Source organism: Ramlibacter sp. MAHUQ-53 (assembly GCF_052600055.1).
This window is the reverse complement of the sequence record NZ_JBQWTS010000006.1, coordinates 218,145-259,074: the sequence shown is the minus strand read 5'-3', so window position 1 is coordinate 259,074 and position 40,930 is coordinate 218,145. Positions and strand designations below refer to the sequence as shown.

The following is a 40,930-nucleotide window of genomic DNA, read 5'->3' as shown; positions in this document are numbered from 1 at the left end:
GCCCGAGCTGCACATTCGCTCGCACCCCAAGGCGAAGTACGAGGCCACCGCCGGCGTGCTCGCCTCGGCCCAGCGCAATGGCCTCAACAAGCTGGGCATCGTGGGCACCGAGCAGTTCGTCAACTGACCGCCGCCCCGCACGACAAGTTGGTCTTCATGTTTCTTCCAAGGAAACTGACTTTCCCCCGCGCCTTCGGGCCGGGGGCTTTTCTTCCCCGGGCGCGCGGCACCGCACGCGCCCTGCTCGCGGCGGGCCTGTGCGCCGGCGCCACCTTCGCCGCCGCCCAGTCGCCCGAGCCGCTGAAGCTGCGCGCCGAGGTGGCGGTGCCGCTGCAGCAGGCGCAGGAGGCCCTGCGCGCCAACACCCCCGCCCCCGCGCTGGCCGCAGCGCAGAAGGCGCTGGCCGTGCCCGCGCTCACCGCGCAGGAGCGCCAGGTCTCGCTGCGCGTGCTCGCCGCGGCGGCCCATGCCGCGCGTGACTGGCCCGTGGCCACCGGCGCCTTGAAGGAGCTGCTGGCCCTGCCCGGCCTCCCGGAGCGTGACCGCACGGTCATGACCGAGACCCTGCTGCAGGCCCTGTGGCAGCAGCAGGACCATGCCGCCTTCGCCGCCACCGCCCGCGCCCACCTGCAGGCGGGCGCCCAGAACCCGGCTGTCTTCACGCTGCTGCTGCGCGCCCTCGCGGCGCAGGGCGACGATGCCGGCGTGGTGCGCGAGGCCCGCGCCCGCCTGGAGCGGCTGCAGGCCGCCGGCACCCCGCCCGCCGACACCGACCTGGTGCTGCTCGCCCAGGCCCTGCATCGCCTCCAGGACGCCTCCGGCTACGCCGACGCGCTGGTCCTGCTGGTGACGCACCACCCCCGGCCCGAGCGCTGGAACGAGGCGATCCGCCGCGTCGCCGACCTGCCCGGCTTCAGCTCGCGCCTGGACCTCGACATCCACCGCCTGCTGGACAAGGTCGGCCAGCTCGCCGAGGCCGACCTGCCGCACTTCGTGGCCGCCGCCGACAAGGCCGGCCTGCCCTGCGAGGCGCGGCGCGTCCTGCCCGCCGGCCCGGCGCGCGAGGCGATGCAGAAAAAGTGCGACGCCGAGCGCGCGCAGCTGCCCGCGCTGGCGCAGTCCGCCCGCGACGCCAACGCGCTCAAGTCGCTCGCCGACGTGCAGGCCTCGCAGCAGGACTGGCAAGCCGCCGCCGCCAGCTACGCCCGCGCCGCCGCGGCCGGCGGCGCGCGGCGCCCCGACGAACTTCGCCTGCACCACGGCATCGCGCTGCTGCAGGCCGGCGACAAGGAAGCCGCCCGCGCGCAGCTGGCGCAGGTGCAGGGCGACGACGGCGCCCGCCGCGTGGCACGCCTGTGGCTGGCGCTGGCGCGCTGAGATCACCCCCAGAAGAACGACCCAAGAAGCAAGGCATGTTCAAGTACTTCCCCACCAACTACGTCTGGAATCTCTCGGTCGACCTGGCCATCGAGATGGGCGCGCGCATCGGCGAGATCGAGGAGATGTGCGCCCCGCTGCAGGAAGCGGCCAAGGCGCCCGACGCCGCCGGCACCCAGGCCTTCCGCGACACCTGGTCGAAGATGGGCGACAAGCTCGTCTCGCTGGCGCGCGAGGACGAGGCCGCCGGCCGCGGGCTGTCCGCCGGCGAGAAATACAACCGCGCCGCGACCTACTACCTCACCTGCGAGCGCCTGCAGGCCCATGGCGCGCCCGGCCGCGCCGAGCTGTACCAGCGCTTCCTCGATGCCTTCGCCAAGGGCATCACCCTGTCGCGCGAGAACTGCGAGCGGGTGACCATTCCCTACGAGGGCAAGGAACTCTCCGCCCTCTACGTGCGCGCCGAGGGCGTGCAGGGCCCGGCCCCGCTGCTGGTGCAGGTCAACGGGCTGGACTCGACCAAGGAGATGAAGTACCGCGTGGGCCTGCCCGCCTGGCTGGCCCGGCGCGGCGTGTCCTCCCTGGTGGTGGACCAGCCCGGCACCGGCGAGGCCCTGCGCCTGCACGGCCTGACCGCGCGCTTCGACAGCGAGCACTGGGCCAGCCGCGTCGTCGACTGGCTGGAGACCCGCCCCGAGGTCGATGCGAAGCGCATCGGCATGGAAGGCGTCTCCCTGGGCGGCTACTACTGCCCGCGCGCGGTGGCCTTCGAGCCGCGCTTCGCCTGCGGCGTGGTCTGGGGCGCCAACCACGACTGGCGCGACGTGCAGAAGCGCCGCCTCGAGAAGGAAGGCAACTTCCCGGTGCCGCACTACTGGGCGCACGTGCGCTGGGTGTGGGGCGCAAAGGACATGGACGACTTCATGCGCATCGCCGAGAACGTGCACCTCGATGGCGTCCTGGACCGCATCCGGGTGCCCTTCCTGGTCACGCACGGCCAGAAGGACTCGCAGATCCCGCTGAAGTGGGCCGAGCGCACCTATGAACAGCTGGTGAACAGCCCCCGCCGCGAACTCAAGGTGTTCGACGAGCGCACCGGCGGCGTGCAGCACTCCAGCTTCGACAACAGCATCAACGCCGGCCACTACATCGCCGACTGGGTCGCCGACGTGCTCGGCGGCCGCACCGTCTGAACTCCAGGAACCCCCACCACCATGAACATCATCGGACCTGACGAACTCGTCTTCGGCGTCGACGACCTCGCCGCCTGCGCCCAGTACCTCACCGACTACGGCCTCACGCCCGCGGGCGAAGGCCGCTTCGAGGCCGAGGACGGCACCGCCATCGTGCTGCGCGCCAAGGACGACGCCAGCCTGCCGCCCCCGCTGGGCACGGCCAGCATGCTGCGCAAGACCACCTACGGCTGCGCCGACCAGGCCACCGTGGACGCCATCGCCGCCGAACTGCGCCGCGACCGCGAGGTGCGCCAGCTGCCCGGCGGCGCCATCGAGGCGCAGGACGACATGGGCTTCGTGCTCGGCTTCCAGGTCACCGTGCGCCGCGCCATCCGCCTGCCGGCCGAGACCATCAACGCCCCCGGCGCCCCGGCGCAGCGCAAGCCCAACGAAGTGGCGGTCGACGAGCACGCGGCGGCCAGGCCGCGCACGCTCTCGCATGTCGTCTACTTCGTGCCCGACGAGGCCAAGGCCAAGGCCTTCTACGAGCAGCGCCTGGGCTTCCGCGAGACCGACCGCCTGCTCGGCGCCGGCGGCTTCCTGCGGCCCGCCGGCACGCAGGACCACCACACCCTGTTCATGATCCAGACCCCGCCCTTCATGAAAGGCTGCGAGCACTTCACCTTCCACATGGGCGGCCCCACCGCACTGATGCAGGCCGGCACGCGCTTCGTCGCCAAGGGCTACGAGTCCTTCTGGGGCCCGGGCCGCCACAAGATGGGAAGCAACTGGTTCTGGTACTTCAACAGCCCCCTGGGCTGCCATGTCGAGTACGACGCCGACATGGACCTGCACGACGACGCCTGGACCGCGCGCGCCGTCCCCATGAGCGCCGACGCCTCGCAGCTGTTCCTGTTCCAGGCGCGCGAGAAGTGGGCGCCGGGCGGCCCGCCCCCCGGCGCCGGCAAGGCCCCGCACTGAGACGCCACCGCACGATGACGGCGCCCCAGCCCCTGTGCCGACGGGACGACATCCCCGACGGCGCCGCCCGCGGTTTCGACCCCGCGGGCACCGGGCATGACACGCTGTTCATCGTGCGCCGCGGCGCGGACCTGCGGGCCTGGGAGGACTGGTGCCCGCACTGGCGCACCGGGCCCATGGCCTGGCGCAAGGACGCCTACCTCAGCGCCGACGGCGCGCACATCGTCTGCAGCGCGCATGGCGCGCGCTTCGACATCGCCACCGGCGAGTGCGTGCTCGGCGCCTGCCTGGGCGACCGGCTGCGGCCGGTGGCCCTGACCTGCGACGGCGACGGGCAGGTCTTCCTCGAGCCGCATCCACGACACAACGACAAGGAAACCGAGACATGAACCTCGCCGACAAGAAGATCCTCATCATCGGAGGCGGCTTCTCCGGCATGTCCGCCGCCATCGAGCTGCGCAAGCGCGGCGCGCAGGTCGACCTCGTGGAGATCGACGCCGGCTGGCGCTCCTACGGCGCCGGCATCAGCCTGGGCGGCGCGACCTTCCGCGCCTTCCGCCAGCTCGGCATCCTCGACCGCTTCCTGAAGGAGGGCGCGGCCGCCGACGGTGTGAACCTGTACCTCCCGCACGGCCAGCAGATCGGCCAGATCCCGACCCCGCGCATCGCCGGTCCCGACGTGCCGGGCAGCGGCGGCATCATGCGCCCGGTGCTGGCCAAGATCCTGGCCGACGCCACCCGCGCCAGCGGCGCGAACGTGCGCCTGGGCTGCACCTTCACCGCCATCCGCCAGGACGCCGAGGGCGTGGAGGCCACCTTCACCGACGGCACCTCCGGCCGCTACGACCTGCTCATTGGCGCCGACGGCCTGTTCTCCAAGGTGCGCGAGGCGGTGTTCCCCGACGCGCCCAAGCCCCGCTACAGCGGCCAGGCCGTCTGGCGCGCGGTGCTGCCGCGCCCCGCCGAGGTCACCTGCGCGCGCATGTGGATGGGGCCCAAGGTCAAGCCCGGCGTGAACATCGTCTCGGCCAGCCAGATGTACCTGTTCGTCACCGAGCACCGGCCGGACAACGCGTGGGTCGACCCCAAGGACTTCCCGCGCCTGCTCAAGGCCCTGCTCGCCGACTTCAGCGACCCGCTGGTGAAGTGGATCCACGACCAGATCGACGACACCTCGCAGATCGTCTTCCGCCCGCTGGAGGGCCTGCTAGTGCCGCAGCCCTGGCACCAGGGCCGGGTGGTCATGGTCGGCGACACGGTGCACGCCACCACGCCGCACATGGCCTCGGGCGCCTGCATCGGCATCGAGGACGCGCTGGTGCTGGCCGAGGAACTGGAGAAGGCCGCCGGCCTGGACGCCGGCGTGCAGGCCTTCGAGGCGCGCCGTTGGGAGCGCGTGCGCATGGTGGTCGAGAACTCGGCCCGCCTGGGCGAGATCGAGATGGCCGACGGCGACAAGGCCGAACACGCCGACATCATGAAGCGCACCATGATCGCGCTGGCGCAGCCGATCTGAGCCATGGAGGACCGTCTGCCCCCGATCCACCGCGTGGTCACCGGCCACGACGGCAACGGCAAGGCCATCCTCGCCAGCCACGGCGCGCTGCCCACCGTGGAGCGCATCGCGGCCATCCCCGGCACCGTGTTCCACGAAGTCTGGAGCACCCAGGGCGCGCCCTGCCCGGTGGACAACGGCCCCGACCCCACCCTCGGCCCGCTGCGCCTGCCGCCGCCGAAGGGGGGCACCCGCATCCGCTTCGTCGACATCCCGCCCGACACCGAGGAATTCCTGGCCCAGGGCGCGCAGCGCATGGGCGAGGCCTTCCGCCAGATCGGCGACGCCGCCGCCTCCACCGTGCGCGCCGACTCGCCGCACCCGCTGATGCACCGCACCGAGTCGGTGGACTACGGCATCGTGATCGAGGGCGAGATGACGCTGGTGCTGGACGATTCCGAAGTGCTGCTCACGCCGGGCAGCGTCGTCGTGCAGCGCGGCACCAACCATGCCTGGGCCAACCGCTCGGGCCGCGTGTGCCGCATGCTGTTCGTGCTGGTGGACGGCCGCTACGACCCTTCCATCGCCGAGGCCCTGGCCGCGCGCGGCGCGGGGCACTGAGCATGGCCGCAGGCTCGTCGCCGGCCGCGTCGCCCTCGCCGTCGCTGTTCGACCTCAGCGGCCAGGTGGCCCTGGTCACCGGCGCCGGCAGCGGCCTGGGCCTGGCCATCGCGCTGGCGATGGCGGACCACGGCGCCGATGTCGTGGCCGCCGGCCTCGCGGGCGACGAACTCGAACAGGCGGCCAGCCAATGCCGCGCGCGCGGGCGCCGCGCCATGGCCCTGCCCTGCGACCTCGCGCAACCCGGCGCGGGCCGCGAACTCGCCCGGCGTGCGCTCGCGGCGTTCGGCCGCATCGACACCCTGGTGTGCAACGCCGGCATCCAGGGCCCCGCGGGCCCGCTCGGCGCCGTCGGCGACGACGACTGGGACCGCGTGATGGCGGTCAACCTGCGCAGCGCCTGGGAGCTCTCGTCCGCCCTCGCCCAGGCCATGGCCGAACGCGGTTCGGGCAGCCTGATCTTCATGGCCAGCATCGCCGCGCTGCGGGGCAACCGGGCCATCGGCCTGTACGGCATGAGCAAGGCCGCCCTCGCGCAGCTGGCCCGCAACCTCGCGGTGGAGTGGGGGCCCCGGGGCGTGCGCGCCAACGCGATCGCGCCCGGCCTGGTGCGCACGCCGCTGGCGCAGGGCCTCCTGGCCGACGCGGCGTTCATGGCCCGGCGCCTTGCCGCCACCCCGCTGCGCCGCGTCGGCGAGCCCGAGGAAATCGCCGGCGTCGCGGTCATGCTCGCCGGCCGCGCGGGCGGCTTCATCACCGGCCAGGTGCTGGTGGCCGATGGCGGCACCCTCGTGAGCGACGGCGGCTGACCCGCTCCAGGAGACTCGCGTGAACCATGTGATCGTCACCGGCGCGGCCGGCTTCATCGGCCAGGTGCTGGTGCAGCACCTGCTGCAGCACGGCCTGGGCGGCCGCCCCGTCGACGCGATCACCGCGGTCGACCTCCACTTCGCGGCCCCGGCCACCGACCCGCGCGTCGAGCAGGTCGCCGGCGCCATCGACGCCGCCGCCACGCGCGACCGGGCGCTGGCCCGGCCGGCGCGGGCCGTGTTCCACCTCGCCAGCCTCCCCAGCGGCGCGGGCGAGAGCGACTACGCCGCCGGCCGCCGCGTCAACCTCGACGCCACCCTGGCCCTGCTGGAGGCGCTGGGCCAGGCCGGCTGGCCGCAGCCCGCGCGCTTCGTCTACGCCAGCTCGATCGCGGTCTACGGCGAGTCGCTGCCGGCGCAGGTCGACGAGTCCACCCCCACTGCCCCCGCCCTGACTTACGGCACGCACAAGCTCGCCTGCGAGCTCCTGGTGGCCGACGCCACCCGCCGCGGCTGGGTGGAGGGCTGCTCGCTGCGCCTGCCCGGCGTGGTGGCGCGGCCCGAGTCGCGCGCCGGGCTGCTGTCGGCCTTCATGAGCGACATCTTCTGGCGCATTGCGCGCGGCGAGCCCTGCACCGTGCCGGTACGCGAGGACGGCCGGGCCTGGTGGATTTCCGCGCGGACCTGCGCCGCCAACCTGGCCCATGCCGCCACGCTGGAGCCGGCCGCCCTGCGGCCCACGCGCAGCTACCCCATGCCCGCGCTGTGGCTGTCGGTCGGCGAGGTGGTCGGCGCGCTCGCCGGCCGCTTCGGCGCGCAGGCCGCGGCCGGCATCCGCTACGAGCCGCAGCCGCTGGTGCAGCGGCTGTTCGCCGAGTACCCGCCGCTGGCCACGCCGCTGGCGCAGGCCCTGGGCCTGCGGCATGACGGCGACGTCGACGGCCTGATCAAGAACGTCCTGGGTCCATGAGCACTCCCCTGTTCCCCCGCCTGCTGGGCGACATCGGCGGCACCCATGCGCGCTTCGCCTGGCAGGCCGCGCCCGGCGAGGCGCCGCGCGACGTCCGCGTGCTGCCCTGCGCCGCCTACCCCGGCCTGGAGGAGGCCGTGCGCGACTACCTCGCGCAATCCGGGCACGCCATGCCACCGGCCTTCGGCATGGGCATCGCCACGCCGGTGCTGGGCGATGCGTTGCGCATGACCAACCATGCATGGTCCTTCTCCATCCGCGCGCTGCGCCAGCGCCTGGGCCTGGAGCGCTTCACCGTGGTCAACGACTTCACCGCCCTCGCCCTGGCCCTGCCCGCACTGGCGGCGGACCAGATGGTGCAGGTCGGCGGCCTGGCCCCCGCGCCCGGTGCGCGGGATTCGTCCGGTGCGGCCCCTGCGCCCGGTGCGCAGCGCGCCCCGCTGGCCCTGCTCGGCCCCGGCACCGGCCTGGGCGTCTCCGGCCTGGTGCCGGTGGGCGAGTCGGGGTGGCAGGCGATCGCCGGCGAGGGCGGCCACGTCACCCTGGCCGCGGCCGACGCGCTCGAGTTCGCGGTGATCGAGCGGCTGCGGGCGCGGCACGGCCATGTCTCCGCCGAGCGCGTGCTCTCGGGCCCCGGCCTCGCGGACCTGCACCGGGCGCTGCGCGAGGTCCGCGGCGAACCGCAGGACGCCCATGCGCACGCCCCCCTGGACGCCGCCGCCATTTCCCGCCGCGCGCTGGAGGACGGCGACGCCCGCTGCCTGCAGACGCTGGACCTGTTCGCCGGCTTCCTCGGCGGCGTCGCCGGCAACCTCGCGCTCACGCTGGGCGCGCGGGGCGGCGTGTACCTCGGCGGCGGCATCGTGCCGCGCTGGCTCGGCTGGTTCGAGGGCTCGCCCTTCCGCCAGCGCTTCGAGGCCAAGGGCCGCTTCGCCGCCTACCTGCAAGACGTGCCGGTGTGGGTCCTCCGCGCCGGCGACTCCCCCGCCCTCCTCGGCGCCTCGCGCGCCCTCGACGACTGACCCTGCCACCTCCCATGAAACTCGCCACCCTCAAGAGCCCGCACAAGGACGGCCGCCTGGTCGTCGTCTCCCGCGACCTGCGCCACGCCGCCGATGCCGGCGCCATCGCCCCCAGCCTGCTCGCCGCGCTGGAGGACTGGGACCGCTGCGCGCCCGCGCTGGACGCCCTCTACCGGCAGCTGAACGAAGGCGCGCTCGCCGGCGCCTTCGCCTTCGACCCCACGCAGGCCGCCGCGCCGCTGCCGCGCGCGCCGCAGTGGTGCGACGGCTCGGCCTTCCTGAACCACGGCACGCTGATGGACACCGCCTTCAACATGCCCCCGATCCCGGACCGCGAGACCATCCCGCTGATGTACCAGGGCGGCAGCGACGACCTGCTCGGCCCCCACGACGACCTGCCCCTGCCCGACGAGGCCCACGGCATCGACTTCGAGGGCGAGTTCGGCGTGATCGTGGGCGAGGTGCCGCTGGGCTGCCCGGCCGCGCGGGCCCTGGACCATGTGCGCCTGCTGGTGCAGATCAACGACGTCAGCCTGCGCAGCTTCGGCCCGCGCGAGATGCGCACCGGCTTCGGCTTCTTCCACGCCAAGCCCTCCACCAGCTTCGCCCCGGTGGCGGTGACGCCCGACGAGATCGGCGAGGCCTGGGCGGACGGGCGCGTCCGGCTGGACCTGGAGGTGGACCACAACGGCCGGCGCTTCGGCCATCCCAATGGCGGGGAAATGAGCTTCGGCTTCCACGACCTCATCGCCCATGCCGCCAAGACCCGCCGCCTGCGCGCCGGCACCCTGATCGGCTCCGGCACCGTGTCCAACGCCGGCGACACCCGCGGCTCGGCCTGCATCGCCGAGCGCCGCGCCATCGAGGTCATCGCCAGCGGCCAGGCGAGCACGCCCTACATGAAGTTCGGCGACCGCGTGCGCATGGAGGCCCGCTGGCAGGGCCGGCCGGTCTTCGGCGCGATCGACCAGCGCGTGGTGCAGGCCCCCGCGCCGTACTGAGAAACACCTGGAGGAACCGCCCCATGCCCCGCTTCGTCGACCTGTCCATCTATCTCGAGAACGACGTGCTCTCCGACCCGCCCCCGCTGGCGCCGAAGATCACCTACCAGACCCATGCCGACACGGTGCCCGAGTTCCTGGCCATGCTGCCCGGCACCAAGGCCGAGGACTTCCCCGATGGCGAGGCCGCGGCCGCCGAGTGGGTCACCCTGACCACGCACAACGGCACGCACCTGGACGCGCCCTGGCACTTCCACTCCACCATGGACGGCAAGCTCGGCGAGGCCAAGCCCTCCATCACCATCGACGAGGTGCCGCTGGAGTGGTGCTTCCAGCCGGGCGTGAAGCTGGACTTCCGCGACAAGCCCGATGGCTATGTCTGCACCGCCGCCGACGTGGAGGCGGAGCTCAAGCGCATCGGCCACACGCTCAGGCCGCTGGAGATCGTGGTGGTCAACACCCGCGCCGGCTCGCGCTACGGGCAGAAGGACTACCTGGGCGCGGGCTGCGGCATGGGCTACGAGGCCACCATGTACCTGCTGGAGCGCGGCGTGCGCCTGACCGGCACCGACGCCTGGAGCTGGGACGCGCCGTTCTCGTACACCGCGAAACGCATCGCCGAGACCGGCGACACCTCCCTGATCTGGGAAGGCCACAAGGCCGGCCGCGACATCGGCTACTGCCACCTGGAGAAGCTGCACAACCTCGAGGCCCTGCCGCCCACCGGCTTCACCATCAGCTGCTTCCCGCACAAGATCCGCGGCGCCTCGGCCGGCTGGACCCGGGCGGTGGCGATCTTCCAGGACTGATCGCCATGCGCCGCCTGCTGGCCCTCGCCGCCGCCTTCCTGTGTGCCGCGGCAAGCGCGCAGGCACCGCGCCCCGAACCGATCGAGACCGGCCCCGGCATCGCCGTCGCGCGCACCACCACGGGACAGGTGCAGGGCTTCCGCCAGGGCCCGGTGCAGGTGTTCCGCGGCATCCCGTATGCGCGCGCCCAGCGCTTCATGGCGCCGCAGCCCGCGGCGCCATGGCAAGGCGTGCGCCGCACGCTGGCCTACGGCAAGGTCTGCCCGGTGGGCGACCCGGAGCCGGCCTTCGAGGAGCTGCGCTTCATCGCCCAGCACACCTGGGGCGAGCAGGACGAGGACTGCCTGAACCTCAATGTGTGGGCACCGGCGGCGCCCGCCGCGACGCCGCGCCCGGTGATGGTCTGGTTCCACGGCGGCGCCTTCAGCGTGGGCTCCTCGCGCGAGTCGGCCACCTACGACGGCGGCGCCCTCGCCGCGCGGGGCGACGTGGTGGTGGTCACCGTCAACCACCGGCTCAACGTGCTGGGCTTCCTGGACCTGTCGGACCACGGCCCCGGGTTCGCCGACGCGGCCAACGCCGGCCTGCTGGACCTGGTGGCGGCGCTGCGATGGGTGCGCGCCAACGCCGCGGCCTTCGGCGGCGATGCGGGCAATGTCACGATCTTCGGCGAGTCGGGCGGCGCGGCCAAGGCCTACGCGCTGATGTCCGCCCCCGCCGCGAAGGGCCTGTTCCACAAGGCCATCCTGCAAAGCAACTACCGCAGCAGCTTCCTGCCCCGGGACACCAGCCGGCGCGTGGCCGGGGCGGTGCTGGCGAAGCTGGGCCTGGACGCCTCACGCGCCAGCGAGCTGCGGCGGCTGCCGTATTCGCGCCTGAAGGCGGCGGCCGATGCGGCGATGCGCGACCTCGACCGCGCGCTGCGGGCCGAGGGCGCCTACCGCGACCCCCTGCCCTTCTCCTGGATGCCCACCATCGACGGCCGCTTCCTGCCCTGGCAGCTGGGGCATCCCGAGGCGGTGGCGCTGTCGGCGCAGGTGCCGGTGATCGTGGGCTCCACGCTCAACGAGTTCGCCCTGGCGCAGCGGCCGCGCGAGTTGCGCGGCGCAACGCCGGCGGTGGTGGAGGCGTTCCTGCGCGATCGCCACGGCGAGCGCTGGCCCGAGGTCCTCGCGGCTTTCCGCGCGGCCTACCCCGAGGCCGCGCCCGCGGACCTGCTGGACCTGGACACCGACTTCCGCGCCGCGGCGCTGGAGATCGCGCGGCGCCGCGCGCAGGCGGGCGCCGCGCCGACCTATGTGTACCTGTTCACGTGGGCCTCGCCGGTGCTGGGCGGCTTCTTCAAGTCATCCCACGCGATGGACCTGGCTTTCACCTTCGACAACGTGCACCGGGCGGTGGAGGCCACCGGCGGGAGCGAGGCGGCGTACCGTCTCGCCGGCCGCATGGCCGGGGCCTGGGCGCGCTTCGCGCACACCGGCCGGCCGGCCGCCCCGGGCTGGCCGGACTGGCCCGCCTTCTCGGGGCCGGGTGGCGCGACGATGCGCCTGGACGATGCGGCGCACGTCCAGCAGGCGCATGACCACCGCCTGATGGACCTGCTGCGGACACCCTCGCCGCGCCCTTGACACAGCCCCTCAGGAGAGCCGCCTGGCACCCGCTCGGGCGGCGGCTTGCGCGCAGCCTTCGACGCGATCCAGGCCGTGCGCGACCAGCCCACCGACGACCACGGCGTGGCCACCGTCACCGCCGACCTGGGGGGACTGCCCGGGCCGAACACCTGAAGCCTCAGGCCGACTCCCGCATCACCAGCATGTGCTGCAGCTTCTCCGAGGCCGGCTGGCCGCCCGCCAGGCGCTGCATCAGCAGCTCCGCGGCGCGGGTGCCGAGCTCGTGCATCGGCTGCGCGATGGTGGTCAGGCTCGGCTCGAACACCTCGGACAGCGGGATGTTGTCGAAGCCGACCACCGCGATGTCCTGCGGCACCCGCAGGCCGGCGCGACGGAAGGCCTTGATGGCGCCGATGGCCAGCGTGTCCGACACCGCGAACACCGCGGTCGGCGGCTCGGGCAGGGCCAGCAGGCCGCCGGCGGCTTCCATGCCGCAGTTGTAGTCGGTGCCGCGCGCCACCCGGATGTACGCCGGCTTCACCTCCAGCCCCGCGCGCGCCAGCGCCTGCTCGTAGCCCGCGTGCCGCTGCTGCGCCCAGGTGTTGTCCTCCTGCGCGGAGAGCAGCGCGATGCGCCGGTGGCCGCGGTTGATCAGGAACTGCACCGCGTCGATCGCGGCCTGCTGGTGGTCGATGCTGACGCAGGGCACGTCGGCGTCAGGCAGGAATTCGGAGCAGGCGATCCACGGGAAGCCCCGCTGCGCGAGCGCCTCCGGCATCGGCTCGTGGGCCATGCTGATGACGCCGTCCACCATGCCCTCGTACACCGACTCCAGCGAGGACTGCGGCCCCGACAGCACGATCTTGTAGCCCTCGCGCAGGGTGACGGCCTCGATGCCGTTCACGATCCCGGCGAAGAAGGGGTTGGCGAAGTCCGGCACCAGCACCAGCACCAGCCGGCTGCGCCCGCTCATGAGGCTGCGCGCGAAGGGATTCGCCCGGTAACCCAGGCGGGCCACCGCCGCCTCCACGCGCTGGCGGGTCTGCGGGCTCACCGGCTTGCTGCCATTGAGCACGCGCGAGACCGTGGCGATGGACACGCCCGCCAGTTCGGCCACCTCGGAGATCGACACCGCCCCCGGCGCCGGCGCGGGCGCGGGCGGTGCGGCGGCGCGTGGCGGCGCGGTAGGGCGTGGCGGCGGCATGGATCCCCTTGTGGGAAAATATTTTCCCAAGTGTAAGGCACGTTTTCCCGGCCGCCGACCCCGGGTCAACCCGTACCCGGAACCGCATGTTTTCCCTCTGTGAATGCGTGGTATTCACCGAATCAATGCAAGCGGATTGCAAAAAGCCAACAGACCTCGCATAAACCCTTAGAAGGGCGTTGAGGAAAGCGCTTACCTTTGCACCGTCGCCCTCCAAGGCGCACACGGACCTGTATTCCAAACCCTGCCGCCGCTGAGGCAGTTCCAACAACCAGGAGACAACATGAACCAGCAATTCCGTCCGACCCGGCTCGCCACGCAGCTCATGGCTGCCGGCGTCCTGATCGTCGCCGCCCCCGCCTTCGCCCAGGGCGCCAACCAGGAAGTGACCGTGACGGCCACCAAGGTCGCCACGCCCGCCTCCAAGACCCCGATCGCCCTGACCGTGGCCGACGGCGAGGCGATGAAGAGCGCCGGCGTGACCGATGCCCGCGGCCTGACGGAGCTGGCTCCCAACGTGCAGATCGCCGCCGAGAGCGGCAAGCTGCAGATCGCCATCCGCGGCGTGACCAGCCTGGACATGAGCGAGAAGGGCGACCCGTCCACCGCCTTCAACGTCGACGGCGCCTACGTGCCCCGCCCCGAAGCCCAGATCGGCAGCTTCCTGGACCTGGAGCGCGTGGAGGTGCTGCGCGGCCCGCAGGGCACGCTGTACGGCCGCAACGCCACCGGCGGCGCCATCAACCTGATCACGGCCAAGCCCGATCCCAAGCGCTTCGGCGGCAAGGCCCTCGTCGATGTGGGCAACTACGGCGCCCGCCGCACCGAGTTCGTGCTGAACGCCCCGGTGAACCAGACCCTGGCCCTGCGCGCCGCCGTCGCCACCAGCAAGCGCGACACCTACCAGAACCCCGGCGCCAACACCGTGCCCCTGGAAAACGAGGACAACGTCGCGGCCCGCCTGCACGCCCTGTTCACCATCAGCAAGGACACCAGCCTGCTGCTGACGGCCGAGCACAGCAAGGTCGGCGGCAACGGCGGCAGCCCGCTGCCGGCCACCAACTTCTTCACCGGCACGCCCATCGCCAACGGCAACAACCTCGCCAACCCGGTGTATGTGGACCGCGGCACGACTGCGCAGCTGACGCAGACCAAGCCCTTCGTCAACGCCACCAACCACCTCAACAACACCGCCGACACGCTGCGCGCCGAGTACAAGACCAACCTGGGCGCGGTGGACCTGACCTACGTCGGCGCCTACGGCGAGTCCAAAACGGACCAGAGCGACAACGGCACCTACTTCGGCAACCCGTTCTACAGCGACATCAAGGGCAACACCAAGAGCCAGCAGCACGAGCTGCGCCTGAACTCCGCCAGCGCCGGCCCGCTGCGCTGGGTGGCCGGCGTGTACGCCTTCAACGAGGAAATCAGCCGCAACACCATCTACTACACCAAGACGCCCGGTCCGCTGATCACCGTGCCGTTCAAGCCGGTGGTGGAGAACGACTCCAAGGCCGTCTTCGGCCAGGCCACCTACAGCATGACGCCCGCCACCCGCCTGGTGCTGGGCCTGCGCGGCACGCGTGACGAGAAGACCGGCAGCGACCCGCTGGGCGGCTCGGTCACCGGCCCGGGCTTCTCCAACGCCAAGGCCTCGAGCAGCAAGACCAACTACAAGCTGGGCGTGGACCACGACCTGAGCGCCGCGGTGATGGCCTACGGCAGCCTGTCCACCGGCTACAAGGCCGGCGGCTTCAACGAGAACCGCACCGGCTCCGGCTACAAGCCCGAGACGCTGACCGCCGCCGAAGTGGGCATCAAGGGCCGCTTCTTCAACAACGCGCTGCGCCTGAACGCCTCGGCGTTCAACTACGACTACAAGGACATGCAGCTGACGTCCGTGGTCTGCACGGGCGACACCGCCGCCAGCTGCGGCTCGCTCACCACCAACGCCGCCAGGTCCACGATCCGCGGCCTGGAGCTGGAAGGCGGCTGGTCCCTGAACAAGACCCAGCAGCTGAACTTCTCGCTGGGCTACACCGACGCGACCTTCGACAGCTACAAGCCCACGACCACCGAGAACTGGTCCGGCAAGCAGCTCGATCGCGCGCCCAAGACCGGCGTGGGCCTGGGCTTCACCCAGCAGCTCCCGATGGCCGACGGCAGCCAGTGGTCGCTGTATGCCGGTACCCGCTACAACAGCGGCTACTACATCAGCGACTTCGCCGCCGCCGTCCGCTACAAGCAGCCCTCGTTCACCAAGAGCGACCTGCGCGTGACCTACACGCCGGCCTCCGACAAGTACTACGTCCAGGCCTATGTGAAGAACGTCGAGAACAAGGTGACGATCGAGAGCCGCGTCCCGGGCAGCTTCTTCACCGGCGCGCCGCGTACCTTCGGCGTGCGTGTCGGCGCCAACTTCTGATGACGTCGTGAGGGCATGGCGGGATCGCCCGCCATGCCTTTTTCTTTCCTGCAAGGACTCCCCCGAATGAACCCGCACGTGACCGTGCCGCACCAGGCCGCCATGGCCTGCATGGCCTGAGCCTGCGAGGACAAGACACTATGGCAACCACCATCCAAGGCCCCGCGCTGTTCCTCGCCCAGTTCGCGGGCGACCAGGCCCCCTTCAACAGCTGGGACTCGATCACGAAATGGGCCGCCTCCCTGGGCTACGCCGGCGTGCAGGTGCCCACCTGGGACGCCCGCCTGTTCGACCTGGAGCGCGCCGCCGAGTCCAAGGCCTACTGCGACGAGATCGCCGGCATCGCCCGCGCCAACGGCGTGGCGATCACCGAGCTGTCCACCCACCTGCAGGGCCAGCTCGTGGCGGTGCACCCGGCCTATGACGAGGCCTTCGATGCCTTCGCGCCGGAGGCGGTGAAAGGCAAGCCGGCCGAGCGCCAGCGCTGGGCCGTGCAGCAGCTGCTGCTGACCGCCAAGGCCTCCAAGAACCTGGGCCTGAAGGCCAGCATCAGCTTTCCCGGCGCGCTGGCCTGGCCCTTCCTCTACCCCTGGCCGCAGCGCCCGGCGGGCCTGGTGGAAGCCGCCTTCGACGAGCTGGCCAAGCGCTGGCTTCCCATCCTCGACGCCTACGACGAGGCCGGCTGCGACCTGGCCTTCGAACTGCACCCGGGCGAAGACCTGCACGACGGCGTGACCTTCGAGATGCTGCTCGAGCGCGTGAACCACCACCCGCGCCTGTCCATCGCCTACGACCCCTCGCACTTCGTGCTGCAGCAGCTCGACTATCTGCAGTTCATCGACCTGTACCACGACCGGATCAAGGTCTTCCACGTGAAGGACGCCGAGTTCCGCCCGAACGGCAAGCAGGGCGTCTACGGCGGCTTCCAGTCCTGGACCGAGCGCGCCGGCCGCTTCCGCTCGCTGGGCGACGGCCAGGTCGACTTCAAGGCCATCTTCTCCAAGATGGCGCAGTACGACTTCAAGGGCTGGGCCGTGCTGGAGTGGGAGTGCTGCCTCAAGCACCCGGAGCAGGGCGCCGCCGAGGGCGCGCCCTTCATCCGCGACCACATCATCCGCGTCACCGAGAAGGCGTTCGACGACTTCGCCGGCAGCGCCACCGACCCGGCGCAGCTGCGCCGCATGCTGGGGCTGAACTGAGATGGCCGCCCCGATGAAGCCGGCGCGCATCCGCCTGGGCATGGTCGGTGGGGGCGAGGGCGCCTTCATCGGCGCCGTGCACCGCATCGCCGCCCGCCTGGACGACCAGTACGAGCTGGTGGCGGGCGCCCTGTCCTCCACGCCCGAGAAGGCCCGCCGCTCCGGCCTGGCCCTGGGCCTGGCGCCCGAGCGCACCTACGACAGCTACGAGGCCATGGCCGAGGCCGAGGCCGCGCGCGACGACGGCATCGAGGCGGTGGTCATCGTCACCCCCAACCACGTGCATGCGCCGGCCGCCCGCGCCTTCCTGAAGGCCGGCATCCACGTCATCTGCGACAAGCCGGTGACCGTGCGCAGCGCCGACGCGCGCGCCCTGAAGAAGCTGGCCGAGCAGAAGGGCCTGGTCTTCGCCGTCACCCACAACTACAGCGCCTACCCCATGGTGCGCGTGGCGCGCCAGCTGGTGCAGTCCGGCCGCCTGGGCGAGGTCCGCGTGGTCCAGGCCGAGTACCCGCAGGACTGGCTGGCCGAGCCGCTGGAGCGCAGCGGCCAGAAGCAGGCCGCCTGGCGCACCGACCCGGCCCAGGCCGGCGGCGGCGCCATCGGCGACATCGGCTCGCATGCCTGGCACCTGGCCGACTTCGTGACCGGCCAGCCCCTGACCGAGCTGTGCGCCGAGCTGAGCACCTTCGTGCCCGGCCGCCCCATCGACGACAACGCCCAGGTGATGCTGCGCTATGCCAATGGCGCGCGCGGGATGATCTGGGCCAGCCAGGTCGCGCCGGGCCACCTGAACGACCTGCGCCTGCGCGTCTACGGCAGCAAGGGCGGCCTGGAGTGGTCGCAGGAGCATCCCAACCAGCTGCGCTACACGCCGCTGGGCCAGCCCACCCAGATCCTGGAGCGTGCCGGGGCCGCCTTCGAGGCCGCCGGCGCGCGCATGGCCCGCATTCCCGGCGGCCATCCCGAGGGCTACCTGGAGGCGTTCGCCTCGCTGTACGGCGAGATCGCCCAGCACCTGCGCGCCGCCCGCCGCGGCGGCCGCAAGGCGGACAAGGCCAGCCATTTCCCCACCATCGCCGACGGACTGCGCGGCGTGCAGTTCATCGAGGCCGTGCAGCGCTCCTCCCGCCTGGGCGGGCGCTGGGTCAGGCTGCCGGGCGAGGCCGCCTAAACCTCAGACCAGAAAGACAACCATGAGCCATGACATCAAGCGGGGCGTGAGCCTCTACAGCTTCCAGAACGACACCTTCCTGCGCACCATGTCGCTGGAAGACTGCATCCGCACCTGCGCCGAGATCGGCGCCAAGGGCATCGAGGTGGTGGGCGAGCAGACCTTCAGCGGCTGGCCCGAGGTCGGCATGCCCGTGCAGGAGATCGCCCACTGGCACCGCCTGATGGAGCGCTACGGCACCTACCCCGTGTGCCACGACTTCATGCTGGACTACAAGCGCACCAAGGGCCAGGTGATGCCCTTCGACGAGCAGGTGGCCAGCGTCAAGCGCGACATCGACTTCGGCGTGGCCCTGGGCGCGCCCTACATCCGCGCCCTGGTCTCCATCTCGCCCGAGGTGCTGGTGGCCTGCGCCAGCTATGCCGAGGACAAGGGCATCAAGATCCTGATCGAGATCCACGCGCCGCTGCACTTCGACCACCCCTGGATCATTCGCCACGCCGAGGCCTATGAGAAGTCGGGCTCCAAGGCCCTGGGCTTCCTGCCGGACATGGGCATGTTCGTGCACCGCTTCCCGCGCGTGTGGAAGGAGCGCTTCATCCGCAACGGCGTGCCGCGCCACATCGCCGACTTCATCGAGAAGTCCTACGAGGACCGCACGCTCAGCGAGTACGTGCTGCTCGACGTGCGCGAGATGGGCGGCACCGGCCCGTCCCTGGCCATGGCCGAGACGCTGCGCCACAACGCCGCCTTCGAGCCCAAGCGCATGCTGGAGTTCATGCACCGCATCCACAACATCCACGGCAAGTTCTACGAGATGACCGAGGACGACGTCGAGTACTCCATCCCCTACGACGAGATCGTCGCGGTGCTCAAGCAGGGCGGCTTCAAGGGCCACATCTGCTCGGAGTACGAAGGCAACCGCTGGATCGAGGATGCGCACCCCGTGGAATCGGTGGAGCAGGTCAAGCGCCAGCACCGCATGCTGTGCCGACTGCTCGACGAACCCATCCCGGCCGCCCTGCAGGCCTGACCCCCAAGGAGATCCACCCCATGATGGACCAACACATGCTGTGCGACGACGGCTTCGAGAACGTCGTCGCCAACGGCCAGGTCACCGGCTTCGCCCTGCTGGCCCGCCTGCCCTACTACCGCGGCCTCGGCCTGTCGATGGTCGAGGACATCGCCGTCACCGTCGACGGCGAGCCCGTGCCCCGCGAGGCCATCCGCCTGGAGCTGCGGGGCCGCAGCTGGAGCCTGGCCGAGATGGAGACCTGCTACGACGAGAAGTGGAACTTCGGCGAGAAGGCCCGCGTCGTCGTCGCCCGCCCCGGCGGCCTGACGCCCGGCGAACACAAGATCGGCCTGGCCGAGCGCCTGCGCATCTCCTACCTGCCCTTCGTGCCGACGACGCAGACCAGCCGCGTGCTGCGCATCGCCGGCTGAGCCCCTTCACCGATAGCCCCCGAAAGCCCTTCATGGCCCGCTTCTTCAAGAACTCCTTCAGCGACTACCTCATCACCCCCGAGGACTCGCGCATCACGCCCGAGGGCCTGGTGATCGACCTGCGCCTGCCCTGGTACCGCTCGCTGCCGCTGTCGGTGGTGATGCCCACCCAGCTGCTGGTCGACGGCGATCCGGTCTCGCTGGAAGGCGCCACCGTCGAGTACGAAGGCAAGCGCTACACGCTGGCCGAGCTGCCCGAGCAGACCGGCACCTCCTGGTTCATCCAGGACTCGGTGCTGCTGCATGTGCCCACGCCCCGGCCGCTGGCGGCCGGCAAGCACCACGTGGTGGTGACGCTGAACCTGTACCCGCCCTACATCCCGATGCTGACCCATGTGACCCGCGGCGACGCCCAGGTCCTGGCCGCCTGAGGCGCGCGCATCTCCACCCGCACGGACACCCCTGACCATGACCGCATCCCAGACCAGCACCGCCCCCCAGGGCTTCCAGCTCGGCTCCACGCTGTACAGCTTCACCAACGAGTGGCATGAGCGCCGCTACGACTTCGAGGGCCTGATCGCCGAAGTGGCCAAGCGCCAGCTCGGCCCGGGCCTGGAAGTCATCGGCTTTTCGAGCATCCGCGGCTTCCCGAACGTGAGCGACGATTTCGCCGCCCGCTTCAAGGACCTGATGGCCAAGTACCAGCTCACGCCCAGCTGCCTGAGCATCAACGCCGACATGGCCATCCGCCGCGGCACGATGATGAGCGTGGACGAGGCCGTGGCCTACCACGCGCCCCAGATCGAGGCCGCCGCCAAGATGGGCTTCCCCACGGTGCGCTGCCAGTTCGCCGCGCCGGTGGAGGTGATCATCCGCCTGCTGCCGCTGCTGGAGAAGCACGGCATCAAGATCGGCCCCGAGGTGCATGCGCCGCTGAACCCCAGCTCGCCGCCGGTGATGGCCTGGCGCGAGGCCTATGCCAAGGCCAACTCGCCGCTGCTGGGCTTCGTGCCCGACTTCGGCTGCTGCGCCAGCCGCCTGCCCGCCACCTACATCGCCAACCTGCGCCGCCAGCAGCTGCCCGAGGACCTGATCCAGCTGGCGCTGGAAATCTGGCAGCTGCCCAAGGACGCCGGCTGGAAGCGCCAGGAGTTCGCCCGCCGCGTCGAGCCGCTGAAGGCCGACCCCGCCGACGTCAGCGCGCTGGCCGTGATGTTCAACATCCTCAGCCCCGGCACCGCCGAGATGTGGAAGGAAATCATGCCGCAGGTCGTGCATGTGCACGGCAAGTTCTACGACTTCGACGACGAGGGCAACGAGGCCTCGATCGACTACGGCAGCATCCTGCCGGTCTTCCATGACGGCGGCTTCAACGGCTTCATGTCCAGCGAGTGGGAGGGCCACCTCTACATGCGCAATGTCGATGCCTTCGACATGGTGGCCAAGCACCAGGCGCTGGCCCGCCGCATCATCGCCCGCCACACGGGCGCGAAGGTCGCCGCATGATCGGTGCACCGCTGGCCGGGCGCAGCCTGCGCTACGCCTACATGGACCACTGGCGGGTGGACACCGCCCAGGGCCAGATCTCGCAGTACAGCTCGGTGGAGCGCTTCGACGCCTTCCTCAAGCAGATCGCGGGCGTGGGCTACGAGGCGATCGAGACCTTCGACTTCCACCTCGGCGCGCTGCGCGACCTGTTCGGCAGCCTGCCTGCCGCGCGCGAGTTCATGCAGTCGCGCGGCATCGACCGCGTGCTGAGCCTGTTCCATGCCGTGATGTACGACGAGCGCCAGAGCGCGCCCCATGTGCGCTCCACGCATGACCAGATCCTGCGCTACGCCGAGTACATCATGAAGTCCAGCGCCGGCCTGGGCGTGCAGAACTTCATCGTGATGCCGGCCGGCCTGTACTTCGACGTCGAGCCGGTCACCGACGACAAGCTGCGCGCCTGCGCCGAGCTGTGGAACCGCGTCGGCCAGATGACGCTGGAAGGCTACGGCATCAAGACCTGCTGCCACCACGAGTTCTTCTGCGGCATCCGCTCCGCCGAGCAGCTGCAGAAGTTCTACGACTGGACCGACCCGCGCTATGTCTTCCTGTGCCTGGACACGGCCCAGCACGTCATCGCCGGCGTGGACCCGGTGGACCTGTTCCTGAAGCGGCACGACCGCGTCGCCGGCTTCCACCTGAAGGACACGCACCACGTCGACACGAATGGCGACTACCGCCGCAAGCCCGACGCCGAAGTCATGGCGCCGACCACCGCCCGCTGGTTCTACGAGATCGGCACCGAGGGCGGCCTGGTGGACTTCCCCGCGCTCTACGGCGCGATGAAGGAGGTGGGCTGGAAGGGCTGGGTCGGCGTCGAGCATGACAAGGCCGATGTCGGCGGCGGCAACTACCCCGAGAGCACGGCCATCGCGGCCTGGACCATTCGCAACCAGCTGAGGCCCATCCATGATTAAGTGGGGTTACGCCACCAACCAATGGAAGGCCGGCTTCACGGGCTTCGCCCGCATGGAGCAGCACGAGCGCGCGCTCAAGGTCACGGCCGCCTGCGGCTTCGACGCCATCGAGCTCACCGGCGGCACCGGCCGCTGGGACCCGATGGGCCGGCCCGAGAACATCGCGCTGAACTTCGGCTCGGTCGAGCACTTCAAGCTGAAGCTGCGCGAGTGGGGCATCCAGCGCGTCGCCAGCCTGTTCTTCGACCCTCTGCAAATGAGCTTCGAGGAGCTGCACCACGGCCTGGACTGCAGCGACCGCAGCCAGCACGCCCTGCTGCTGCAACAGGCCGGCATCTTCGCGCGCTTCCTGGCCGAAGTCGGCGGCGAGGTGCTGGTGGTGCGCGCACTGCCGCCCCATGGCCGCCACGGCGGGCTGGACGCCGAGCGCCAGGCCGCCGCCGCCGACTGCTGGAACGCGGTCGGCGCGATGACGGCGGCGCTGGGCATCAAGACCGTGCTGCACCTGGACGCCCTGTCCCCGCTGCGCGACCCCGAAGAACTCGACGCCTGGCTCGAGCAGCTGGACCCCGCCACCGTGGGCCTGGCCATGGACACGGCCGAACTGACCATCGCCGGCCACGACGTCGCCGCCTGGTACCGCCGCTTCCAGGCCCGCGTCTGGCACATCCACCTGAAGGATGCGCTGGCCGTGGACACGCTGGACGAGTACCGCGCGCCCAACGCCGAGCGGGCCCTGCTGCTGGCCGGCGGCGAGCGCCGCATCCCGCGCTGGTTCGGCGAGCTGGGCACCGGCCTGGTCGACTGGCCGGCGCTGATGGCGGCCCTGCGCGAGGGCGGCTACGACGGCTGGCTCATCGTCGAGAGCGACAAGGGCCCCGCGCCGGCGGCGGCCAGCATGATGCAGAACGCCTGGACCGTTCGCCATGTGCTGCAGCCCCTGCTGGCCTGAGAGCCACGACAACAACGACACAACAACAAGGAATCGAAGCGATGAAGCTGTCTGCAGTCATTGAAGATCTGTACATGTTCAACGAAGCCGGCGACATGCCGGCGCGCATCCGCGCCGCCGCCGCGGCCGGCCTGGACCGGGTGGAGTTCCACCTCTGGGACAAGGTCGACATCGACGCCGTCGAGGCCGCGCTGAAGGAGACCGGCGTCCAGCTGCAGAGCCTGGTCATCGGCCCGCGCTGCGGCTGCGTGGACCGCAGCAAGGAGGCGTTCTTCCTGGACGCCGTCCGCGGCACCATCGCGATGTGCCAGCGCCTGGGCGCCAAGGGCATCGTGCTGGCCGGCGGCCCGGCGCTGAAGGACGTGCCGGCCGCCGAGCAGCACGCCGCCATGGTCTACCTGATCAAGAAGGCCGCGCCGCTGGTGGAGGCCGCCGGGCTGATGATCTACCTCGAGCCGCTGAACACCCGCATCGACCACCCGATCATGTTCATGGACACGGCCATGGAAGGCCTGGACATCGTCGAGGAGGTCAACAGCCCGGCGGTTCGCCTGCTGTATGACGTCTACCACTCGACCGTGATGGGCGAGGACTGGCGCGAGGTGCTCAAGCGCGGCCACCTGATCGGCTACGTGCAGGTCGCCGACACCAACGGCCGCCACGAGCCCGGCTCCGGCACCATCGACTGGGCCGCCTGGCTGCCGGCGCTGAAGGCCGCGGGCTACACCGGCGACATCGGCCTGGAGTACCGCCCCAGCAACGGCACCCTGCCCTCGCTGCAGCGCACCCGCGAAGTGTTCGGCATCGCCTGACGGAGCCCGGCGATGCGACTCATCCCCTGCATCGAGATGCTCTACAAGGCGGAGCATCCCGACTTCCTGCGACGCTTCCACGCCGCCGCGGCCGACGGCTTCGACGCGGTCGACATGCACCTGTGGCGTGACAAGCCGCTGGACGCCGTCGTCGACACCGTGGCCGAGACCGGCGTGAAGGTGTTCAGCTTCTGCGCCGACCCGCGCGCCAGCCTGGTCGACCCGGCCGAGCACGCCACCGTCCTGGGCGCCGTGCGCGACGCCGTGCCGGTGGCGGGCCGCCTGCAGGGCGCCCGCATCATCCTGGCCTCCGGCTTCGCCCGGCCGGGCCAGGCCGAGTCCGAGCTGCGCGCCAACGCCGCCAAGGTGCTGCGCGAGGCCTGCCGCATCGCCGCCGACGGCGGCGCCACGCTGCTGCTGGAGCCGGTGCACATGGTGATCCAGGGCAACCCGATGGCGGTGCGCAACATCCGCCAGGGGCTGGACCTGGTCGAGCAGGTCGACCACCCGGCGCTGCGGCTGCTGGCCGACGTCTACCACCACGCCGTCGACGGCCAGGCGCTGGAGCAGGCCTTCGACCGCCGCATCGGCCTGGTGGGCCATGTGCAGGTGGCCGACCACGAGGGCCGCCACGAACCCGGCACCGGCCGCCTGCCCTGGCCGGCGCTGATGGCGCAGCTGCGCGAGCTGGGCTACGGCGGTCCGATCGGCCTGGAGTACCTGCCCTCGCTGCCCATTGCCGAATCCCTGGCGCTGAGCCGCCGCACCCTGGGCCTGTGAGCCTGCACCCGGAGATCCCATGAGCCACTCTGAACTGGGCAGCGCCGACCTGGCCGCCCGCATCGCCGAACTGGAGCATCGCCTGGCCCGCACCGAGGCCCGCGGCGAATTGGAGAACCTGTTCTCCAACTACATGCACCTGCACAACGGCTACGAGGACGAGAAGATCATCGACATGTGGGTGAAGCCCGGCACGCCGGGCATGCGCGCGCAGTACTCGAACAAGGGCATCTACACCCAGTGGGACACGATCACCGCCTACCACCGCGGCCGTCCGGCGCCGGTGGGCAAGCTGCTCCTGCACTACAGCACGACCCCGTCGATCCAGGTGGCCGGCGACGGCCGCAGCGCGCGCGGCATCTGGATCGTGGGCGGCGTCGAGTCCGGCCTGACCGACCCGGCCCAGTCCGCCAACGCGCCGGCGTTCATGTACGAGAAGGAGCTCGTCAACGGCAAGAAGGTCTGGGCCCACTGGGTGGCCATGAAGTACGAGATGCACGCGCTGCTCCAGGACGGCGAGTGGAAGATCTGGCGCTTCCGCTGCTTCGAGGTGTTCCGCGCGCCTTACGGCCGCAACTGGATCGACTTCGCCGCCTGCACCGAAGCCATCCCCGACTTCCAGCGCTTCCACGAGAACCTGGCCTATTTCGGCCATGACGGCAAGCCGGTGTGGATGCCGGACACCGACCGGCCCACCGAGACGCCCTACCAGGCCTACAGCACGCAGACGGCGCAGGCCGTCGTGCCGCGCCCGCCGGAGCCCTACGACAGCGACCCCGAGACCCCCGCTTCCTGAAGATGCCCCAACCCATGACCGACAAGAATTTCGACGCCATCGTCATCGGCTCCGGCGCCACCGGCGGCATCGCCGCCAAGGAGCTGACCGAGCGCGGCCTGCGCGTGCTGGTGCTGGAGGCGGGCGGCCCCCTGCCCGAGGAAAAGTTCGAGGCCGCCGCCAAGGCGCAGTTCGCCGCCATCGGCTCCTGGCCGCGCATCAAGGCCGGACTGCAGGGCCAGCACAAGCAGGCGCTGACCTCGTTCTACTCCGCCGAGAAGGCCTTCCTGTTCGTCAACGACAAGGAGCACCCCTACGAGTCGCCGCAGGACTTCTACCTGTGGCTGCGCGGCAAGCAGGTGGGCGGGCGCTTCCTGGCCTGGGGCCGGGTGGCGCTGCGCATGTCCGACTACACCTTCAAGTTCAAGAGCCATGAAGGGGTGGGCTTCGACTGGCCGATCGGCTATGACGACCTGGCGCCCTACTACGAGCATGTGGAGCGCTTCCTGGGCATCGTCGGCAACGACGACGGCATCCCCTACTGCCCCTCGGGCGTGTATGCCCGGCCCGCCGGCCTGAGCAAGGCCGAGCAGCTGTTCAAGCAGCGCGTGGAGGACCGCTTCACCGATGCCAAGGTGATGGCCTGGCGCTACGTGCGCAAGGAAGCCACGCCGGTGGACGCGCAGAACCACCGCACCACCACGCCGCTGCAGGCCGCGGCCGCCACCGGCAACCTCACGCTGCGCGCGAATTCCCCGGTGGAGCGCATCAACACCGACCCGCGCTCCGGCAAGGCCACCGGCGTGACCTACATCGACAAGGCAACCGGGGAGCGCCACGAGGTGCGCGCCAATGTGGTGATGGTGTGCGCGTCGACCATCGAGTCCATCCGCCTGCTGCTGAACTCCAAGGGCGAGCGCCATCCGCAGGGCCTGGGCAACGCCTCGGGCCTGGTCGGTCGCTACTTCATGGACCAGATGCTGTCCCTGGGCTTCGGCACCATGCCGGGCTTCAAGGGCGGCGAGCTGGTCGACGGCACGAGCCCGGCCGACAACCACGGCGGCATCTACATCCCGCGCTTCCGCCAGCTGAAGAAGGCCGGCGAGCTGGGCTATTCCGGCGGCTTCAACCTGCAGGGCATCGTCGGCCGCCCGATGCTGCCGGCCCACCTGGACTCGGTCTTCGGCCTCACCGGCCATGGCGAGATCCTGCCCCACATCGACAACCGGGTGAACCTCGCCTCGCGCCGCGACCGCCTGGGCGTGCCCATTCCCTCGGTCAGCCTGCGACTGCGCGACAACGACGTGAAGCTGCTGCGCGACCAGGTACAGGTGCAGAAGGAGGTCATGCAGGCCGCGGGCTTCAACGTCGACTTCCTGATCAGCCCGCTGGGCATCAGCTCGGACGGCCCCTTCATGCCCAATGCCAAGTGGTACGAGCGCCTGATGTTCCGCCTCGCCTACAAGCGCAGCGTGGCCGTGGGCGGCGCCATCCACGAATGCGGCGGCGCCCGCATGGGCAGCGACCCGAAGGACTCGGTGCTGAATCCCCACAACCAGGTCTGGGATGCGCCCAACGTGTTCGTCACCGACAGCAGCTGCTTCGTGACCAACGGGACCTGCGGCCCCACCCTGACGACGATGGCCCTGACGGCCCGTGCCTGCGACCACATCGGCCGCGAGTACGGACATTCGGCTGAACTGCGCGCCTGACGCAGCGGCCCCACCCCGGAGACAACCCCATGGACACGCAATCCCCCCGCCGCGCCGGCCTGGCCCAGGGCCTGGTGATCATCATGATCGGCATCCTGCCGATGATGGCCATCGTCACGCTGATGCCGATCGTGCCCGCGCTGGTGAAGGCCTTCCCGCATGTGGGCGGCATCCAGACGCTGGCCCCCCTGGTGCTGTCGGCGCCGGGCCTGTGCGTCGCGCTGTTCTCGCCGTTCGCCGGCGCGCTGACGGACAAGCTCGGCCGGCGCCGCCTGCTCCTGATCTTCACCACCTTGTACGGCGTGGGGGGCATCCTGCCCTTCTTCTTCACCAGCTTCGAGGCGCTGATGGCGGGACGCTTGCTGCTCGGTATTGGCGAGGCGTTCATCCTGACCATCGGCAACACCTTGCTGGGCGACTATTTCGACCAGAAGGCCCGCGCCAAGTGGCTGATGTGGCAGAGCTTCGTCGGCCCGGCGCTCGGCACCTTGCTGATCAGCGGCAGCGGCAAGCTGTCGATGATCTCGTGGAACCTGCCGTTCCTGATCTACGCGACGGCGCTGGGCATCGCCGCCTTTGCCGCCTTCGCCGTGTTCGAACCCGAGCGCCGCAGCGAGGCCGCCAGCCGCGAGGCCGGCACGGCCGATGCGGGCGCCTTTCCGGTGCGGCTGATGGCGCGCGTGGCCGTCTCGACCTTCGTGCTGGCCGCCATCTATTTCGTCTACACGCTGCAGTTCTCGCTGGCGCTGGACCAGATGGGGGTCAAGAAGGGCAGCGACCTGGGCCTGTACACGGCGCTGGTGAGCGTGGGCGTGCCGGTCGGTGCGATCCTGTTCAAGGCCATCGCGGGCCGCAGCGTCAGGCTCCAGTTCACCGTCCTGTTCGTCCTCCTGGGCGTCGGCATGACGGGCATCGGCCTGGCGCTGGGCGTGAAGGCCACCATGGTCTTCGCCTTCATCCAGCAGCTGGCGGCGGGCATGACCATTCCGGTGCTGATCGGGTGGGGCCTCCGCGAACTGCCCGAGCGCTTCCGCGGACGCGGCATGGGCTGGTGGTGCAGTGCCTTCTTCCTGGGGCAGTTCGTGTCGCCGTTCTTCGTGTCCGGCGTGCGCCTGGTCACGGGCGACCTCCTGAGCGCCTTCGTCGTCTTCGGCGTGCTGTGCCTCGCCATCGCCGGGGTCAATGCGCTGTTCTCACGCAAGCCGGCGGCGGCGCCGGCCGGCGGCCTGGCGGCCGACCGGGTGTGAGCCCGCTTCACGAAAGCGTTGCCATGAATGAAAAGAAGGTCCGCTGGGCCGTGGTCGGCAGCGGCGGCATCGGCCGCCGCACGGTGGGCGACCTGCGCCTTTGCAAGAACGCCGAGGTCGTCGCCATCTGCTCGCGCGCCCGCGCCACCGCCGACGCCTTCGCGCAGGCCCTGGACCTGCCGCTGGCGTTCGACGACTTCGGGCGGCTGTGCGCGTCGACCGAGGTCGATGCGGTCTACATCGGCACGCCGCACGCCACCCACTTCGCCCTGGCCCGCCAGGCGCTGGAGGCGGGCAAGCATGTGCTGTGCGAGAAGCCGCTGACGATGACGGCGGACGAGGCGCTCGAACTCGGGCGCATCGCCCGGGCGCGCGGCGTCTTCCTGATGGAAGCGATGTGGATGAAGTTCAGCCCCGCCATGCGCAAGGCGGTCGAGCTGGTGGAGGCCGACGTGATCGGCGAGCCCCGCTTCCTGCAGGCCGGCCTCGGCTACCCGGTGCCCAAGGACGGCCCGGCGCGCTTCTGGGACCCGGCCCTGGGCGGCGGCGCCCTCTACGACATGGGCGTCTACACGATCACCCTGGCCCAGATGTTCCTGGGCGAGCTGGCCGAGGTCTCCGCGACCGGTCACATGCGCCCGGACGGGGTCGACCTCGAGGAGGCGATCACCCTGCGCTACGCGAACGGCGCGATGGCGCAGCTGGCCACCTCGATCACCTTCCTGGTCCCGCCCCGGGGCTGGCTGGGCGGCCGCAAGGGCGCGATCGACTTCAACGAGCCCCTGTTCTCGCCGGGCGGCCTGCGCGTCACCACCGGCCAGCCGCCCAAGCCCCCCACCGTGCAGGACCTGACGTTCGAGCGCGAGGGCGCCGGCTATGTGCCGATGTTCCGCGCGGTGAACGAGGCCATCCTCGCCGGCGCGACCGAGCATCCGCTGCACACCGTGGCCAACACGGCCGAGGTGCTGCAGATCATGCAGCGCATCCAGGCCGAACTGGCCCGCGAGCGCGATGCCCGCGCCGCCGCATGAACGGCCGCTGCGTGAACGTCGAGGGAGCACCGCGATGAGCAACACCCATGTGCTGGGCCTGGACCTGGGCACCTCGGGCGTCAAGGCCGTGCTGCTGGACGAGGCCGGGCGCCTGCGCGCCGAGGCGACCGCGCCGCTGCAGGTGCAGCGGCCGCAGGCCGGCTGGAGCGAGCAGGACCCGTCTGCCTGGCTGGCCGCGGCCGACGACGCCGTGCGCCAGCTGATGCGGCGCGCCGACCCCGCCGACTGGCGCGCGGTGCAGGCCCTGGCGGTGGCCGGGCAGATGCATGGCGCGGTGCTGCTCGACGCGGCCGGCGCCGTGCTGCGCCCCGCCATCCTCTGGAACGACGGCCGCAGCCAGGCGCAGTGCGAGGCGCTGGAGCGGCGCGTGCCCGAGGGCCGGCGCATCGCGGCCAACCGCGCCATGGCCGGCTTCACCGCGCCCAAGCTGCTGTGGGTGGCCGAGCACGAACCCGAACTGTTCGCCCGCGTGGCCAAGGTTCTGCTGCCCAAGGACTGGCTGGCCTGGCAACTCAGCGGCGAGATGGGCACCGACACCAGCGATGCCTCGGGCACCTGGTGGCTGGACGTGGCCGGTCGCCGCTGGAGCGAGACGCTGCTGGACGCCACCGGCCTGGGCACGGGCCACATGCCCGAGCTGCACGAGGGGCCCGACGCCATCGGCTGGCTGCGGGCCGACTGGTGCCAGGCCTGGGGCCTGCCGGCGCGCGTGCGGATCGCGGCCGGCGCCGGTGACAACGCGGCCGGCGCGCTGGGCGTGGGCGCGGTCCAGCCCGGCGATGGCTTCGTCTCGCTGGGCACCTCGGGCGTCCTGTTCGTCACCACCGACGGCCCGCGGCCCAACCCGGCGCGCGGCGTCCACAGCTTCTGCCACGCCCTGCCCGGCACCTGGCACCAGATGGCGGTGCTGCTGTCCGGCGCGGCCTCGCTGGCCTGGTTCGCAGCCCTCACCGGCGCCCGCGAGGCCGACCTGCTGGCCCCGCTCACCGGCGCGCCGCGCGCCGAGGCGCCGCTGTTCCTGCCCTACCTGAGCGGCGAGCGCACCCCGCACGCCGACCCCGGCGCGCGCGGAAGCTTCATCAACCTGCAGGCCGGCAGCACGCGCGACGACCTGGCCCATGCGGTGATCGAGGGCGTCGCCTTCGCCTTCGCCGACGGCCTCGACGCCCTGGCCGAGGCCGGCCCGGTGCCCTCGCAGCTGCTGGCCATCGGCGGCGGCGCGCGCAGCGACGCCTGGCTGCAGCTGCTGGCCGACGTGCTGCAGCGCCCGGTGCTGCGCGCCGCCGGCGCCGACGTGGGCCCGGCCCTGGGCGCCGCCCGCCTGGCCCAGCTGGCGCTGGGCATGGACCGCGCGCAGGTGCTGCGCGCCCCGCCCACCGACCGCGCCTTCCTTCCCGTGGCCGATCACCAGCCCGTGCTGGCCGAGCGGCTGGCCCGTTTCCGCCGTGCCTACGCGCCCCTGCGCGCGCTGGCCGGCCAACCCTGAACCACGCGCCCTCCCCGCGCGTCCCTCCGATGACCACCACCACCCACCGCCTCTACGCCGACCTGCCCGCCGTCCGCTACGAGGGCCCGCAAAGCACCAACCCGCTCGCCTTCAAGTGGTACGACCCCCAGCGCGTCGTGCTCGGCAAGACCCTGGCCGAGCACCTGCGCCCGGCCGTGTGCTACTGGCACACCTTCTGCTGGGCGGGCCAGGACGTCTTCGGCATGTCCCCGCACTTCGACCGCCCCTGGTTCCAGGGCGAGCCGATGGCCGCCGCGCGCGTGAAGCTGGACTGCGCCTTCGACTTCTTCACCAAGCTCGGCCTGCCCTACTGGTGCTTCCACGACCGCGACGTGGCGCCCGAGGGCGCGACCCTGCGCGAGTCCAACGCCCACCTGGACACCCTGCTCGAGGTGGCGGGCCGCAAGATGCAGGACACCGGCATCCAGCTGCTGTGGGGCACCGCCAACCTGTTCTCCCACCCGCGCTTCATGGCCGGCGCCGCGACCAACCCGAACCCGGAGGTCTATGCCTATGCCGCCGCGCAGGTGAAGCATGCGCTGGAGTGGACCCACCGCCTGAAGGGCGAGAACTACGTGCTCTGGGGCGGCCGCGAGGGCTACGAGACCTTGCTCAACACCGACATGAAGCGCGAGCTGCAGCAGTACGGCCGCTTCCTGTCGGCCGTGGTGGAGCACAAGCACAAGATCGGCTTCAAGGGCACGATCCTGATCGAGCCCAAGCCGCAGGAGCCCACCAAGCACCAGTACGACTACGACACCGCCACGGTGTACGGCTTCCTCAAGACCTTCGGTCTCGAGAACGAGGTCAAGGTCAACATCGAAGTCAACCACGCCACGCTGGCCGGCCACAGCTTCGAGCACGAGATCGCCACCGCCTGCGCGCTGGGCCTGTTCGGCTCCATCGACGCCAACCGGGGCGACGAGCAGCTCGGCTGGGACACCGACCAGTTCCCCAACAACCATGTGCAGCTGGTGCCGGCGATGCTGGAGTTCATCCGCCACGGCGGCTTCACCACCGGCGGCATGAACTTCGACGCCAAGGTCCGCCGCATGAGCATCGACCCGCAGGACCAGCTCGAGGGCCATGTGGGCGGCATGGACACGCTGGCGCGCGCCTTCCTGTGCGCCGCCGCGCTGTACGAGTCGGGCGAACTCGAGCGCCCGCTGGCCGAGCGCTATGCCGGCTGGGACGGCGCCCTCGGCCAGCAGATCCTCGCCGGAGCCGGCCTCGACGCCCTGGCCACCACGGTGCACGAGCTCAGGCTCGATCCCCAGCAGCGTTCGGGCCGCCAGGAGCGGCTCGAGAACATCGTCAACCGCTTCGCATGACGCCTTCCTCCCCGCAAGACGCGCCCCGCCCGCCGCTCACCGGGCGGCGGCGCACCTGGGCCTTCACGGTGGTGGCCATGGCCTTCGTGATGGACCTGCTGGACGTCACCATCGTGAACGTGGCCCTGCCCTCGATCGGCCAGTCCCTGCAGGCCGGCGCGGCGCATGCCGCCTGGATCGTGGCCGGCTATGCCCTGTCGTTCGCCGTGCTGCTGGTGGTCGGCGGGCGGCTGGGCGACCTCTACGGCCATCGCACCATGTTCATGGCGGGCGTGGTCAGCTTCACGCTGGCCTCGCTGGCCTGCGGGCTGGCGGTCACGCCCGACGCCCTGGTCGGCTTCCGCATCGTGCAGGGCGCCTGCGCGGCGATCATGGTGCCGCAGGTGCTGACGCTGATGCAGGCCCTCTACGCGCCGCACGAGCGCATGCGCGCCTTCACCATCTTCGGCCTGCTCGGCGGCGTGTCCTCGGCGCTGGGGCCGGTGATCGGCGGGCTGATGGTCGACGCCGACCTGGCGGGCCTGGGCTGGCGCTCGGTGTTCCTGATCAACCTCCCGGTCGGCCTGCTGGCGATTGCCGGCGCGCTGCGCCTGCTGCCCAAGGATCCCCCGCATCCGGGCACGGCCCTGGACCTGGGCGGCACGGCCTGGTGCCTGGTGGCCGCGCTCGCCTGGGTGGTGCCGCTGCTCGAGGGCCCGGAACGCGGCTGGACGCCGGCGCTCTTCGCGCTGCTCGCCAGCGCCCCGCTCTGGACCTGGGGGCTGTGGCGCCATTGCCAGAAGATGGAGGCCCGGGGGGGCCAGCCCATCCTGCTGCCATCGCTGATGAAGGAGACGGGGTACCGCCGCGGGCTGGTGGTGTCGCTGCTGGCGACCGGCCTCACGCCGGCCTATGTGTTCGTGCTCACCTTTGCCTGGCAGATGGGCGGCGGGCTCAGCGCGACCCAAATGTCGCTGCTGTGCATGCCCATCGCCGGGGGCGTGATGCTCAGCGTGAGCCACCTCGGCAAGCGCGCCTTCGCCCGCTGGGGCGGGCGCTGCATCGTGCTGGGGCTGGGGATCCAGATGACCGGGGTGGCCCTGATGGCCGCCGTGAGCGCCGGGCTGCTCGGCGACCCGGTCCGCTGGGTGCTGCATTGGCCGGGCCTGCTGGCCCAGGGCCTGCTGGGCCTGGGCGTCGGCTTCATCGGCCCGCCGCTGACCGCGGTGACCCTGCAGGGCGTGCCGCGCAGCCAGGCCGGCGGCGCCTCGGGGGTGGTCACGGCGGCGCGGCAGTTCTGCGGCGTCGCGGCCATCGCGCTGGTGGCCGCCCTGGTGCAGGGGGGGAGCGGGGGCTACACGCCCGCCACGCTGCTGCGCGCCCTGCCAGGCCTGCTGGCGATGGTACTGGCGGGCGGCTGGGTGGCCTGGCGCCTGCCGCCGGTGGCCACGGCCAGCCCGGCGCAGGCCGCGCATTGAGGGCGGGGGGCGGCGCGCGGGGCGCCGTCGCTGAAAACCCACGCGGATCCCCCGGGGGTACCTCCCGGATTGGCCGGCCAGCGCGGCCGGGGGAGAATGCTGAGCAGAAAGACCAGGTCCTCCCCGGATGCCCCCACCCGCCGCCTTCGCCCGACTTATCGCCCAGCGGATCCGCCACAGCACGCTGAAGGCGCGCCTGACGCTGTTCAGCCTGGTCATGTGCCTGGCCGCCACCCTGACCCTGGGGGTGTGGGGCAGCGAAAGGCTGCACCGCGACCTGGAGCACGTGCTCTCGCAGCAGCAGTTCAGCGTGGCCCAGATCACGGCCGACACCCTGGACCGGCAGCTGTCGGAGCGCTTCAACGCCCTGCGCGCCGTGGCCGAACTCGATGCGCCCTACGCCATGGGCAGCGATGTCGCCGCCCAGCGCCTGCTGCAGGAGCGCCCCGTGCTCCAGGGCATGTTCAACGGCGGCACCTTCATCACCGACGCCCAGGGCATCGCCATCGCCTCGATGCCCTTGTCGTCGGACCGGCAAGGCGTCAACTACGGCGACCGCGACTACATCCAGAAGGCGCTCAAGGAAGGCAAGGCCTCCATCAGCCAGCCCGTGATCGGCCGGGCCCTGTCCGTTCCGATCATCGCGATGGCGGTACCGATCTACAACCACCAGGGCACCGTGGCCGGCGCCCTGGTCGGGGTGATCAACCTGGTGGTCCCCAGCTTCCTGGACAACATCCAGCGCAGCGCCTTCGGCAAGACCGGCGGCTTCCTGCTCGTGTGCCCCGAGCACCGCGTCATCGTCACCTCGTCGGACCACAGCCGGGTGATGGAGAAGCTCCCCCCGCCGGGCGTGAACCGCGAGATCGACCGCTTCATCGCCGGCTTCGAGGGCACCGCCGTCCTGACCAGCCCGCAGGGGATCGAGGTGCTGGCCTCGGTCAAGCGCATTCCCTCGGCCAACTGGTATGTGGCCGTCACGCTGCCGACCGACGAACTCTTCGAGCCGGCGCACGCCCTGCAGCGTCACCTGATCTGGGCCTCCCTGGTGCTGGCGGCCGTCACCGGCTTCGTCAGCTGGCGGGTGGTGCGCGGGCAGCTCACGCCGCTGCAGCAGGCGGCCGACACCCTGGGCGCGATCACCCCGCAGCAGCTGCAGGACGGCCCGCTGCAGCCGCTGGCCGTGAAGCGGCCCGACGAGATCGGCAAGCTGATCGAGGCCTTCAACCAGCTCATGGGCGAGCTGGGTCGGCAGCGCGAGGCGGTGGGCAAGAGCGAGCAGATGTTCCGCACCGCCTTCCGCACCACGCCGGACCCGATCGGCATCAATCGCATGTCGGACGGGTGCTTCCTGCAGGTCAACGAGAGCTTCACCCGCGTCTTCGGCTGGACGCCCGAGGAGATGGTGGGCCGCACCTCCAACGACATGCGCCTGTGGCGACACCCGCACGAGCGCGACCTGATGGTGCAGGCGCTGGAGAAGACCGGCCGCTGCAGCCAGTTCGAGGCCGAACTGCGCGCGCGCGATGGCCGCGCCGTGACGGTGCGCATCGCCGCCAGCCTGATGGAGGTGGACGGCGAGCCCTGCATGCTCGTCATCCTCCAGGACATCACCGCGGCCAAGACCGCGCAGGCCCAGATCGACCGCCTCGCCTTCTCCGACCTGATCACCGGCCTGCCCAATCGCCGCCTGCTGATGGATCGCCTGGCGCAGGCCCTGCCGGAGTGCCTGCGCCATGGCCAGCGCGGGGCGCTGCTGTTCGTGGACCTGAACGACTTCCAGGGCTTCAATGACCTGCATGGCCATGCCGAGGGCGACCGGCTGCTGCGCGAAGTGGCCCAGGGCCTGCGCGAGGTGCTGGCGCCGGGCGACACGCTGGCGCACCTGGGCGGCGACGACTTCGTGGCCATGCTGCGGGAGCTGGCCCCGGACCGGGAGCAGGCGCTGGCCCAGGCCCGCGCCACGGCGCTGCGGGTGCTGGGCCGGGTGACGCGCCCGGTCCGCGTGGGCGAGGCCGAGCACACCTGCGGCGCCAGCGTCGGCCTGACCGTGTTCGGCGATCCCGGAGACAGCCCCGAGGACCTGTTCAAGCAGGCCGACCTCGCCATGTACGAGGCCAAGGCGGCGGGCCGCAACCAGGTGCGGGTGTTCGAGCCGGGCATGCACGAGAGCCTGCGCTCGCGCGCGGCGATCGAGGCCGGCCTGCGGGGCGCGCTGACCACCGGGGGGCTGCGCCTGCACTACCAGCCGCAGGTGGACCGCAGCGGGCACGTGGTGGGCGTGGAGGCCCTCCTGCGCTGGCAGGACGGCGAGCGCGGGCTGGTGTCGCCGGGCGAGTTCATCCCCGTGGCCGAGGAGACCGGGCTGATCGTGCCCATGGGCGCCTGGGCCCTGGACGAGGCCTGCCGACAGATCGCGCAGTGGGGCGACGACCCGCGCCTGGCGCACCTGGTGGTCGGCGTGAACGTGAGCTCGCACCAGGTGATGGACGACGCCTTCGTGGGCCAGGTGCTGGAGATCGTCGGCCGCCACGGCATCGCGCCCGAGCGCCTGAAGCTGGAGCTGACCGAGAGCGTGCTGGTCAACGACATCGAGTCGGTGGTGACCAAGATGCGGCAACTCAAGGACCGCGGCCTGCACTTCTCGCTGGACGACTTCGGCACCGGGTTCTCCTCGCTCGCCTACCTGAAGCGGATGCCGCTGGACGAACTCAAGATCGACCAGTCCTTCGTGCGCGACCTGGTGCAGGACGGCCAGGACATGGCCATCGCCCGCACCATCCTCGCCCTGGGCCAGACGCTGGGCCTGGAGGTGGTGGCCGAGGGCGTGGAGACCGAGGCGCAGCAGGAGCTGCTGGCCGGCATGGGCTGCCGGCGCTTCCAGGGCTACCTGTACTCGGCGCCCGCGCCGGCCGCCGTCGTCGAGGGCCTGGTGCGCCAGCGCGCCGCGGAGATCGCCGCGGCCGCCGATGCCGTCGACGCCGCCGACGACTGGATCACACCGGCCGAGTCCCCTCCAGCGTGATGCGCTGGAGGACCCGGCGGTGGCCGTGGTAGTCGTTGACCGGGTTGTGCATCACGGCGCGGTTGTCCCAGAAGGCGATGCAATCGAGCGGCCAGGACCAGCGGCAGGTGAATTCCGGCTTGACCTGGTGCTCGAACAGGAACTTCAGCAGCGGCTCGCTCTCGGCCTGCGTGAGACCCTCGATGCCCACGGTGTGGGCCGTGTTCACGAACAGCGCCTTCTCGCCGGTCTCCGGGTGGGTGCGCACCACCGGGTGGCGGGCCACGTAGTCCTTGGGCGGCGCGCCGGTGCCGTCGGTGCGCAGGCGGTCCTCGCGGGTCTTGGAGACATCGGCCTTGGCGGAACTGGAGATGCCCTGCAGGCCCTCGAGCAGGCGCTTCATGGTGTCCGACAGCGCCTCGTAGGCCGCGACCTGGCTGGCGAACATCGTGTCGCCGCCAAAAGGCGGCAGCTCCTTGGACAGCAGCAGCGTGCCCATGGGCGGCACCTCGAGGTAGGTGGTGTCGGAGTGCCAGACGCCGCCGAAGTTGACGCGCTCGTTCTCCAGCTTCTTGACCTCGATGATCTCGGGGAAGCCCTCGATGCCCTTCACGAAGGGGTACTCGATCGGCGTGCCGAAGGCACGGGCCACCTCCATGAACTGGGCCGGCTGCAGGGGCTGGCCGGTCATGAAGATGACCTTGTGCGCGAGGAAGGCGGCGCGCAGTTCGGCGGCCAGGTCGGCGGAGGGCTTCTGGCGCAGGTCGAAGCCGGTGACTTCGGCGCCCAGGGCGCCGGCGATGCGTCGGATTTTCACGGTCATGGGGTTTCCTTGTTGGTTCGATTGTCGGGCCAGCCCGCCTGGGTCTGGGCCTGGGCCGTGTGTTCGCCCAGGCGGGGCGGCAGGCGGCCATCGAGCACGGGCGAGCGCGAGAGGCGGATCGGGTTGGCGAGCACGCGGGCGAGGGTGCCGTCGGCGCGGGGCACCTCGCGCACCAGGCCACGGGCCTGCACGTGGGGGTCGGCAAAGACCTGGTCGATGCTGTTGATCGGCGCGGCGGGCACGCCGGCGCGATCGAGCAGCGCCTGGCACTCGGCCACGCTGCGGCGGGCGAAGGCCGCGCGCAGCAGCGGGTCCAGCGCCTCCTGGTGCGCAAGCCGGTCGCCGTTGCGGGCGAAGCGCGGGTCGACGGGCAGCGCAGCGAGGTCCATCGCCTCGCAGAAGCGGCGGAACTGCTCGTCGTTGCCCACGATCAGCATCACCTCGCCATCGCGGCAGCGGTAGCTGTCGCTGGGGAAGACGGTGGCCAGGCGGTTGCCCAGGCGGCGCGGCACCTTGCCGGTGGCCAGGTAGTTGGTGGCGATGTTGCTCAGGGTGGCGACCTGCACGTCCAGCAGCGACATGTCCAGGTGCTGGCCCTGGCCCGAGGCGTCGCGTTCGCGCAGCGCCGCGAGGATGCCGATCACCGAGTACAGCGCCGTCATCTGGTCCACCACCGACACGCCCACCTTGCGCGGGCCACCGCCGGCCTCGCCGTCGGCATTGCCGGTGATGCTCATGAGGCCGCCCAGGGCCTGGGCGATGGTGTCGTAGCCGGGGCGCTCGCGGTAGGGGCCGGTCTGGCCGAAGCCGGTGATGGAGCAGTACACCAGGCGCGGGTTGATCGCGCGCAGGCCCTCGTAGTCCAGGCCGTAGCGGGCCAGGGCATCGACCTTGTAGTTCTCCACCAGCACATCGGCCTGCGCGGCGAGGCGGCGCACCAGGGCCTGGCCCTGCGGGTCGGCCAGGTCGGCCACCACCGAGCGCTTGCCGCGGTTGCAGGTCCAGAAGTAGGCCGACTCCTCGGCCGGCTCGGCCGGCGCGGGCACCATGGTGGGCGGGGCCCACTGGCGGGTGTCGTCGCCCGTGACGGGGCGCTCCACCTTGATCACGTCGGCGCCGAGGTCGGACAGGATCTGCGCGGCGAACGGGCCCGCCATCACGCGCGAGAGGTCCAGCACGCGCAGGCCGTCGAGGGCGGGCAGGCCGGGCGCGGCGCTCACGGCTGCTCCCACTGCGGCGCGCGCTTCTCGGCGAAGGCCGCCAGGCCCTCGGCGCAATCGGGCATGCCGAAGACGGTGCACACCAGGTCCACCGCGCTGGCGGCGCCCTGGCGGTAGCCGTTGTCGGTGGCGCGCACGAAGGCGGCCTTGCCCAGGCGCATCAGCGTGGGGGACTTGCGGGCGAAGACCGCGGCCAGCTTGCGCGCCTCGGCCAGCACCTCGGCGGCGGGCGCGGTGCGGCCCACGAGGCCGAGGTCGGCCGCCTCCTGCGCGCCGAACACGCGGCCCGTGAACAGCAGGTCGAAGGCGCGGTTGCGGCCGACGATGCGGGGCAGGTGGTTGAAATGGATCGCGGGCAGCAGGCCCACCTCCAGCTCGGGGTAGCCGAAGGTGGCGTCATCGGCCGCGACGATCATGTCGCAGGTGATGGCGATGGACATGCCGCCGCCGCGCACCGAGCCGGTGATGGCCGCGATCACCGGCTTGGGCAGGCTGGCCTGCAGCTCGAACAGCTGGAAGTACAGCTTGTTCACGATGGCATGCGTATCGGCCGGCGTGCCGGCGGCGAAGCGGGGCAGGTCCAGCCCGCCGCAGAAGCGCCCGGGCAGCGCGCTGCCGATCACGATGGCCCGCACCTGCGGGTCGGCGCCGGCCTCGCGCAGGCGGGCCATGAGGGTGTCCAGCATCTCGTGGGTGATGCCGTTGACCGGGGGGCTGTCCATCAGGAGCTGGGCGATGCCGTCCTGCACGTCGTACTGGATCATTCGGGGGTGTCCTCGGAAGGTTCGGGGGCCGGGCGCACGCGGGCGCTGCCGGCGGAGAAGGCGACGGCCTCGCGCCCGGCGACGACGCAGCGCAGGCGCAGCGAAGCCGGGTCCCCGGCATCGCGCCAGATCTCGGTGCGCAGGGTCTCGCCGGGGAACACCGGCGCGGTGAAGCGTCCGCCCAGCGAGGCCAGGCGGGTCGGGTCGTCGCCGGCGCAGGCCTGCAGCACGGCGCGGCACACCACACCGAACGTGGCCAGGCCATGCAGGATCGGGCGCTCGAAGCCGGCGGCGCGCGCGGCGTGGGGGTCGGCATGCAGCGGGTTCGGGTCGGCGCTGAGGCGGTAGACCAGGGCGGCCTGGGGCAGCGTGGGGATCTCGACGATGTGGTCGGGCGCGCGCTCGGGCATCGTGACCGCGGGGCGGACCCCGGCGGGCGCCGCCGGCGCATCGCCCGCGAAGCCGCCGTCACCCCGGCACAGCGAGTGCTGCTCGATGGTGGCGACGAGCTCGCCGCTGGCCTCGTCGAACAGCTCGCGCACGAACACCAGCAGGGCGCCCTTGCCGGCGCCCTTGTCCACCAGGTCCACCACGCGGGTGCGCGAGCGCACCGCGCCCTTCGGCGGCAACGGGCGGTGGAACCGCACATGCTGCTCGCCGTGCACCACCTGGCGGGCGTCGATGCCGGTGCGCGGGTCGCTGACCCAGAAGCCGGGGTGGCACAGCACGTTGGCGAAGGTGGGCACGACCCGCAGGCCGCTCTCGTAGACGTAGCGCAACTGGCCCGCGTCGAGCGGGTCGCTGCCATAGCCCAGGGCCAGGGCGTAGAGGATCGCGTCCTTCTCGGTGTAGGCCTGGCGCAGCGGCGGGAACTCCCAGGCCCGGACGGCCTGCGCGTCGATCATGGTCAGACCGGGTCCCAGTCGAACACGTCCTGCGAGCGATCGAGCCTGTAGAACGAAGGCTGCATCGCCGGGATCACGCGCTCGGCCACCGTCTGCGGCGTCCAGCCCTCGGCGGTGTGCATCGCGCGCAGCGGGCGGCTCTGGCTCATGAGGAAGATCTCGTTGGCGCGCACCGCGAACACCTGGCCGCTCACCTGCGCCGCGGCGTCGCTCACCAGGCACACGGCCAGCGGGGCGATCTTGGCGGTCTCCATCTTCTTCAGGCGCTCCACGCGGGCCGCCTGCTCGGGCGTCTCGGTGGGCATGGAGCCGATCATGCGGCTGAAGGCGAAGGGCGAGATGCAGTTGGAGCGCACGTTGAACTTCGCCATGTCCATGGCGATGGACTTGGACAGCGCCACGATCCCCAGCTTCGCCGCCGAGTAGTTGGCCTGGCCGAAGTTGCCGATCAGCCCCGAGGTGGAGACCATGTGGATGTAGGCGCCCGACTGCTGCGACTTGAAGTGCGGCGCGGCGGCGCGCGAGACGTAGAAGGCGCCATTGAGGTGCACGTCGATGACGGCGCGCCACTCGTCCACGCTCATGTTGAAGAAGAAGCGGTCCCGCAGGATGCCGGCGTTGTTGATCACGGCGTCGATGCGGCCATAGCTCTCCACCGCCTGGGTGACCATGCGGTTCGCCGCGTCCCAGTCGGCGACGCTGTCGCCATTGGCCACGGCCTCGCCGCCGAAGGCGCGGATCTCGTCCACCACCGCCTGGGCGCGGGCCAGGTCGCAGCCCTCGCCGTTGACCGTGGCGCCCAGGTC

37 protein-coding genes (1 of these 37 running past the window's edge) are annotated in these 40,930 nt (G+C 71.4%); 31 read left to right on the top strand and 6 right to left on the bottom strand.

The features are described 5' to 3' along the window. The first annotated feature begins 156 nt into the window (after positions 1-156). From ACT80S_RS11625 to ACT80S_RS11570, 12 genes are read left to right on the top strand one after another with little or no spacing between them, the layout of a single operon-like run. On the top strand, positions 157-1,377 hold the full coding sequence (locus ACT80S_RS11625; RefSeq protein ID WP_377415861.1) for a hypothetical protein: 1,221 nt from the start codon (positions 157-159) through the stop codon (positions 1,375-1,377). A gap of 35 nt (positions 1,378-1,412) precedes the next feature. Continuing rightward, positions 1,413-2,570 carry an alpha/beta hydrolase family protein gene (locus tag ACT80S_RS11620; protein WP_377415859.1) on the top strand — a complete coding sequence of 386 codons (1,158 nt, stop codon included), beginning with the start codon at positions 1,413-1,415 and terminating at the stop codon, positions 2,568-2,570. Between the two features lie 21 nt (positions 2,571-2,591). After that, positions 2,592-3,533, top strand: a complete 942-nt coding sequence (locus tag ACT80S_RS11615; RefSeq protein ID WP_377415857.1) for a VOC family protein — start codon at positions 2,592-2,594, stop codon at positions 3,531-3,533. A 14-nt stretch (positions 3,534-3,547) separates the two neighbouring features. Beyond that, the gene (locus ACT80S_RS11610) at positions 3,548-3,922 is read left to right on the top strand and encodes a Rieske (2Fe-2S) protein (RefSeq protein WP_377415855.1); all 375 of its coding nucleotides are present in this window, start codon (positions 3,548-3,550) and stop codon (positions 3,920-3,922) included. Then, positions 3,919-5,049 (top strand): FAD-dependent oxidoreductase, encoded by a 1,131-nt coding sequence (locus tag ACT80S_RS11605; protein ID WP_377415853.1) that lies wholly within the window; start codon positions 3,919-3,921, stop codon positions 5,047-5,049. The genes ACT80S_RS11610 and ACT80S_RS11605 overlap by 4 nt, the downstream gene beginning before the upstream one ends. 3 nt (positions 5,050-5,052) lie before the next feature. Beyond that, a complete protein-coding gene (locus ACT80S_RS11600; protein WP_377415851.1) occupies positions 5,053-5,649 on the top strand; it encodes a cupin domain-containing protein in 597 nt (198 codons plus the stop codon). A 2-nt stretch (positions 5,650-5,651) separates the two neighbouring features. After that, positions 5,652-6,458 (top strand): SDR family NAD(P)-dependent oxidoreductase, encoded by an 807-nt coding sequence (locus ACT80S_RS11595; protein ID WP_377415849.1) that lies wholly within the window; start codon positions 5,652-5,654, stop codon positions 6,456-6,458. 19 nt (positions 6,459-6,477) lie between these two features. Then, positions 6,478-7,428 (top strand): NAD-dependent epimerase/dehydratase family protein, encoded by a 951-nt coding sequence (locus tag ACT80S_RS11590; protein WP_377415847.1) that lies wholly within the window; start codon positions 6,478-6,480, stop codon positions 7,426-7,428. Next, positions 7,425-8,450, top strand: a complete 1,026-nt coding sequence (gene glk, locus ACT80S_RS11585; RefSeq protein WP_377415845.1) for a glucokinase — start codon at positions 7,425-7,427, stop codon at positions 8,448-8,450. The genes ACT80S_RS11590 and glk overlap by 4 nt, the downstream gene beginning before the upstream one ends. A 14-nt stretch (positions 8,451-8,464) precedes the next feature. Continuing rightward, positions 8,465-9,451: a fumarylacetoacetate hydrolase family protein gene (locus tag ACT80S_RS11580; RefSeq protein WP_377415843.1), complete on the top strand. Its 987-nt coding sequence runs from the start codon at positions 8,465-8,467 to the stop codon at positions 9,449-9,451. A gap of 23 nt (positions 9,452-9,474) precedes the next feature. Beyond that, complete coding sequence (locus tag ACT80S_RS11575) at positions 9,475-10,260, top strand: cyclase family protein (protein WP_377415841.1); 786 nt, start codon at positions 9,475-9,477, stop codon at positions 10,258-10,260. Positions 10,261-10,265: 5 nt separating this feature from the next. Beyond that, positions 10,266-11,888 (top strand): carboxylesterase/lipase family protein, encoded by a 1,623-nt coding sequence (locus ACT80S_RS11570; protein WP_377415839.1) that lies wholly within the window; start codon positions 10,266-10,268, stop codon positions 11,886-11,888. A gap of 160 nt (positions 11,889-12,048) precedes the next feature. On the opposite strand, the gene ACT80S_RS11565 is transcribed toward ACT80S_RS11570, so the two are convergent. Next, positions 12,049-13,074, bottom strand: coding sequence for a LacI family DNA-binding transcriptional regulator (locus ACT80S_RS11565; protein ID WP_377415837.1), 1,026 nt, complete (start codon positions 13,072-13,074; stop codon positions 12,049-12,051). A gap of 283 nt (positions 13,075-13,357) precedes the next feature. Here ACT80S_RS11565 and ACT80S_RS11560 point away from each other — a divergent pair, with 283 nt between their 5' ends. The 19 genes from ACT80S_RS11560 to ACT80S_RS11470 all read left to right on the top strand — a co-directional run bounded on the left by ACT80S_RS11560 (position 13,358) and on the right by ACT80S_RS11470 (position 36,433). After that, a complete protein-coding gene (locus tag ACT80S_RS11560; RefSeq protein WP_377415835.1) occupies positions 13,358-15,499 on the top strand; it encodes a TonB-dependent receptor in 2,142 nt (713 codons plus the stop codon). 140 nt (positions 15,500-15,639) lie between these two features. After that, positions 15,640-16,698: a sugar phosphate isomerase/epimerase family protein gene (locus tag ACT80S_RS11555; protein ID WP_377415833.1), complete on the top strand. Its 1,059-nt coding sequence runs from the start codon at positions 15,640-15,642 to the stop codon at positions 16,696-16,698. 1 nt (position 16,699) lies between these two features. Next, on the top strand, positions 16,700-17,872 hold the full coding sequence (locus tag ACT80S_RS11550) for a Gfo/Idh/MocA family protein (RefSeq protein ID WP_377415831.1): 1,173 nt from the start codon (positions 16,700-16,702) through the stop codon (positions 17,870-17,872). A gap of 22 nt (positions 17,873-17,894) precedes the next feature. Further along, a complete protein-coding gene (locus ACT80S_RS11545) occupies positions 17,895-18,905 on the top strand; it encodes a sugar phosphate isomerase/epimerase family protein (RefSeq protein ID WP_377415829.1) in 1,011 nt (336 codons plus the stop codon). Between the two features lie 20 nt (positions 18,906-18,925). Beyond that, on the top strand, positions 18,926-19,318 hold the full coding sequence (locus tag ACT80S_RS11540; RefSeq protein ID WP_377415828.1) for a C-glycoside deglycosidase beta subunit domain-containing protein: 393 nt from the start codon (positions 18,926-18,928) through the stop codon (positions 19,316-19,318). A 32-nt stretch (positions 19,319-19,350) separates the two neighbouring features. Then, positions 19,351-19,749 (top strand): C-glycoside deglycosidase beta subunit domain-containing protein, encoded by a 399-nt coding sequence (locus tag ACT80S_RS11535; RefSeq protein ID WP_377415826.1) that lies wholly within the window; start codon positions 19,351-19,353, stop codon positions 19,747-19,749. Positions 19,750-19,786: 37 nt separating this feature from the next. Continuing rightward, complete coding sequence (locus tag ACT80S_RS11530) at positions 19,787-20,824, top strand: sugar phosphate isomerase/epimerase family protein (RefSeq protein ID WP_377415824.1); 1,038 nt, start codon at positions 19,787-19,789, stop codon at positions 20,822-20,824. Then, the gene (locus ACT80S_RS11525; protein WP_377415822.1) at positions 20,821-21,783 is read left to right on the top strand and encodes a sugar phosphate isomerase/epimerase family protein; all 963 of its coding nucleotides are present in this window, start codon (positions 20,821-20,823) and stop codon (positions 21,781-21,783) included. The genes ACT80S_RS11530 and ACT80S_RS11525 overlap by 4 nt, the downstream gene beginning before the upstream one ends. After that, on the top strand, positions 21,776-22,735 hold the full coding sequence (locus tag ACT80S_RS11520; RefSeq protein WP_377415820.1) for a sugar phosphate isomerase/epimerase family protein: 960 nt from the start codon (positions 21,776-21,778) through the stop codon (positions 22,733-22,735). Before ACT80S_RS11525 ends, ACT80S_RS11520 begins: the two co-directional genes overlap by 8 nt. A 41-nt stretch (positions 22,736-22,776) precedes the next feature. Further along, the gene (locus tag ACT80S_RS11515) at positions 22,777-23,547 is read left to right on the top strand and encodes a TIM barrel protein (protein ID WP_377415818.1); all 771 of its coding nucleotides are present in this window, start codon (positions 22,777-22,779) and stop codon (positions 23,545-23,547) included. Positions 23,548-23,559: 12 nt separating this feature from the next. After that, positions 23,560-24,327, top strand: a complete 768-nt coding sequence (locus ACT80S_RS11510; RefSeq protein ID WP_377415817.1) for a TIM barrel protein — start codon at positions 23,560-23,562, stop codon at positions 24,325-24,327. Positions 24,328-24,346: 19 nt separating this feature from the next. Continuing rightward, complete coding sequence (locus tag ACT80S_RS11505) at positions 24,347-25,123, top strand: nuclear transport factor 2 family protein (protein WP_377415815.1); 777 nt, start codon at positions 24,347-24,349, stop codon at positions 25,121-25,123. A 14-nt stretch (positions 25,124-25,137) separates the two neighbouring features. Beyond that, entirely contained in the window at positions 25,138-26,814 is a 1,677-nt protein-coding gene (locus ACT80S_RS11500) for a GMC family oxidoreductase (protein WP_377415813.1), read from the top strand. A 29-nt stretch (positions 26,815-26,843) separates the two neighbouring features. Then, on the top strand, positions 26,844-28,061 hold the full coding sequence (locus tag ACT80S_RS11495; RefSeq protein WP_377415812.1) for an MFS transporter: 1,218 nt from the start codon (positions 26,844-26,846) through the stop codon (positions 28,059-28,061). Between the two features lie 23 nt (positions 28,062-28,084). Continuing rightward, positions 28,085-29,092 (top strand): Gfo/Idh/MocA family protein, encoded by a 1,008-nt coding sequence (locus tag ACT80S_RS11490; protein WP_377415810.1) that lies wholly within the window; start codon positions 28,085-28,087, stop codon positions 29,090-29,092. 34 nt (positions 29,093-29,126) lie between these two features. Further along, entirely contained in the window at positions 29,127-30,599 is a 1,473-nt protein-coding gene (xylB, locus tag ACT80S_RS11485; RefSeq protein ID WP_377415809.1) for a xylulokinase, read from the top strand. Between the two features lie 29 nt (positions 30,600-30,628). Then, entirely contained in the window at positions 30,629-31,951 is a 1,323-nt protein-coding gene (gene xylA / locus ACT80S_RS11480) for a xylose isomerase (protein ID WP_377415807.1), read from the top strand. After that, complete coding sequence (locus tag ACT80S_RS11475; RefSeq protein ID WP_377415806.1) at positions 31,948-33,408, top strand: MFS transporter; 1,461 nt, start codon at positions 31,948-31,950, stop codon at positions 33,406-33,408. Before xylA ends, ACT80S_RS11475 begins: the two co-directional genes overlap by 4 nt. 127 nt (positions 33,409-33,535) lie before the next feature. Continuing rightward, a complete protein-coding gene (locus ACT80S_RS11470) occupies positions 33,536-36,433 on the top strand; it encodes a bifunctional diguanylate cyclase/phosphodiesterase (protein WP_377415804.1) in 2,898 nt (965 codons plus the stop codon). Here the strand turns inward: ACT80S_RS11470 and ACT80S_RS11465 are convergent. The 5 genes in view from ACT80S_RS11465 to ACT80S_RS11445 are tightly spaced (at most 2 nt apart) and all read right to left on the bottom strand, a layout consistent with a single transcriptional unit that may run on beyond the window. Then, a complete protein-coding gene (locus tag ACT80S_RS11465; RefSeq protein ID WP_377415803.1) occupies positions 36,405-37,235 on the bottom strand; it encodes a TauD/TfdA dioxygenase family protein in 831 nt (276 codons plus the stop codon). The two genes, ACT80S_RS11470 and ACT80S_RS11465, sit on opposite strands and share 29 nt — an antisense overlap. Continuing rightward, positions 37,232-38,455 carry a CaiB/BaiF CoA transferase family protein gene (locus tag ACT80S_RS11460; protein ID WP_377415801.1) on the bottom strand — a complete coding sequence of 408 codons (1,224 nt, stop codon included), beginning with the start codon at positions 38,453-38,455 and terminating at the stop codon, positions 37,232-37,234. Before ACT80S_RS11460 ends, ACT80S_RS11465 begins: the two co-directional genes overlap by 4 nt. Next, on the bottom strand, positions 38,452-39,219 hold the full coding sequence (locus tag ACT80S_RS11455; protein WP_377415800.1) for an enoyl-CoA hydratase/isomerase family protein: 768 nt from the start codon (positions 39,217-39,219) through the stop codon (positions 38,452-38,454). The genes ACT80S_RS11460 and ACT80S_RS11455 overlap by 4 nt, the downstream gene beginning before the upstream one ends. Further along, complete coding sequence (locus ACT80S_RS11450) at positions 39,216-40,124, bottom strand: MaoC/PaaZ C-terminal domain-containing protein (protein WP_377415798.1); 909 nt, start codon at positions 40,122-40,124, stop codon at positions 39,216-39,218. The genes ACT80S_RS11455 and ACT80S_RS11450 overlap by 4 nt, the downstream gene beginning before the upstream one ends. 2 nt (positions 40,125-40,126) lie before the next feature. After that, positions 40,127-40,930, bottom strand: partial view of an SDR family NAD(P)-dependent oxidoreductase gene (locus tag ACT80S_RS11445; protein ID WP_377415797.1) — the 3' portion only. Its footprint extends 114 nt past the window's final position; the window shows 804 of its 918 coding nt (coding positions 115-918); its start codon lies beyond the right edge, outside the window; it ends in the stop codon at positions 40,127-40,129.

Bases quoted from the DNA above. Each gene is read 5' to 3' on its own strand.
- ACT80S_RS11625 (WP_377415861.1), top strand. From the start codon at position 157: ATGTTTCTTCCAAGGAAACTGACTTTCCCCCGCGCCTTCGGGCCGGGG.
- ACT80S_RS11620 (WP_377415859.1), top strand. From the start codon at position 1,413: ATGTTCAAGTACTTCCCCACCAACTACGTCTGGAATCTCTCGGTCGAC.
- ACT80S_RS11615 (WP_377415857.1), top strand. From the start codon at position 2,592: ATGAACATCATCGGACCTGACGAACTCGTCTTCGGCGTCGACGACCTC.
- ACT80S_RS11610 (WP_377415855.1), top strand. From the start codon at position 3,548: ATGACGGCGCCCCAGCCCCTGTGCCGACGGGACGACATCCCCGACGGC.
- ACT80S_RS11605 (WP_377415853.1), top strand. From the start codon at position 3,919: ATGAACCTCGCCGACAAGAAGATCCTCATCATCGGAGGCGGCTTCTCC.
- ACT80S_RS11600 (WP_377415851.1), top strand. From the start codon at position 5,053: ATGGAGGACCGTCTGCCCCCGATCCACCGCGTGGTCACCGGCCACGAC.
- ACT80S_RS11595 (WP_377415849.1), top strand. From the start codon at position 5,652: ATGGCCGCAGGCTCGTCGCCGGCCGCGTCGCCCTCGCCGTCGCTGTTC.
- glk (WP_377415845.1), top strand. From the start codon at position 7,425: ATGAGCACTCCCCTGTTCCCCCGCCTGCTGGGCGACATCGGCGGCACC.
- ACT80S_RS11580 (WP_377415843.1), top strand. From the start codon at position 8,465: ATGAAACTCGCCACCCTCAAGAGCCCGCACAAGGACGGCCGCCTGGTC.
- ACT80S_RS11575 (WP_377415841.1), top strand. From the start codon at position 9,475: ATGCCCCGCTTCGTCGACCTGTCCATCTATCTCGAGAACGACGTGCTC.
- ACT80S_RS11570 (WP_377415839.1), top strand. From the start codon at position 10,266: ATGCGCCGCCTGCTGGCCCTCGCCGCCGCCTTCCTGTGTGCCGCGGCA.
- ACT80S_RS11565 (WP_377415837.1), bottom strand. From the start codon at position 13,074: ATGCCGCCGCCACGCCCTACCGCGCCGCCACGCGCCGCCGCACCGCCC.
- ACT80S_RS11560 (WP_377415835.1), top strand. From the start codon at position 13,358: ATGAACCAGCAATTCCGTCCGACCCGGCTCGCCACGCAGCTCATGGCT.
- ACT80S_RS11555 (WP_377415833.1), top strand. From the start codon at position 15,640: ATGGCAACCACCATCCAAGGCCCCGCGCTGTTCCTCGCCCAGTTCGCG.
- ACT80S_RS11550 (WP_377415831.1), top strand. From the start codon at position 16,700: ATGGCCGCCCCGATGAAGCCGGCGCGCATCCGCCTGGGCATGGTCGGT.
- ACT80S_RS11545 (WP_377415829.1), top strand. From the start codon at position 17,895: ATGAGCCATGACATCAAGCGGGGCGTGAGCCTCTACAGCTTCCAGAAC.
- ACT80S_RS11540 (WP_377415828.1), top strand. From the start codon at position 18,926: ATGATGGACCAACACATGCTGTGCGACGACGGCTTCGAGAACGTCGTC.
- ACT80S_RS11535 (WP_377415826.1), top strand. From the start codon at position 19,351: ATGGCCCGCTTCTTCAAGAACTCCTTCAGCGACTACCTCATCACCCCC.
- ACT80S_RS11530 (WP_377415824.1), top strand. From the start codon at position 19,787: ATGACCGCATCCCAGACCAGCACCGCCCCCCAGGGCTTCCAGCTCGGC.
- ACT80S_RS11525 (WP_377415822.1), top strand. From the start codon at position 20,821: ATGATCGGTGCACCGCTGGCCGGGCGCAGCCTGCGCTACGCCTACATG.
- ACT80S_RS11520 (WP_377415820.1), top strand. From the start codon at position 21,776: ATGATTAAGTGGGGTTACGCCACCAACCAATGGAAGGCCGGCTTCACG.
- ACT80S_RS11515 (WP_377415818.1), top strand. From the start codon at position 22,777: ATGAAGCTGTCTGCAGTCATTGAAGATCTGTACATGTTCAACGAAGCC.
- ACT80S_RS11510 (WP_377415817.1), top strand. From the start codon at position 23,560: ATGCGACTCATCCCCTGCATCGAGATGCTCTACAAGGCGGAGCATCCC.
- ACT80S_RS11505 (WP_377415815.1), top strand. From the start codon at position 24,347: ATGAGCCACTCTGAACTGGGCAGCGCCGACCTGGCCGCCCGCATCGCC.
- ACT80S_RS11500 (WP_377415813.1), top strand. From the start codon at position 25,138: ATGACCGACAAGAATTTCGACGCCATCGTCATCGGCTCCGGCGCCACC.
- ACT80S_RS11495 (WP_377415812.1), top strand. From the start codon at position 26,844: ATGGACACGCAATCCCCCCGCCGCGCCGGCCTGGCCCAGGGCCTGGTG.
- ACT80S_RS11490 (WP_377415810.1), top strand. From the start codon at position 28,085: ATGAATGAAAAGAAGGTCCGCTGGGCCGTGGTCGGCAGCGGCGGCATC.
- xylB (WP_377415809.1), top strand. From the start codon at position 29,127: ATGAGCAACACCCATGTGCTGGGCCTGGACCTGGGCACCTCGGGCGTC.
- xylA (WP_377415807.1), top strand. From the start codon at position 30,629: ATGACCACCACCACCCACCGCCTCTACGCCGACCTGCCCGCCGTCCGC.
- ACT80S_RS11475 (WP_377415806.1), top strand. From the start codon at position 31,948: ATGACGCCTTCCTCCCCGCAAGACGCGCCCCGCCCGCCGCTCACCGGG.
- ACT80S_RS11470 (WP_377415804.1), top strand. From the start codon at position 33,536: ATGCCCCCACCCGCCGCCTTCGCCCGACTTATCGCCCAGCGGATCCGC.
- ACT80S_RS11465 (WP_377415803.1), bottom strand. From the start codon at position 37,235: ATGACCGTGAAAATCCGACGCATCGCCGGCGCCCTGGGCGCCGAAGTC.
- ACT80S_RS11455 (WP_377415800.1), bottom strand. From the start codon at position 39,219: ATGATCCAGTACGACGTGCAGGACGGCATCGCCCAGCTCCTGATGGAC.
- ACT80S_RS11450 (WP_377415798.1), bottom strand. From the start codon at position 40,124: ATGATCGACGCGCAGGCCGTCCGGGCCTGGGAGTTCCCGCCGCTGCGC.